The following is a 56,402-nucleotide window of genomic DNA, read 5'->3' on the forward strand; positions in this document are numbered from 1 at the left end:
CAGCGACCTGCCGATGAGCGGCCGCTGGCCGGCCTGGGCCAACTGGCGCAATACGGCTTACGCGCTGACCTTCGAGCCGGCCGTGTTCGTCTATCACAAGCCGAGCTTCGCAAGAGAGCGGCCACCGGCGACGCGCGCCGAATTCGTCGAATACCTGAAGCGGCAAGGCAGCGACGTCTTCGGCCGCATCGGCACCTACGACATCGAGCGATCGGGCGTCGGCTTCCTGTTCATGGCCCGCGACCAGGAACAATTCGGCGACATCTGGAGCGTCATCCAGGCGATGGGCGCGGCCGGCGTCAAGCTCTATTCGACCAGCCAGGCTATCCTCGAGCGGGTCGCGGACGGACGCTTCGTGCTCGGCTACAACATCCTCGGTTCCTACGCCGCCGATTGGGCCTCGCGGCACCCGGATGTCGGCATCGTGCTGCCGAAGGATTATACCGTGGTGATGTCGCGAATCGGTCTCGTGCCGCAGGCAGCCGCCTCTCCCGATCTTGGCCGCCGCTATCTCGAATTCTTCATGTCGAAGGAAGGCCAGACGATCATGGCCCGCGAGTTGCAGATCCCGGCCGTCAGCCCGGAGGTCGCCGGCGAGAACACCGCCAATACGATGCAGGAAATGCTTGGCGGGCAGTTGAAGCCGGTACCGGTCAGCCCCGGACTGATGGTCTATCTCGATCAGGTGAAGCGTGCCCGGCTGATCGCCCGCTGGAACGAGGTGCTCAGACTCCAGTGAATATCCTTGGTGGCCGAAACAAACCGTTTACGCGCTGCCGGGTTGATGTCAGGTTAATGTCAGCTTTCTATGTTGGTTTAGGGCCGCTGGCGACCCGTGGAGGCGGAGTGCCAGCAGCGCATCGGGAGGAAATCACCAATCCGGTCGGAGGTTGCCGCTTTTAAGCTCAGCCGCCCGTTTCTCCCGTTCGCGACAACAATCACCGCGCGGACGAACCGCGCCTACGGAGGACCGACCTTGAAACATTTCTTCCTCGCATCCATTCTCGCCGGCGCGCTGGCGCTTCCGGCCTATGCCGCCGACTACACGATTATCGCGCCGGCAAACCCCGGCGGCGGCTGGGACCAGACCGCCCGCTCGCTGCAGACCGTCATGCAGCAGGAAGGCATTTCCGGCAACGTGCAGGTGCAGAACGTGCCCGGCGCCGGCGGCACGATCGGGCTCGCCCAGTTCGCCAGCCAGCAGAAGGGCAACCCGAATGCGCTGCTCGTCGGCGGTTACGTCATGGTCGGCGCCATCCTCACCAACAACTCGCCGGTCACCCTCAAGGACGTCACGCCGATCGCTCGCCTGACGGGCGAATATGAGGCGATCGTCGTTCCGGCCGCTTCCGAGATCAAGACGATGGCCGATCTCGTCGAGGCGCTGAAGAAGGATCCGGGCGCCGTTTCCTGGGGCGGCGGATCGGCCGGCGGCACCGACCACATCGCCGTGGGCCTCATTGCCAAGGCTGCCGGCGTCGACCCGACCAAGATCAACTACATCGCCTATTCCGGCGGTGGCGAGGCGCTCGCCGCCATTCTCGGCAGCCAGGTGACCGCCGGCATTTCCGGCTACGGCGAATTCGAGTCGCAGGTCAAGGCCGGCACGCTCCGCCTTCTCGCCGTCACGAGTGCCGAGCGCATCGAAGGCATCGATGCCCCGACGCTGAAGGAATCGGGCCTCGACGTCGTCGTCGAGAACTGGCGCATGGTCGCCGCCGCTCCGGGCCTCACCGACGAGCAGAAGGCTGCCGTCTCCGCCGACATCGAGAAGCTCGCCAAGTCCGCCGGCTGGCAGGAAGTGCTGAAGACCAAGGGCTGGCAGGACACGTACCTCGCCGGCGCCGCCTTCGATGAGCAGCTCTCCAAGGACGTTTCGGCAACCGAAGCCGTCCTCAAGGACATCGGACTGGTCAAATGAGCAGGGGAGATAGCCCTTCCGTCGAAACGCGCCGCCCTGACAGGGCGGCGCTGATCATCGCCGTCGTACTCGCTGCGATTGCCGGCCTGATCTTCTGGGACGTGTCCCGTCTCGCTGGGCTCGCCGGCTACTCGCAGGTCGGTCCAACCACCGTGCCTTACGCGATCGCCTGCTGTCTTATCGTGCTTGCCATCTGGACGGCCATCGAGGGCTTCAGGGGCGATTTCGCCGAGCGTGAGCCGCAGCAGCTCGGGCCGGTCGCCTGGATCGTCGGCGGCCTTGCGGCGCAGATGCTGCTGCTCAATACGCTCGGTTTTTCGATCGCGACCGGCGTGCTCTTCGCCATGACGGCGCGCGGCTTCGGGAAGCGGCAGCTTTGGCTGACAATGCCCTTCGGCATCGTCGCCAGTTTCGTGGTCTGGACGATCTTCGCCAAAGTCCTGCAATTGTCGCTGCCGGCAGGACCGCTCGAACGTCTGCTCTTCTAGAAAGGCCGGCACCTATGGGTACTCTCGATTTCCTTTTGCAGGGGCTGCTGGTTGCTGCGCAACCGATGAACCTGCTCTACGCGTTGATCGGCGTGACACTCGGCACGGCTGTCGGCGTCCTGCCGGGCATCGGTCCTGCTTTGACTGTGGCGCTTCTGCTGCCTGTCACCTACCAGCTTGATCCGGGCGGCTCGCTGATCATGTTCGCCGGCATCTACTACGGCGGCATGTATGGCGGCTCGACGACATCGATCCTGCTCAACACGCCCGGCGAAAGCTCCTCGATCGTCACCGCGCTCGAAGGCAACAAGATGGCGCGCGCCGGCCGTGGCGGACCCGCCCTGGCGACCGCGGCGATCGGCTCCTTCGTCGCCGGCCTCATTGCTACGCTCGGCCTTGCCTTCGTTGCCCCCTATATCGTCAAGCTGGCCCTCGTCTTCGGCCCGCGCGAATATTTTGCGCTGATGGTGCTCGCCTTCGTCACCGTTTCTTCCGCCTTCGGCGACTCGACGCTGCGCGGCCTCACCTCGCTCTTCGTCGGCCTGACGCTCGCCTGCATCGGCATCGACCAGTTGACCGGCCAGGCGCGGCTCTCCTTCGGGGTTCCGGATCTGCTCGACGGCATCGAGGTGACGACGCTCGCCGTTGCCATGTTCGCGATCGGCGAAACCCTCTACATCGCCGCCCAGGGCGACAAGGGCCCCGACAAGGTCGAGGCCGTGCGCGGCTCGGTGTGGATGAGCGCCACGGATTGGGCGCGTTCCTGGAAGGCGTGGCTGCGCGGCACGTTCATCGGCTTCCCGATCGGCGCGATGCCGGCCGGCGGCGCCGAGATCGGCACGTTCCTGTCCTATGCCACCGAGAAGCGGCTGAGCAAGCATCCGGAGGAATTCGGCAATGGCGCGATCGAAGGCGTCGCCGGTCCGGAAGCCGCCAACAACGCGTCGGCGGCCGGCACGCTCGTGCCGCTCCTGACCCTCGGCCTGCCGACCTCGGCGACGGCGGCGATCATGCTCGCCGGCTTCCAGCAATACGGCCTGCAGCCCGGCCCGCTGCTCTTCGCGACCAATCCGCAGCTCGTCTGGGGCCTGATCGCCAGCCTGCTGATCGCCAACTTCATGCTGCTCGTCCTGAACCTGCCGCTGGTCGGCCTCTGGGTGAAGCTGCTGACGATCCCGAAGCCCTGGCTCTATGCCGGCATCCTGCTGTTCGCAACGCTCGGCACGATCGGCGCCAATCCCTCGGTGTTCGAACTGGGCATGCTGCTCGCCTTCGGCCTGCTCGGCTACGTCATGCGCGTCTTCGGCTACCCGATCGCACCGGTCGTCGTCGGCCTGATCCTCGGGCCGCTCGCCGAACAGCAGTTGCGCCGGGCGCTGTCGATCAGCCAGGGTGACGTGACCGTGCTCTTCACCTCGCCGATTGCCGCCGTGCTGCTGGCGATCGCGGCGCTGGCCTTCATCGTGCCGCTGATCCTGAGGGCCCGCGGCCGCGGCGAAGTGCTCGCCCAGCTTGCGGCCAGCGAAGACTGATCTCTTCCGCCTCCCAAGGCGCTTAGAGGAGCGGAACGAGGAGGGGCAGCCACGTCCCGCTCAACAGCAGGCCCGGTTGGCGACCGCCACCGGGCCTGCTTTCATTGCATGGCTGGAGTGAGGTTTTGTGCATTGCAAAATAGCCTCGCCGGGCCCATCTTTTGCTCATCGAATTGAAACGAAAAGTGAGCAAAGACAATGACTAGCAAGAACCGCATGGGCTTCATCGGCCGCGCCTTCGCCGTCCTGGGCGCAGCGACCGCCGCAGCCGCGGCCGTCGAAGGTCACCGTCGCCCGAATGCCCGCGACCTCCACACGCTCGGCATCAATCCGGCCAACTTCCCGGACACCCGCCCAGGCTGATCCGGAACATACGGTCGCAGACTGGTCTGGTCGTGCGGCTATGAGACGACGGAATAGGCGGCGGCTGAATTTGCCGCCGTTGGGATGAAATCCCGCAGCTTTCACGAGTGGTCCCGCTGCCACGCTTCTCTTCCACCGGAGACGTTGGGCGCCACCGGTGACGACTGATCCCCACTCTTGACCCATGGCGAGGCCGTGTCATCCTCATCGGATGACCAGCGCTGTGCTCCTGGATCTTGCCGGGGTCATCTATGATGGCGAGAAAGCCGTCCCCGGGGCGGCAGAGGCGGTCGCCCGCCTGCGCGCCGCCGGCCTTCCCATCCGCTTCGTCAGCAACACGACTCGCTCGAGCAAGCCGACCATCCTTGCCCGGCTCGCGCGACTGGGGCTTCCCGTGACGAGCAATGAACTCTTCACGCCGGCCGAGGCCGCCTGCGATTGGCTCCGCGCGCACAGTCGCGGCGCCCATCTGCTGGTCCATCCCGATCTCGTCTCCGAGTTCCAGGATCTGCCCACTGACAGCGGCATGGCGGTCGTCGTCGGCGACGCTGGCGATGCCTTCGATTATCGATCCCTGAACGCCGCCTTTCGAAAACTCACCGATGGCGCCGAATTGCTGGCGCTTGCGCCGAACCGCGCCTTCAAGGACGCCGACGGCGGGTTGAGCCTCGACGCTGGACCCTTTATCGCCGCGCTGGAATTTGCCAGCCAGCGGCAAGCGATCGTCCTCGGCAAGCCGGCACCCGGCTTTTTCCGCGCCGCCCTCGCCACCATACCTTGTCCGGCAGCCGAGGCCGTGATGGTCGGGGACGATGCGGAAACGGATGTCGCCGGTGCGCTGAGCGCCGGGCTTGGTCACGCGCTGCTGGTGCGGACGGGAAAGTATCGCGAGGGTGACGAGGCGCGGTTCGCGCCGGCGCCGTCTGCCACTGTTGACGACATTTCGGCCGCAGTCGACTGGATCCTGGCAAGGCGCCGCGGGAGCGAATGATCCGGCGAACAAAAAAGGCGCCGACCGAGGTCGGCGCCGTCAAGTGGCTTGGGAGTCTTAAGCGACCTTCGAAACCGCGGCCGGAACGGAAGCAATCGTCTTCAGAACGCGCGAAGCGATCTGGTAGGGGTCGCCCTGGGAGTTCGGGCGGCGGTCTTCCAGATAACCCTTATAGCCGTTGTTGACGAAGCTGTGCGGCACGCGGATCGATGCGCCGCGGTCGGCAACACCGTAGCTGAACTTGTTCCACGGCGCCGTCTCGTGCTTGCCGGTCAGGCGCAGGTGGTTGTCCGGACCGTAGACCTCGATGTGTTCCATCAGGTTCTTGTCGAAGGCGGCCATCAGCGCTTCGAAATAGTCCTTGCCGCCGACTTCACGCATGTAGGCGGTCGAGAAGTTGCAGTGCATGCCGGAGCCGTTCCAGTCGGTGTCGCCGAGCGGCTTGCAGTGGTACTCGACGTCGATGCCGTATTTTTCGGTCAGGCGCTGCAGCAAGTAGCGCGCCATCCACACTTCGTCGGCAGCCCTCTTGGAGCCCTTGCCGAAGACCTGGAATTCCCACTGGCCCTTGGCGACTTCGGCGTTGATGCCTTCATGGTTGATGCCGGCGGCCAGGCAGATATCGAGATGCTCTTCGACAATCTTGCGGGCGACATCACCGACATTCGAATAGCCGACACCGGTGTAGTACGGGCCCTGCGGCGCCGGATAGCCCTGCTCCGGGAAGCCGAGCGGGCGGCCGTTCTTGTAGAAGAAGTATTCCTGCTCGAAGCCGAACCAGGCGCCTTCGTCGTCGAGGATCGTGGCGCGCGAGTTCGACGGATGCGGCGTCTTGCCGTCCGGCATCATGACCTCGCACATGACCAGCACGCCGTTGGTGCGGACCGGATCCGGGTAGACGGCAACCGGCTTCAGCACGCAATCGGAGCTGCGGCCTTCGGCCTGGTTCGTCGAGCTTCCGTCGAAGCCCCAGAGCGGAAGCTGCTCGAGCGTCGGAAAGGCGTCGAATTCCTTGATCTGCGTCTTGCCGCGGAGATTTGGTACGGGCGTGTAGCCATCGAGCCAGATGTACTCGAGCTTATACTTGGTCATTAGCGAATCTCTCTAACGTGGTGCTGCGAGGTTTGAGAATTCCTGGCGCGGCCTCGCACGGAAAACGTGCTCGACCACCAGGGATCGACTCCCTTCAAGCATCAAGCGTGCCAACTCGGCGAGCGGCTCGACTCTTTTTTCGGCCGGCAGCGGATCGAGACCGGATTCCGTTGGATCGAGCGCACGGATCGTGGCGGACGGCAAATCGCCCCTGAGGCATCGGTTTTTTGCCACCCCGTTGATTTTGCTGGATATACCGCACCTTCCCGCCGCTCGACCCTACGGCGTCCGCATCCGGCGGCAGCGCAGCGAACGCTGCAAAATGCGTCAGTTGCGCGCAGCTGCCTAAAAAATCGCACCGAGCGCCTTCCCTCGCGTCCAAGCACAGGGCCATGCTCGCGAATCCGGCACGCAATTGAACGTTTTTTCGGCATTTCGCGTAAATGATGTGCAATTTCTGCCACGGCGTACTATCTTTGACCGCAGGACTCACCGGAGACCAGAGCATGGCCACGAGTTTTCACGGGAAGACCGCGACGATCTATCAGTTCCCGACACGCATTTCCCGGAAGGCCGAGGAGCGCCGCTCCGAGGGGCTGCGGAAGGCGGAGTTTGCTTCGTCGGATGTGTGCGCGGCTGCCATCGACGGCTGCTGGTATCACGAGGAAGCAGTTCGCGAGGAAACAAGCACCAAGCACTGAGCGAAATCCCCGCGCATCGGCGATCGCCTTGCCGATGCGTTGATCACCCGCGAGCTATTCCCGTCTTAGGAAGTGCAGGTTGCCGGCGAGGTCGGAAACGACGAGTTGCCGGTCGTCCCAGACGAGCACCGAGACCGGGCGTGTCAGGCCACTGACGATGGTGGTTCTGCGCTTTGCCGCGGCTTCGATCCTGAGCAGTCGGCCACTGCCTTTTGCAAAACCTTGCTTCTGATCATAGGTCCCGTGTTCGAGCACGAGCATTGCTTCGTCGCCCGCAAAAACGATCGCCACCGGCGCGTTGAGGCCGTCGGTTTCGAGCCGCGGTTCGGACGCGCCGGCCGTGGGGATCGACACGACCTTGCCTGCTCCGGCAAGAAAGGGAAAGCCGCCGAAGAGCGCGACATAGAGGCGCCCCTTGTGAAGCGCGATGCCGGTCGGCACCGCATCGACCTCGTAGCCGCTGTTCGCCTCGAATTCCGTCGGCGACAGGCTCTGCAACGCCCCTTCCTTCTGCGGCAATCGCCGGAAACTGATCAGCGTCTTCTTTCGTCCATCGCGCTCAACGCGCTCGACGCTGTTGCGCGCCGCATCGACGACATAAAAGCCCTGGTCGGCGGCGACGAAATCGAAAGGGTTCCAGAAGTCATTGCTGATGACCCGTGTCTTTCCCGCACCGTCGATCGCGACCAGGCTGTGATCCAGCGGCGTTTCCTTGGCATCGGTCGGCGTCCATCCTTGCGCGACGACAAACTCACCACCGACACGTGCGACGCGATACGGCCCCGTCGGGTCGCCGATCACGTCGGGCCCGTGCGGAAAGACGGGACCGAAGGCGGTGAGACGCCCGTCCTCGTCGCGGCGGTACAGGCGCCCACCCGCGAGATCGGTCACGAGCAGGCTGCGGCCGTCGCGGACGAGGCCGGCAAAGGCGGCGCCGGGAACATGGACCGTTTCGAGCCGGTAGTCCGCTGCAGCCAGCGGTTCCGCACCAGCGCTGCGCGCCAGCAGAACGATACAGGCGGCGATCAGGGCGAGGAACGGACGCATCGGAAGCCACCATTCGCTGCAAAACGGAAATCGGGATCATAGGCGAGCCGGTAGGTGGTCGTCAGGTGGCCCGCGTCGCTGTTCCAGGACCCGCCGCGCAGCACGCGATGGTGTCCCGCGGCGGCGGATGCTCCGATGTAAGGCGCGTAGATGTCACTCGTCCATTCCCAGACATTGCCGACCAGGTTGAGGACGCCTTCGGGGCTGGCACCGGCAGCGAAGGAATCGGCCGGTGCGGTCATCGGGTAGCCGTCGCGGTCGTCGCCGGAGCAGCAGGCATCGGCACCGACATTGGCCCGCGCCTCGTCGCTGGAACCGTTGCCCCAGGGAACAGCATTGCCCTCAGCGCCTCGCGCCGCCCGCTCATACTGCTGCTCCGACGGCAGAGCGAGGCCGTAGTGCCGGCAGAAGGCAGTTGCATCGCCCCAGCTGACGCCGACGACCGGACGATCCGCGAGCCCCAGCAACGGATGCTCGGCATAAAAGGCCGGCCGGTGGCCGGTCGCCGCGACGAAGGCTCGGTATTGCCGGTTGGTGATCTCGGTGCGGTTGATCGCGAAGGCGCTGCCTTCGACCACGCGCCGGGGGCGTTCGTTTTCGGGTCCATTGTCGCTGCCGAAGACGAAGGCGCCAGCGGGAATGTCGACAAGGGGATTGCCGGCGATCGGCTCGTGACCAGCGGCGATCGCGCCGGATGCCATGACGAAAGCGATTGCCGCTATCCCTGTTTGATGGCGGCGAAGGCGACGTATCCGGCCACACCCCCCTCTGCCCTGCCGGGCATCTCCCCCACAAGGAGGGAGATGCCCGGCAGGGCAGAGGGGGGTGTCGGCACCCGCCTCGCGATGCACCCCCTCGGACCACGTCCCAACTACTGGGCTAGAAATCCACACGTCGCTCCGTCTCCGCATCGAACAGGAACATGCGATCTGCCTCGATCCTGACGCCGAGGCGCTGGTCGATCTGGCCGGCGAAGTTCTTGTCGGCACGCAAGGTCATGAGCCGGCCGCCGAGTTGCAGGCTGACAAGCGTGTTCTCGCCGGTAAGCTCCACCGAATAGATCGGCGCGACAAGATTGGCGTCGGTATCCTCGGGGCGCGCCACGTGGATGTCCTCCGGACGGACGCCGAGCACGGCGCGTGCAATGCTGACGTTATCGGCACCCCCGACACGCAGGCCTGCGCTCACGAACACGCCGTCCTTCACCTCGCCCGGGATGAGGTTCATGGCCGGCGAGCCGATGAAGCCCGCGACGAACAGGGTGCGGGGATCGTTATAGATTTCCCGCGGCGTTCCAAGCTGCTCGATCACCCCTTTGTTCATCACGGCGACGCGATGGGCGAGCGTCATCGCCTCGATCTGGTCATGGGTCACGTAGATCGTCGTCACCTGCAGCTCGTGCTGCAGATGCTTCAGCTCGGCGCGCATCTGGGTTCTGAGCTTCGCATCCAGGTTGGAGAGCGGCTCGTCCATGAGGAAGACGCGCGGCGTGCGGACGATGGCGCGGGCGAGTGCGACGCGCTGGCGCTGGCCGCCCGACAGTTCCTTGGGCAGGCGCTTGAGCATCGTGTCGAGCTCGACCCGCCGCGCCACCTCGGTGATGCGGCGCTTGTATTCCTCCGGCGGCACTTTGCGGATCTTCAAGGGATAGCCGATGTTGTCCTCGACGGAGAGATGCGGATAGAGCGCATAGGACTGGAAGACCATCGCCACGTCGCGATATTTCGGGAGCACGTCGTTGATCCGGTCGGCGTCGATATAGATGTCGCCGGACGTCGCCTCCTCGAGGCCGGCGACCATCCGCATCGTCGTGGTCTTGCCGCAGCCCGAGGGGCCGAGGAGGACGAGGAATTCCTTGTCGCGGATCTCGAGATTGAAATCGTGGACCGCGACGAACTCGCCGAACTTCTTTGTCACATTGTCGAACCGGACGGACGCCATGGGCCTCTCCCCCTCCCCCTTACCCCTTGACGGCGCCGAGGGAGAGCCCCCGGACGAGGTGCTTCTGGACGATGAAAGCGAAGATGACGATCGGTACGCAGGCCATGAAACCGGCGGCGCTGATCTCTCCCCAATAGGTGTTGTACTGGGTCACCCGCCCGGCGATGCCGATCGGCAGCGTCTGCGATTGCTCGGTGAGCGTGATGACGAGCGACAGCAGGAACTCGTTCCACGAAATGATCAGGCAGAAGATGGCGGTCGCCGCGAGCCCCGGGCGGGCGAGCGGCAGCGCCACATGCAGGAATGCGCCCCAGCGCGTGTCGCCGTCGACGACCGCCGCCTCTTCCAGCTCGACCGGAAGATCCTGGAAATAGCTCTTCATCATCCAGGTCGCAAACGGCAGGTTGAAGGCGGTATAGGCGATGATCAGCGCCGACTTGGTGTTGAGCATGTCGAAATAGTTGAAGAACAGATAGAGCGGGATGATGCTGACGATCGGTGGCATCATCCGTGTCGACAGGATCCAGAACGAAATCTGCTTGCGCCACTGCCAGGGATAGCTGAACCGCGCCAGCGCATATCCCGCCATGGTCCCGAAGGTCACCGAAATGACAGTCGTTCCGATGGCGACGAGGAAGCTGTTCAGGGCGTATTGAAGGAACGGGCGTTGGATGAAGGCTTCGTCGTAGTGCTTCAGCGTCGGGTTTCGCGGCACCCATTCCGGCGGCACGGCGAAAATGTCGATGTCGAACTTGAACGAGTTCGCTGCGATCCAGTAGACGGGAAAGAGCGTCAGGATCAGCGCGACGAGGATCGCCAGATAGGCCGACAGGCGGAGAAGCATCTCCCGGGTGCGACTGCGTGTTCGTATCGTCGCCATCCTCTCACTCCGCCAGCCGCATGCGTTTCATGAACCAGGTGCTGAGCACGATGGTCACGAACAGCACGAACAGTGATATTGCCGCCGCGTAGCCGGGATCGGCGAAGCGGTAGGCGACCTGGTAGATATAGAGGCTCAGGACCTTGGTGCGGTCGGCCGGGCCGCCGCCCGTCAGGATGAAGACGAGGTCGAAAAGCCGCAGCGCATCCATGACGCGCAGGAGAAGCGCAATGGCGATCACCGGCTTCAGAAAGGGCAGCGTCAGGTCCCAGAATTGCCGCCAGGACGAGGCTCCGTCGAGCGCGGCCGCCTCGTAGGGTTCGACCGGCAGGCTTGCCAGCCCAGCAAGCATCAGCAGGAAGACGAACGGCGTCCACTGCCAGACATCGGCGACGATGATCGAGAACATGGCGAGGTTCACGTCGCCCGCCCAGGCCTGAACGGGAAGACCGAGCAGGAACATGATCTCGTTCAGAACGCCGAACTGCGGCTCGTAGATGAGCTTCCAGGTGATCGCGACCGCGATCGGCGGCAGCATCATCGGAATCATCAGCACCGTCTTCAAAAAACTGAGCCGCCGGATGAACCTGTCGAGAAGAAGCGCCAGCCCCAGGCCGAGAAGGAATTCGAGCGCCACCGCCACGAGCGTGAACACCACCGTATTGCGGAGCGCCACGTGGAATTGCGGATCGGAAAGCAGCCGCGCGAAATTGCCGACGCCGACGAATTCCCAAGGCAGGTCCGGATTGGGGCTGATCCGATGGACCGCCGCGTAAAACATATAGATGCTGGGAAAGATCGTCAGGGCCAACAGGATGAGCACGGTCGGCGCGAGCATCAGGTAGCGCAGGTGGCGCTCCGCCCAATGCTCCAGGCCCCCTCCTCGCCGAAGCGACTTGGCTGATGTGTCCTTGTCGGACTTCAACATCGGTCCCTCCCGTGGACCTGTCCGTACGCACTCCGGCCGCGCCGGATCGAGTTCCGGCGCGGCCGCAAGAGCGAGGCGCGCGGCCCCGCTCGACGAAGACGGCCGCTTATTTGAGGCCAGTGATCTGCTCTACCGCGGCCTGTGAATTCTTCAGCGCCTCCTCCGGCGAGATCGTCCCGGCGACCGCCTTTGAAAGCTCGATGCCGAAGGCATTCTCGATTTCCGGCCACTTCGGATGGCGCGGGCGCGGCGTCGAGGCCTGGATCGCCTCCATCAGCACCGGATAGTGGCGGAACTGCTCCTGCTTGGTGAGTTCCTGATCGGTGAAGACCGAGGTGCGCACCGGCGGGTTGCCGCGTTCGGCGGAGATCTTGATCTGCTCGGCCGTGGTCGCCCACATCATGAAGTCGAAGGCCTCCTGCTTGTTCTTGGATGCCGCCATGATGCCCATCGTCCAGTGACCGATCTCCGAACTGCCCGGCTTCGTGCCGGCCGGGATCGGGCTATAGGAGATCTTGCCGACCATCTTCGACTGGCTCGGGTCCTCGAAGGTCGCTACCCAGTTCGGCCAGTTGATCGACGAGGCGGCGGTGCCGGCCGCAAGGGCGGTCCCGACCTCGTTGGCGTTGTAACTCTCGACGCCCTTCGGCGACACGTCGCGCAACGCCATGAAAGCCTTCATCGCGGCAGCGCCCTCGGGCGTATCGATCGTCACCTTCGTGCGGTCCGCGTTGAACATGTCGGCGCCATAGGACCAGAAGATCGGCATGAAGTCGGCAACGACCGGATTGCCCTGGCCGCCCCGGAAGACATAGCCGAAGTAGCGGCCGCCACCCTGTTCGGTCAGTGCCTTGGCCGCCTTCAGCACATCGTCCCACGTCTTCGGGGCCTCGACGCCGGCTTCCTTGAACTTGGCGGCGTCATAGAAGAACATCTGGGCGTTGCCCACATAGGGCAGGCACACGTACGGTCCCGAGTTATAGGGATTGCGGCAGATCGCCAGCGACTTCGACAGGAAATCGTTGTCCGGCCCTTCCACCCCGGCGCCCTTGAAATAGGACGTCAGATCCTCGAGATGGCCGTTCTCCGCAAAGAACGGGATCCACGGGTCGTCCATCAGAATGATGTCGAACACGCCGGACTTGGTTGCCCCGGCATTGGCACCCTGCTCGAACACATTGGCATAGGGCGCCTGCACCGTCTCCACCTTGGTGTTTTTCATCTTCGCGTAGTCGGCGGCCGCGGCTCTGAGGCCGTCGCCTTCACTGCCGGAAGGCACGAGGATCGTGATGTCAGCCCAGGCCGACGCGCTGATCGCGAGTGCAGAGGCCGCGGCAGCGAGGGCCAGACAGAATTTGCGCACCATTGAACACCTCCCAATCCGAGCACTTGGCGAGACCACCCCATGGCGGTCCTGCCCTGTCCGGCTTGGCGGAGAGGCTGATGCAACGTCCATGACAGTCCGGCCCACAACGGGTCGGACGGTCATCGGGCTTCTCCACAAGCCGACGTTGCTCCCGACGCAAATCTACCACATTGCGCTTGATTTAGAGAGGGTCGTATTAGCTACCGCTTTTGTTGCAGTGTCCCAGGCCCGCGCTCGGCGGAAACGCGGACTATCCCGTGACATAGCGAATGGTTCTGGACAGCCGGGCGAGAACGGCCGGCCTCGAAGAGGCGACGAGCTTCCACGACAGCACGGCCTGCGCCATGCGCTGCGGCAGGAGACCGACCGAAAGGAACCAGGCCGCCAGCATGGCGCGGCGGCGAAGCGAGACGTTCATCTCCATGCTGGCAGCGGCGCCTGCCGCGGCAAGCGAGAGCCGCGAATCCTCGGCGACCGGATGGCGGCGGCTATCGACGCAAATCGAGGCCAGGCGTTCCTCGAGGTGAACCGGATCGCGCAGGTTGGCATCCGCCCGCACTGCCAGCCCGACATCCACTGCCTGATCCGCCAAGGCCTGCAACCGATGGAGGTCGTGCTCCACCCGCCATCGCGCCCTCTGGCCGAGCTTCTCGGCGAAGACCGAATGGTTGCCTCCATGCATGCGGTAGGCGCCGAGGCAGGTGTCGATCGACTTCACCCTTCCATAAAGCGGGGCCAGCGTGACGAGATAGCCGTCGGCACCCTGCCGAAATTCCTGCTCCGGCACCGGCATGATGTTTTGCAGTGCCGATAGCGCGAAGGCCAGTCCGCTGGTCACCGTCGTCTGGTAGCGGGCCCGGCGCATGAGTTGCGGGGTGACGTCGCCGGAATCGAAGGGCACTTCGGGCGGTGGGAACACGTCCTTGACGCGTTGCCGCTCGTCGACGATGTGCAGCCGGAACTGCATTTGCGCAACCTCGCCGTCCCACCGCGCGACGATTTCCGAAACGGCATTGGGATAGAGATAGTCATCGGCGTCCAGGAAGAGAACGATCGCGCCGCGGCTGGCCGCAAATCCTGTATTGAAGGCTGCGCCGTGACCGCCATTTTCCGGCCGGATGCATGCCTTGATCCGCGACCCGTAGGAAGCGATGACATCGGCGGACTCGTCGGTGGACGCGTCATCGACGACGATCACTTCCACGTCGCCATGGCCTTGGCTGAGGGCGCTGTCGATGGCGTTCCTCAGGAAACGCGCATAGTTGTAGTTCGCAATGATGATGGAGACAGGAAGACGGTCCTGGGTGGAATGCATCGCATTGAACCTCGCAGATCTGCTTTGGTCGCGGCGAACCTTCTCATCGGGTCCTTGGAGAAAATGCCCGCTCCGGAGTGCAACCATTTCGGTGCGGCAGAGGCATTGGCCTGACATAGGCCAGCGGGCAGCGAAGATCGTTTTCGATCGAGTGCGAGCCTCGTTAGTTTTGTGGCATTTGAATGACCTTCAAAGCCGGGCAGCGTGTCCTGACGGCTGCTCTGGAGCGGATTGGGCCCCGTATTTTCCTTTGAAGAACCTTAAGCAAAATAGTCCGGATGGTGTGCGCGAAGCGCTTCGACATCCGGAATGACGGCGCCGAGATGGTGCATCATCGCGGCCGAGGCGCGAGCCTTGTCGTGCGCCGCGATTGCATCGCGGATCGCCGCGTGTTCCTCCGTGACGGTTGTCATGCGACCGGGCACCGGCAATGTCAGCCGGCGGGCGCGATCGATCTGCAGCTTGACCGATTTGAGAAGCGTCCAGATGCCGGGATAGCCGGCAATCGCTGAAATGGCTTCGTGGAACGCCTCGTCCTGTTCGTAGAAATGCGCGGCGTCGTTCAGGCTGGCATGGGCACGCTGGCGGGCGATGATTCTATCGAGACGCGCGATATCCCCGGCCGTGGCGACTTGTGCCGCCCGCTCGACTGTCGTTCGCTCCAGCGATTTGCGAATGACCACCGCCTCTGGAATGGCCGACAGCGGTATTCGCGAGACGAAGGTGCCCGATTGCGGGAAAATCTCGACGAGGCCCGCTTCGGCGAGCCGCAGAAGCGCCTCACGCACCGGCGTCCGGCTGACGCCGAATTGCTCGGCAATGCGCTTTTCCTGCAGCGACAGACCCGGCTTCAACTCAAGCGAGACGATTTGAGCGTGGAGTTGCTGATAAATGGCGGCGGCCGTCGTTACCCGAAGAAGCCTGATGGGGCCGGGACCGTCTGATGCTTGATGCCGCAATTTCTGAACTCGCCGCGTTTGACACTTTCTGTCGTACTAGTATATCAATTTGCCGGCACTGCCAAACGGATGCGGGAGGAAGAGCGCCATGCGGCTTTCAAGACAGACGCTCGACCGCCTGCCCGAAGGCGTAGGTAAGCCGGACTATGACCCGGCGCGCCTGAGCATAGGCATTGTCCATCTCGGTATCGGCGCCTTCCACCGCGCCCACCAGGCGGTCTTTACCGATGCTGTGCTCGCGAGCGATCCGTCGTGGGGAATCTGCGGCGTCTCGCTCCGGAGCCCCGATACGCGCGACGCCCTTCAGCCTCAGGACGGCCTCTACACGCTCAAGATCCAGGACGGCGAAGGCGAACGGCTGCAGATGATCGGCAGCGTCGTCGAACTGCTCTGCGCGCCGGAAAATCCGGAAGCGGTTCTCGCCCGGATGGCCCATCCAGCCACACGCATCGTGTCGCTGACGATCACCGAGAAAGGCTATTGCCACAATCCCGCTACCGGCATGCTGGACGAGAACCATCCCGACATCGTCCATGATCTTGAAAACCCCCAGCGGCCGCGCTCGGCGATCGGCTTCATCGTCGAGGCGCTTGCCAGAAGGGTAACGGCCGGTATCGCTCCCTTCACCCTGCTATCCTGTGACAATCTCCCGTCGAATGGCCACGTTTTGAAACGGGTGGTGACACGTTTCGCGGAACTGCGCTCCACCGACCTGGCCGGCCTGGCGCAAAGTATCACGTCGCCCTCCACCATGGTCGACCGGATCGTGCCGGCCACCACGGACAGCGACCGGCAGGCGATCGCAGCTTCGCTCGGGCTCGAGGACGCCTGGCCGATCATGACCGAACCTTTCCGGCAATGGGTGATCGAGGACGATTTCCCGCTCGGTCGCCCCGCCTGGCAGGAGGCGGGGGTCGTCTTCGCCGACGATGTCGCCGCATTCGAGATGATGAAGTTGCGGCTCCTGAACGGCAGCCATTCGACGCTCGCCTATCTCGGCTATCTGGCCGGCGCCGAGACAGTGGCCGAAGCCATGGCCCTTCCGGGAATGGAGGCGCTCATCGCGGGACTGATGCGCGAAGAAGCGTCGCCGACCCTGCCGCCCCTGTCGGGACTCGATCTCGCCGCCTACCGCGCCGATCTGCTGCGGCGCTTCCGCAACCCGCGGCTCCGTCACCGGACCTGGCAGATCGCCATGGACGGCTCGCAGAAGCTGCCGCAACGCCTGCTCGGCACGATCCGCGACCGCCTCAAGGCCGGAAAACCATACGATCGGCTGGCACTCGGCGTCGCCGCCTGGATGCGATACGCGCGCGGGCTGGACGAACAGGGCCGGGCGATCGACGTCCGCGATCCCCATGCCGCCCGCATCGCCGGACTCGTCCGGGATCTCGTCGAACCGGAACGGATCGTCGACGCCTATTTGACGATGCAGGACATATTCGATGCCGATCTGGCGGCAAACGCCGCTTTTCGCGAGGCACTCGTCAAGGCTCTGGCGCAGCTCTTCGAAGCAGGCTCGGCGGCGACGCTTCGCGCCTACGCGTGAGGTGGCGGCAGGTCTGCCGGGGCTCGACGCGACGCAGCTTCACCATGGCCGCTCCGCGGCCTTCAGCGATATCAGGCGAAAGCGACGATGCCGCATGATATATTGCGGTGAATACGCGTCCGGTTTTACCGAAAGGTTCCCGATGCCTCTGTTCATCGTGCGCCATCAGCATTCGCCCGAGGCCTGCCCCGCGCGCGACCCGGCCATGGCCGTCATGCTGCTGAACCACTTGAGCCGGCCGAGTGCGGCTCGCCACGGCGTCGTCATCAAGGGAGAGGCCGTCGTTCGCGGGTCCCACTCACTGTTCTTCATCGCCGAGGCGGCGGACGAGGTGTCCCTGGAGGCGTTCCTCACGCCGTTCCGCCAGGCCGGCGCGGTCGAGGTGATGGCGGCGTCGACCTGCGCCGAGGTGGTTGCGAGCGGCGGCTGCGATCAGCCCCCGGCGGAGATTTCGGCCGCGCTGCTCGATCCGGCCGACGCCTGCCAGGACGCCATCGAGGCGGGACTCCTCATTCATCGGGCCAATCCGTTGAACGGCGAGACGTCGGTGCCTGACCTCGCGGGCGGGGCGGTGATGCCCAACGGTCGGTTTTATCTGCGCAACCACTTCGATATTCCGAACCTCGACGGCGATCGCTACCGGCTCTCGGTCGGCGGGCTGGTCGAAAGGCCCCTGAGCCTCAGCATGCGCGACCTTCACAATCTTCGCGCCGAGAGCCTCCTGGTGACCCTCGAATGCGCCGGCAACGGCCGCAGGCTGTTCGAGCCGGAGGTGCCCGGAGAGCCCTGGGGCGTCGGCGCCGTCAGCACTGCCGAATGGACCGGCGTTCCGCTGATCGAAGTGATCGAACGGGCCGGCCTGCGTCCCGGGGCGACCCACCTCATGTTCCGTGGTGCGGACGGCGGGCTCGTCGACGGGCACGATGCGCCGATCCGTTTCGAGCGCGGCCTCTCGTTCGACCAGGTCCGCGAAGCGGGAGCGCTGCTCGCCTACGAAATGAACGGCGAGCCGCTGTCGCCGCCGCACGGCTACCCGCTGCGGCTGATCGTGCCCGGCTGGTATGCGGTGGCGTCCGTCAAGTGGCTGACCGAGATCATCGCTACCGACACGCCCTGCGAGGCCCACTACCAGGCGGAGAAGTACTGGTACCAGTGGGTCCGCAACGGGCACGACGCGCGTGAGCCGGTGACGATCATGAATGTGCGGGCGCTGATTGCTTCGCCGGATCAGGGGGAGAGCCTGCCACGCGGCGAGACGGCGATCCGGGGCGTCGCGTGGTCAGGCACCGGAAGCATATCGAGGGTCGATGTGAGCCTCAACGACGGGCGGTGGCGCGCGGCGCGGCTGGTGGGCGAGCGGCGGCGTTCCGCGTGGCAATGGTGGGAGCTGATCACGCGCCTCGATGAAACGGGGCCGCTCGTCGTGCGGGCGCGGGCCACCGACACGGCGGGGCGAACGCAACCCGATCACGCCGAGTGGAACCGCCTGGGCTACGGCAACAACTCGATCCACTGCGTGACGGCACAGGTGGTCTGAAGCGTTGCCGTGCTACGACCGGCGCTGTCTTGCCTCGTCTGCCGTCAGCGCCGTCTCGCGGGTGCCGGAGACGATGATCTCCAGCACCTCGTGCTCGTCGGTGTTCCTGATGTAGCGGTCACCGACATATTCGCCGCGCTTCAACACCATGACCCGGTCGCCGACGGCGAAGATGTCGACGAGCCGGTGCGAGATGATGATCTGCGCGACGCCTTGCCGCTTCAGTTCGAGCATGGTCTCGAGCAGCCGCTCGGTCGCCATCACCGAAAGGTTGGCGGTCGGCTCGTCGAGGATGACGACGCGCGGCTCGAAGGAGATCGCCCGGGCGATCGCCACGGACTGCTGGCGCCCGCCCGAAAGGCTCTCGACCTTCTGGTAGACCGAGTTCACGTCGACCTTGAGCCGCTTCAGCACCCGATCGGCTTGCGCATACATCGCCCGCCGGTCGACGAACGGGCCTTTGAGCGGCCAGCGGCCGAGGAAGATGTTCTGGCCGACATCCATGTTTCCGCAGAGCGCGAAGTCCTGGTAGATCATCTCGATGCCGGCGTCGCGGCTCTCATGCGGGCTCTTGAACTGCACCGGCTCGCCCGCGACGAGGATTCCCCCCGCGTCGCGCTGATAGGCGCCCGTCAGGATTTTCATCAGCGTCGACTTGCCGGCCGAGTTGTCGCCGACAAGGCCGAGGATTTCGCCGGGATAGAGGACGAGATCGACCTTGCGAAGCGCCTGCACGGCGCCGAAGGCCTTTTCGATGCCGCGCATCTCGACGATCGGTTGGGTCGCCTGCATGTCAACCATGACTTGCCGCTCCGGTTGGCGCTCGCTTCGCAAAACGTGCACGCAGGGTTCCAAGGATGTTGGCCTGGCGCACCCATATGTCGATCAGCACGGCGACGATCAGGATGACGCCGATGAAGACGTTGATCCAGTGCTGCGGCATGGTGAACCCCTGGACGTTCAGTTGCAGCAGCGCCCGGATCAGCGTGATGACGGCGGCTCCGGCAAGCGAGCCGATCATCGTCCCATGGCCGCCGAAGATCGACCCACCGCCGATGATCACCGAGGCGATGGCATCGAGTTCGCGGAACTGGCCGGCAACCGGGTTGAAGCTGCGGAAATAGGCGACGTTGATGAGCCCGGCCATGGTCGCGCAGAGCGCCGCCAGCATCAGCGAGAGAAAACGGATGCGGTTGGTATTGATGCCGGCATAGGCGGCCGCGCGCTGGTTGCCGCCGGTGGCGCAGACCTTGAGGCCGAACGGCGTATAGGCGAGCACGATGCCGGCGGTGACGGCGACGAAGAACATCCAGACCGTCTGGACGCTGACCACCTCGGTGACGCTGCGGATAATGCCCGGCGGCAGCGTGACGCCGAAATAGAGGAGCACGTCGCTGACCTTGCGGCCGATGAGATTGTAGGCCTCGGTCCAGCCGGTGAGTTGCTGCCCGGCAACGAACCAGGCGGCAAGACCGCGGGCGATATAGAACATGCCGAGCGTGGCGATGAAGGAGGGCAGCTTGAAGCCCACGGTCACGGTGGCGTTGACGAGCCCCGCTGCCATGCCGGCGACGAGCCCCATGGCGATCGCCGTCATCGGATCGGCCCCCAGCACCTTGAGGAAATAGGCGGCCGTGCTGCCGGCGAGCGCCAGGACCGCGCCGACCGAGAGGTCGATATCTCCGGCGGCGATCACATAGGTCAGCCCGATGGTGATCAGTGCCAGCTCCGTGTAGTTGAGCAGGATGGCGAAGGTGTTGGAGAGGTTCCACCAATAGTCCGGCCGAAGCGCCAAGCCGGTGAGCCATAGGGCGGCGGCCAGGATGATGGCAAGTGCATCGCGCCGCGCCAGGAATTTGCCGAAGCCTGTCGCCGACAAAGCCATGTCCGCCGCCATCGCTCCCTTGGTCTGGACGCCCTCGAGAGCAACGCCACCCGTTTCCATGGCCGCAGGCGGCGGCCGCCGGCACAGCCAGGCCCAGAAGCGCGCCAGTACCTGTCGGCGAATGAGATAGGGTTCGATGAGCACGGCGATGACGAGGAGAAGACCGAGGAAGACCAGTACCGCGCCGGCCGGCAGCGTATAGCGGGCACCGACCGCAATGCTCTCGCCGTCGATGACGACGGTGCGGGTGATCGGCCAGCCTTCGCGCAGCACCTTGTCGATAAGCACGACCAGCGCGGCGCCGAGACAGGACCCGACGACCCGGCCGCGGCCGCCGAGGATCGAGGCGCCGCCGATGATCACCGAAGCGATCACGGTCAATTCCCAGCTGACGCCGTAGAGAGGAGTGACGCCCTTGTCCTGGGCAGCCGCCAGCAGGGCCGCAACGGTCGCCGAGAGCGAAGAGATCAGATAGGCGCGGATCCGCACCCAGTTCGCCGGGATGCCGGCATAGACGGCAGCCTGCTCGTTGCCGCCGGTGGCGAAGGTCTCGTAGCCCCAGCGCGTCTTGGCAAGCACGAACGCCCCGATCGCCGCGACGATCGCGAAGATGGCGATCTGGTTGTTGAAGCCGAGGACGTTCGTCTCGCCCAGGTGAAAGAATAGGGCAGCGTCCTTCGCCTTGCCCGAATAGTAGATCGCCTGGCCATGCGTCAGCGCCAGCACGAAGCCGCGGCCGATGAACAGCATCGTCAGCGTGGCAATGAAGGCCGGAACTTTGAGGAGCGTGACGAGCACGCCGTTGAAGAGACCGATGGCAGCGCCGAGGAGCAGGCAAACGAGGGTGGTGGCGCCGATGCCGAAATCGAGAAAGCTCGGCGCGAAGAGCCTCGCGAAAACGACCGCGATCAGACCGTAGGTCGAGCCGACGGAGAGATCGAGATCCTTGTTGACGATGACGAAGGTCATCCCGACCGCAATGATCCCGACGCGGGAAGTATCGCGTAAGAGCGCGTGGAGGCCCTCGGTCGAGCCGAAGAAGGTCGGGTTGACGATGGCTCCGGCGAGATAGAGCAGCGCGATGAAGACGAGCAGCCCGCCCTCCCAGCTGCCGGCAATCTGGGAGGGCGCGCGGCCGAGCGATACGGTCGTGGGTGGTGTCATGTGGGCGCCTTCAGCTTGTGCCCCGCAGGCGGATTCGAGCGCCGTGTCTGAGGCCCGCCATCATCCGCTCTCACTTCGCACAGGTCAGTTTTCGAACCGCTTGCCGACCTTGGCGACGTTCTCCTTGGTCACCAACTGGGCGCGCGTGTCGAGATTGGCAGCCGAGATGCCGCGGTCGATCTGCAGGTAGAGCTGCATCACCGGCCAGAAGCCCTGCAGGAAGGGCTGCTGGCCGAGCGAGCCGGTCAGGTTGCCGGCGGCGATGCCTTCCTGCTGTGCCGGGCCGAGGTCGAAGCCGAAGGCGCAGAACTTGCCCGTCCAGCCCATCTGCTCCACCGCCTTGACGAGCGGCGGCGTAAAGACGTTGTTGGCCGTGAAGGCACCGACCGCGTCGCCGCGCGATTCGAAGAGCGTCACCAGCGCATTGACCGGATCGTTCGGGTTGGTGTCGATGCCGACATTCTCCGGACCGGCATCGACCTTGAAGGCTTCGAGCTTGCCGGCGTCCTTCAGCGTCTTGACGATCGCATTGAAGGCCGACGTGACGCGATTGTTCACCTCGATGTTGCCCATGGCGGTCGATGACGGCAGCAGGATCGAGCCGCTGGTCTTGCCGCTGTCGAGCACGCATTTGGCGAGCGCCTCGCCGCCGATCGCCGCCGCCGAGGCATCCTGGCCGGTATGGCTGATGCCGCTGCGGTTGAGGATCGTTTCATCGAACGAGTTCGTCGTGGCAACCGGAATGCCCGCCGCTTCGGCCGCCTTGACGATGTCGTTATAGGCGCCGACCTGCGGCGTCGTCATGATGATGCCGTCGATCTTCGGATCGCGGATGATCTGGTTGAGGATCTCGATTTCGCGCGCCGGGTCGTCCACCGGCGATTCCGAGCCGAGCAGCAGGATTTCGGCACCGATCATGTTGCCGGCCACCTTCGCCCCGACATAGACCGGGTCGAAGAAGCCGTTGCCGGCCGTATGCGTGACGATCGCGAAGGTCAGATGACCATCGGCCGAATGGAAATCCTTGGTCTTCGCATCTTCCTTGGCGGCCTCGTCGAAATTGTAGCCGCCGACGGCTTTCTCTACGCTGCCCGATTGTGCGGATGCGGATGTTACGCCAACTGATAACGCCGCGGCGGAGACCGCGGAGAGCAAAATTCGCCTCATGGCTTTCCTCCCTCGGATCACGCCTCTATTGGTTCCGACAACCGGAGCCTGCGTGATCGCTTCTCAATGGCTAGAGCGGGATACGGGTGGAAAACCGCGTACACTTTGCCCCTTCCCCCTCCAAGTGTCGGCGGGCGAAAGCGGTTCGAGCGCAGTTGTCGAGAGGCGCGCCGAAGGCTTCCTCCCACCCGCGCATTTTCTGCGCAGTTGGAGCACAAGTAAATGGCGAACTTTTCGGCCGACGGAAGCGGCTGAGCGAACGGCGAACCGGCCGCCCTCGTCGGCTTCTTGTCCCGAACACGCAAATCCCGCAGGCGATATCCGTTTCGCGCAGCCTTTTTTGAACCGCGTCGTTTCGGTCAGTTGATAGACAGACTTTTAGGAACAACATCCCGTTCCCGCGAGCACTATCGGCTCGCGATCATTCGAAAGGGAATATGAATGGAAAGGCGTGATTTCCTCCGGGGCCTGGCCTTGCTTGCCGCCTGCCCGTTCTGTGTCAAGACGGCTTACGCCGCCGAAGGCGTGCATTGGAGCTACGAAGGCGAAGAGGGTCCGGAACACTGGGGCTCCCTGGGCAAGGAGAACGGTGCCTGTTCAGCCGGCTCGCAGCAATCGCCGATCGACATCACGGGCGCGATCAAGGCCGAGATCCCGGACCTCGCGACCGACTGGAAGAGCGGCGGCACAATCCTCAACAACGGCCACACGATCCAGGTGAAGGCGGCCGGCGGGACGCTCAAGCGCGGCGACAAGACCTACGACCTCGTGCAGTACCATTTCCATGCACCGAGCGAACATCTGGTCGACGGCAAGAACTTCCCGATGGAGGTGCACTTCGTCCACAAGCACGCCGAAACCGGCGCGCTCGGCGTGCTCGGCATTTTCATCGTTCCGGGCAAGGCCAACCCGACCTTCGCGAGCCTCGCGGCGAAGTTCCCGCAGAAGACCGGCGAAGAAATTGCACTCGACGCCGTCGACCCGAAGGGCCTGCTGCCTTCCTCGCTCAGATATTGGGCCTATGAGGGATCGCTCACCACCCCGCCCTGCAGCGAAATCGTCGACTGGATGGTGGCGATGGAGCCGATCGAAGTCGATCCGGCCGACATCAAGAAGTTCACCGCCCTCTATTCGATGAATGCGCGACCGGCTGTCGCCGGCAACCGCCGCTACGTCCTGAGCTCCAGCTGACCAGCGCTTTCAGCGGCCGTCGCTTCTCCTGACGGTCGCTGAGCCACCCCGGCAGGCGTTGCCTTGCCGGGGTGGTTTTCGTGATTGCACCGCAACGCTTGCGGAAATCGCCCTTCGCTGCAAATGTCCCGCTGCAGCGACCCTTTGCGCGCCTGAAGGCGCACGGCGCTGTTGCAACGACACCAGCGACGAGGGCAATGATGTTCGATCTCAACGGCAAAACGGCGTTGGTGACAGGCGGCGGACGCGGGCTCGGCCTGGAAATGGCCAAGGCGCTCGCCAAGGCCGGCGCCGCAACGGTGATCAACGGCCGCAGCCGGCAAAGCCTCGAAGAGGCGCGCGACCGGCTTGTCGGCGACGGCCTTGCAATCGGCATCGCACCTGGCGATATCACGCAGGATGTCGGCGCCATCCTCGCCCAGGCGACCGAAAGGACCGGTGCGCTCGATATTCTCATCCATGCGGTTGGCGAACGCGACCGGCGTGGCACCGCGGCGATGGAGCCGGCGGATTTCGCGCAGCTCCTGAATACGGACCTGACCGCGGCCTATGCCGTCGCCAGGACCGCCCTTCCGCTGCTCAAGCGGTCCACGGCCGGCCGGCTGATCTTCGTCACGTCGATCGCCGCCTTCGCCGCTCGCGCCGGCGATCCGGCCTATACGGCGGCAAAGGGCGGGCTCTCGGCGCTGACGCGCTCGCTGGCGGTCGAGCTCGGCGCCGACAATTTGACCGTCAACGCCATTGCGCCCGGCTGGTTCGCGACCGAGACCAACGCGCATCTTGCGGCCGACCCGGCACTGCAGGCTTTCGTCGAGGTGCGCATCCCGCTGAAACGCTGGGGCCGGCCCGAAGAGATCGCCCCTGCCGCCGTCTTCCTCGCCTCTCCGGCGGCAAGCTTCGTCAACGGCATCACGCTGACGGTCGATGGCGGCATGACCGTGCAGATGTGAGGTGGGCAGAGCGGGACGAGCTCGATCGTGGCGGGCTCCTAGTACCCAGCAAAGCACCCCCCTCTGCCCTGCCGGGCATCTCCCCCACAAGGGGGAGATCGGCTGGAAGCGCGGCCCTGCCAAACAGTGAGCTGGCAAATGCCGAAGCTACGTGGCTTGGCAATAGTCTTTGAATGGGAGGTCGCCGCTTGCTGATCTCCCCCCTTGTGGGCAGGGCAGAGGGGGGCCAACACCCGCCTACTTTGCTCTGGATGCAGGCGCTTCTACCTCGCCTGCGCCGCCTCCGTCCCCCGCAGCATGCGGATCAGCCCCGAGAAATCCTCAGCCCCATGGCCGAGCTTCTCGAACAGGCTGTAAAGCTGCGCGGCCTGCGCGCCCATCGGGGTCGTCGCACCGCTTGCGGCTGCCGCCTGCTGCGACAGCATCAGGTCTTTCAGCATCAGGCTCGCCATGAAACCGGGCTTGTAGTCGTTGTTGGCCGGCGAGGCCGGCACGGGCCCCGGCACCGGGCAATAGGAGGTGAGCGACCAGCATTGGCCGGACGAGGTGGACGCCACGTCGAAGAGCGCCTGGTGCGACAGACCCAGCCGCTCGGCGAGCACGAAGGCTTCGCAGACCGCCGCCATCGAGACGCCGAGGATCATGTTGTTGCAGATCTTGGCGGCCTGGCCGGCACCGGCATCGCCGCAATGGACGATCTTCTTGCCCATCGCCTCGAGGAGGTGCTTGCCGCGGGAAAAGGCACCGTCGCTGCCGCCGACCATGAAGGTCAGCGTACCGGCAGCAGCACCTGCCGTGCCGCCGGAAACCGGCGCGTCGAGCGACGGGCAGCCGGCTTTGTCGGCAAAGGCGTGGACCTTGCGGGCGCTTTCGACGTCGATCGTCGAGCTGTCGATGATCAGAGTGCCCGGATCGACGAAGCCGAGCAACTCGTCCCAGACATAGATGACGTGCGAACCCGCCGGCAGCATGGTGATGACGCATTCGGATTCGCGCACCGCCTGTGAGATCGACCCGGCGACCGAGACGCCCGACTTGGCGGCCGCATTGCGCGAGGCCTCCGACAGGTCAAAACCGGTGACCGCGTGCCCCGCCTTCACCAGATTGGCGGCCATCGGTCCGCCCATATTGCCAAGCCCGATAAAGGCGATCTTTGTCATCTTGCCTCTCCTCCTCCACTGACATCTGCGTCACGTCCGCGTCGCGATCGTCCTCAGCCCACGGCAAACAGCGGCGCACCGTCGTACCGCGCGAAACGCGCCAGCATCTGCGGCGTGACCTCGTGAAGTGCGACCGACCATTTCGGATTGCGGTCCTTGTCGATCACCGCGGCGCGCACGCCCTCGTAGAAATCCGGATTGGAGAGCATGGCGACGCAGCCGGCATATTCGCGCTCCAGGCATTCGTTCAACGTCGTGCTGCGACGGCCGGCTCTAAGCAGCGACAGGGTCAGCTTCAGGCTGATCGCCGACCGGGTCTTCAACAGCGCCAGCGTCTCGCGGGCGAAGTCGGAGCCGTCCTTGTCCAGCGCCGCAAGGATTTCCTCGACCGTGTCGAACGCGAAGCAGCGGTCGATAAGCGCGACGTGGTCGAGCAGCGCCGAGGCCGGCGCTTCAGCGGCGACGGCCCGGATCGCGGCCGAAACATCCTCGCCGGTGGCTGAAGCGGGAAGCCCGACAAGCGAGGCGATCAGCCCGTCGATATTGTCCGACGGGACGAAGCTGTCGGCAAGGCGCGCGTAGATCGCCGCCGCAGCACCGACGTCGCGGCCGGTGAGGCCGAGATAGGTGCCGAACTCGCCCGGCGCGCGCGGCAACAGCCAGGTCGCCCCGACATCGGTAAAATAGCCGATCCCCGTCTCCGGCATGGCGAACCGCGTTTTCTCGGTGACGATGCGGTGGCTGCCATGCGAGGAAATGCCGACGCCGCCGCCCATGACGATGCCGTCCATGATGGCGACATAGGGCTTGGCATAAGCAGAAATGCGGCTGTTGACGATGAACTCCTCGCGCCAGAACCGCGCCCCTTCCTGCGGGCGTTCGCGGCCGCTCTCGTAGATCATGCGGATGTCGCCGCCGGCGCACAGCCCCCGCTCCCCCTCGCCGGTAACGAGAACGGCGGCGATCGCCGGATCGCGCTCGAACGCGCTGAGCGCCGCATCGATTTCTCGGATCATCGCCTGGTTGAGACTGTTCAGCGCGCGCGGCCGGTTGAGCCGCAGCCTGCCGATCGCACCTTGGCGTTCGACGATGACCTCCGGTAGAGCGGTCTGCATCTCCATCGATTGTCCTTCCTATTTCCGTCCCTATTTGCGGCCCATGACGGCGCGCGACACGATCAGCCGCATGATCTCGTTGGTTCCCTCGAGTATCTGGTGCACCCTCAGGTCCCTGACAATCTTCTCGACGCCGTAATCGGCGAGGTAACCGTAGCCGCCATGCAGCTGCAGCGCGTCGTTGGCGACGGCAAAGCAACGGTCGGTGACGAAACGCTTGGCCATCGCGCAGAGCTTCGTCGCGTCCGGGTCCGACGCATCGAGCGCCGAGGCTGCCCGCCAGAGGAAGGTGCGGGCAATCTCCAGATCGGTCGCCATGTCGGCAAGGCGGAATTGCAGCGCCTGAAATTCGCCGATCGCCTTTCCGAAGGCGCGGCGCTCCGCAACATAGGCGAGCGCCTTGTCGAAGGCGGCCTGGGCGCCGCCGAGCGAGGCGGCGGCGATGTTGAGGCGCCCGCCATCGAGGCCGGCCATGGCGATCCTGAAGCCCTCTCCCTCGGCCCCCAAACGGTTTGCGGCGGGAACTCGGACATTGTCGAGCATCACCGCCCGCGTCGGCTGGGCATGCCAGCCCATCTTCTTCTCGTTGGCGCCAAAGGTGAGGCCCGGCGCATCCTTGTCGACGACGAAGGCGGAAATGCCCTTCGGCCCCTCCTCGCCGGTGCGTGCCATGACGATGTAAAGACCGGATTCGCCGGCGCCGGAAATGAACTGCTTCTGGCCGGTCAGGAGATAGGCGTCACCGTCGCGCACCGCCTTGGTCTTCAGCGCCGCCGCGTCCGAGCCGGAACCGGGCTCGGTCAGGCAGTAGCTCGCCAAAATCTCCATCGTCAAAAGCGATGGCAGCAGCCGCTGGCGCTGCTCCTCCGTACCGTAACGGTCGATCATGCCGGCGCACATATTGTGGATCGACACGAAGGAGGCGATCGCCGGGCAGCCGGTCGCCAGCGCCTCGATGATCATCGCCGCGTCGAGACGGGTGAGCCCGGTACCGCCGACGTCGTCGCGAACATAGATGCCGGCCATGCCGAGGGCGGCGGCGGCCCGCAGCGTCTCCACCGGAAAATGCTTCTGCTGGTCCCAGTCGATGGCATGGGGCGCGAGCTCGTCGCGCGCAAAATCGAGCGCCATCGTGCGGATGGCTTCCTGTTCCTCCGACAGGCGAAAATCCATATGCATGTCCTCCCTGACCCGCATAGTGACGATGTGGCGCTGTAGTTACATCAAATCTCGCACAGGCACAGACGCAAATTCTCACAGTATCTGTTCAAAAACGAACAGACCGGCTGTTCGAGGCGGTTCAGCTCTCGCTCAAACGATACGGCAGAGAGCCGCGCATGTCATGGTCGACGATCAGCTTGCGCTTCAGCGGCGGCACGGCGCGGCTGGCACATTTGGTGCGCTCGCAGATGCGGCAGGAGATGCCGATCGGGTCGAAGGCGGCGCGGTTGCCGAGGTCCATGTCGTCCGCATAGACGAAGGCGTCGGCGTAGGAGATCTCGCAGCCGAGCGCCAGGGCATAGCGCGGATGGGCGGCGCGGTAGCCGCCGCCGCCCTTGGTGATCTGGGTGGCGAGACAGAGATAGCGGACGCCGTCCGGCGTTTCGGCAAGCTGCCGGATGATCCGGCCCGGCGCCTCGAAGGCCTGGTGGACGTTCCAGAGAGGACAGGCAGCGCCGAACCGGGCGAATTGCAGCTTGGCGGCGCTGTGCCGCTTGGTGATGTTGCCGGCCCGGTCGATGCGGGCGAAGAAGATCGGCACGCCCTTCTGCCCCGGCCGCTGCAGCGTCGACAGGCGATGGCAGACCTGCTCCAGCGAAGCGCCGAAGCGGGCGGCGACGAGTTCGATGTCGTGGCGTAATTCGCGCGCCGTCTTGAGAACGGCCTGGTAAGGGAGGATCAGCGCCCCGGCAAAATAATTCTGCAGGCCGATCCGACAAATTTCGTAGGCCTCCTCGGTGCGGAAGCCGGCGCTGCCGGCGACGCGATCGATCTCCTCTCGCGCATGAAGCTGGGCAATCTGCAGCGCCAGCTGGAAGTCGCGGGTCGCGGCCGGGGCGTAAGGGTTCAGGGTCAAGATCCGGGAGCGCGGATCGTAGCGGCGGATCGACTCGTCGCCGGCCGCACCCCGCACGACGCGCACGCCGTGCCGCTGTTCGAGATAACGCGTCAGCACAGCGTGGTTGTCGCCCTCGCCAAGGCCGAGTTCGCCCGCGAGTCGCTCGGCCAGCGTGTCGATGTCGTGAATGTAGTTATCGACGAAATGGAAGAAGTCGCGCACCTCCTCGTAGGGAGTCGTCTCGACGAAGGAGGCGCCGCGGCCGATCGTGTCGTCGATGCTGGCGAGCTGTTCGCTGTTGCGGCGATAGGCCTGGTGGCACTTGATCAGCGCATGCGCCAGGCCCGGCGCATTCTGGGTTATGAGCTTGAGTTCCTGGAGGTTCGGCGCATAGGTCTCGAAGAGCGGGTCGGTGAGCGCCTCCGAGAGGGCCGAAAGCAGCCGGTCACCCTCCCCCGAGGAGAGCTCGGCGATGTCGATCTGGAACTTCTCCGCCAGCGCCAGCAGCACCGCCGCGGAGACCGGGCGCTGGTTGTTCTCGATCTGGTTGAGGTAGCTCGTCGAGATGCCGATCCGTTCGGCGAACTGGCCCTGTGTCGCCCGGTTTGCTTCCCTGAGTTCCCTGACCTTGCGGCCGATATAGAGCTTGCCGATTGCCATATTCGCAACTTTGCAATTCGCGTTTTACAATTTTATATCTTCCACATTTGCACATGATCCGCCTTTTTACCATCCCCCGTTCGGCGCTATTGCGGTCCCAGCGAAGCCTCTGCACAATCAGCGAAAAATGGGAGGAGAGCGATGCGCGCCATACTTGAACAGGTCGAGGCCCGCCGGGCCGAGGCAAGGGCCGGCGGCGGCGAGCGCCGCATCGCCGCCCAGCACGGCAAGGGCAAGCTGACTGCGCGCGAGCGCATCGAGGTGCTGCTCGACGAGGGCTCCTTCGAAGAATACGACATGTATGTCACGCACCGCTGCGTCGATTTCGGCATGGCCGGGCAAAAGATCGCCGGCGATGGCGTCGTCACCGGCTGGGGGACGATCAACGGCCGGCAGGTCTATGTCTTCTCCCAGGACTTCACCGTGCTCGGCGGCTCGCTCTCCGAGACCCACGCGCAGAAGATCTGCAAGGTCATGGATATGGCGGCCCGCAACGGCGCGCCGGTGATCGGCCTGAACGATTCTGGCGGCGCCCGCATCCAGGAAGGCGTCGCCTCGCTTGCCGGCTACGCCGAGGTGTTCCGCCGCAACGCCGAGGTCTCCGGCGTCATCCCGCAGATCTCGGTGATCATGGGGCCCTGCGCCGGGGGCGCGGTCTATTCGCCGGCGATGACCGATTTCATCTTCATGGTGCGCGACAGTTCCTACATGTTCGTCACCGGGCCGGACGTGGTGAAGACGGTGACGAACGAGATCGTCACGGCCGAGGAACTTGGCGGCGCGCGCACCCATACGTCGAAGTCCTCGGTCGCCGACGGCGCCTATGAGAACGACATCGAGGCGCTCGAGCAGGTGCGCCTGCTCTTCGATTTCCTGCCGCTCAATAATCGCGAGAAGCCGCCGGTCCGGCCCTTCCACGACGATCCGGCCCGCCTCGAAATGCGCCTCGACAGTCTCATTCCGGAAAGCGCCAGCAAGCCCTACGATATGAAGGAGCTGATCCTCGCGGTGGCCGACGAAGGCGACTTCTTCGAGCTGCAGGCGGACTTCGCCCGCAACATCATCACCGGCTTCATCCGCCTCGAGGGCCAGACGGTCGGCGTCGTCGCCAACCAGCCGATGGTGCTGGCCGGCTGCCTCGACATCGATTCCTCGCGCAAGGCGGCCCGCTTCGTTCGTTTCTGCGACGCCTTCTCGATCCCGATCCTGACGCTCGTCGACGTGCCCGGCTTCCTGCCCGGCACCGCCCAGGAATATGGCGGCGTCATCAAGCACGGCGCCAAGCTCTTGTTCGCCTATAGCCAGGCGACCGTGCCGATGGTGACGCTGATCACCCGCAAGGCCTATGGCGGCGCCTATGACGTCATGGCCTCGAAGCATATCGGCGCCGACGTCAACTATGCCTGGCCGACGGCCGAGATCGCCGTGATGGGTGCCAAGGGCGCGACCGAGATCCTCTATCGCTCCGAGCTCGGCGATGCCGAGAAAATCGCCGCCCGCACCAAGGAATACGAGGAGCGCTTCGCCAATCCCTTCGTCGCCGCCGAGCGCGGCTTCATCGACGAGGTGATCATGCCGCACGCCTCGCGCCGCCGCATCGCCCGCGCCTTCGCCTCCTTGCGCAACAAGCAGCTGGAGACGCGCTGGCGCAAGCACGACACGATCCCGCTGTGATGGAGAACGATGGCGCCGCAACCGCAAACTCGCACCATGCCTGAAGCCGCCAGCCGCAATCCCCGGCGGATTTTGCGGCATCTGGCGATGAGTGCGCTTGCCGGACTGCTTGCCGGGACGGTCGCCGCGGGCGTGCTGATGATGCTCGACATCGGCTCGATCGGCACGATGGTCGCACGCTCGACCGCCCCGTTGCTTGCCGCGGCAACGGTGCTTGCCCCTTTCGCCCTTACCGGCATGGCCGCAGGCGCCGCAATCGGCCTGCTGCCCTATTTGCGAAAATTCAGGCGATGACGCGACAGAGAGAATTGAAAGAGAGACGCATGTTCAAGAAGATCCTCATCGCCAATCGTGGCGAAATCGCCTGCCGCGTCATCCGCACCGCCAGGAAGCTCGGCATTGCCACCGTCGCCGTCTATTCCGACGCCGACCGCGATGCCATGCATGTGCGGCTGGCCGACGAGGCCGTGCATATTGGCCCGTCGCCGTCCAGCCAGTCCTATATCGTCATCGACAAGATTTTGGAGGCGATCCGCAAGACCGGTGCCGATGCCGTCCATCCGGGCTACGGCTTCCTGTCCGAAAACGCCGCCTTCGCCGAAGCCTTGGAGAAGGAGGGCGTCGCCTTCATCGGGCCGCCGGTCAAGGCGATCGAGGCGATGGGCGACAAGATCACCTCGAAGAAGCTCGCAGCGAAAGCCGGTGTTTCCACCGTACCCGGCCACATGGGCCTGATCGAGGATGCCGGCGAGGCGGTGCGGATCGCCTCCTCGATCGGCTTTCCGGTGATGATCAAGGCGTCCGCCGGCGGCGGCGGCAAGGGCATGCGGATTGCCTGGAACGAACGCGAGGCCCGCGAAGGCTTCCAGTCCTCGAAGAACGAGGCAAAGAGCTCCTTCGGCGACGACCGCATCTTCATCGAAAAGTTCGTGACCGAACCGCGCCACATCGAGATCCAGGTGCTCGGCGACAGGCACGGCAACACGCTCTATCTCGGCGAGCGCGAATGCTCGATCCAGCGCCGGAACCAGAAAGTCATTGAGGAGGCGCCCTCGCCCTTCCTCGATGAGACGACGCGGCGCGCCATGAGCGAGCAGGCGGTGGCGCTCGCCAAGGCGGTCGGCTACCACTCGGCCGGCACGGTCGAATTCATCGTCGACGCCGAGCGCAATTTCTATTTCCTCGAGATGAACACCCGACTGCAGGTCGAGCACCCGGTGACGGAACTGATCACCGGCCTCGATCTCGTCGAGCAGATGATCCGCGTCGCCGCCGGCGAGAAACTGTCCTTTACTCAGGACGAGGTGAAGCTGGAAGGCTGGGCGATCGAGAGCCGGCTCTATGCCGAGGATCCCTACCGCAACTTCCTGCCGTCGATCGGCCGGCTGGCGCGCTACCGGCCGCCGCAAGAAGGCAGGCGGGACGACGGCACGATCATCCGCAACGATACCGGCGTCTTCGAGGGCGGCGAGATCTCGATGTACTACGACCCAATGATCGCCAAGCTCTGCGCTTGGGGAGCAGACCGCGCGCAGGCGGTCGAGGCGATGGCGGAGGCGCTCGACGCCTTCGAGGTCGAGGGCATCGGCCATAACCTGCCGTTCCTCTCCGCCGTCATGCAGCAGCAGCGGTTCCGCGAAGGGCGGCTGACGACGGCCTATATCGCCGAAGAATTCGCCGACGGGTTCCAGGGCGTCGCGCCGGACGAGGCATCGGCGATGAAGCTCGTGGCCGTCGCCGTCACCGTCAACCAGGCGCTGCAGGAACGCGCCAGCCAGATTTCCGGAACGATCGGCAACCACCGCCGCGTCGTCGGTCATGAGTGGATTGCAAGTCTTGCCGGGCGCGAGTTCCATGTGACTTCGGGCGCCTCGGCCGATGGCGCCTATGTCCGCTTCGCCGACGAAAGAGCCATTTCGGTCGCCGGCGACTGGGTGCCCGGCCGCACGCTCGCCACCTTCAACATCGACAATCAGCCGATGGCCGTAAAGGTCGACCTCATCGGAACCGCGATCCGGCTGCGCTGGCGCGGCATCGATGTCGTCGCCCGCGTCAGAAGCCCGCGTGTCGCCGAACTCGCCCGGCTGATGCCGAAGAAGCTGCCGCCGGACACCTCGAAGATGCTGCTCTGCCCGATGCCGGGCGTGGTGACATCGATCGCCGTCAAGGCCGGCGACACGGTCGAGGCCGGCCAGTCGCTCGCCGTCGTCGAGGCGATGAAGATGGAAAACATCCTCAGGGCCGAGAAGCGCGCGACGGTGAAGCGGGTGGCGATCGCCGCCGGCGCGAGCCTGGCGGTCGATGAGCTGATCATGGAGTTCGAGTGATGAGGGCGAATTGGGCGGAAATCGCGATGGGCTCGTCGATACTCCTCGACCGCACCGTTGCCGGAGAGCCGTGACTGCCCCTCACCCTAGCCCTCTCCCCGCGAGCGGGGAGAAGGTGGCGGCAGCCGGATGAGGGGCTGTCCGCCCAACAAACCGGCTGGACGACGAAAGGTCCCGTGAAGGGCGCGCCCGACGAAACGTAATTCGGAGCAATGCGATGACCGAGACAACGACCACCAACGACTGGGAAGCCCTCGCCGAGAAGGAGCTCAAAGCCTCCCCCGAGAGCCTCACCTGGCACACCCCGGAAGGCATCGAGGTCAAGCCGCTCTATACGCGCGACGACCTCTCGGACATCGGCTCGCTCGACTCGCTGCCGGGCTTCGAGCCGTTCCTGCGCGGTCCCCGCGCCACCATGTATGCCGGCCGGCCCTGGACGATCCGGCAATATGCCGGCTTCTCCACGGCGGAAGCGTCGAATGCCTTCTACCGCAGGAACCTTGCCGCCGGCCAGCAGGGCGTCTCGGTCGCCTTCGACCTCGCCACCCACCGCGGCTATGACAGCGACCATCCGCGCGTCGAGGGCGACGTCGGCAAGGCGGGCGTGGCGATCGACTCGGTCGAGGACATGAAGGTCCTGTTCGACGGTATCCCGCTCGAGAAGATCTCCGTGTCGATGACCATGAACGGCGCGGTGATCCCGATCCTCGCCTCCTTCATCGTCGCCGGCGAGGAACAGGGCGTGCCGCGCGAAAAACTCTCCGGGACCATCCAGAACGACATCCTCAAGGAGTTCATGGTCCGCAACACCTATATCTACCCGCCGGAACCCTCGATGCGGATCGTCGCCGACATCATCGAATATACGGCGAAGGAGATGCCGAAGTTCAATTCGATCTCGATCTCCGGCTATCACATGCAGGAGGCCGGCGCGACGCTGGTGCAGGAGCTTGCCTTCACGCTCGCCGACGGGCGCGAATATGTGCGCGCCGCACTCGCCAAGGGGCTGAACGTCGACGACTTCGCCGGCCGGCTCTCGTTCTTCTTCGCAATCGGCATGAACTTCTTCATGGAGGCAGCGAAGCTCCGCGCCGCACGGCTCTTGTGGACGCGGATCATGAAGGAGTTCGAGCCGAAGAAGGCATCGTCGCTGATGCTCCGGACCCACTGCCAGACCTCCGGCGTGTCGCTTGCCGAGCAGGATCCGTACAACAACATCATCCGTACCGCCTTCGAGGCGATGTCGGCGGTGCTCGGCGGCACCCAATCGCTGCACACCAATTCCTTCGACGAGGCGATCGCCCTGCCGACCGAGTTTTCCGCCCGCATCGCCCGCAACACGCAGCTGATCCTCCAGCACGAGACCGGGGTGACCAAGGTCGTCGATCCGCTGGCCGGCTCCTACTACGTCGAGAGCCTGACGAACGAGCTTGCCGAGAAGGCCTGGGCGCTGATCGAGGAGGTCGAGGCGCTCGGCGGCATGACCAAGGCGGTCAATGCCGGCCTGCCGAAACGGCTGATCGAAGAAGCGGCGACGCGGCGCCAGGCGGCGGTCGACCGGGGCGACGAGGTCATCGTCGGTGTCAACAAGTACCGGCTCGAGAGCGAAGAGCCGATCGACATCCTGCAGATTGACAACTCCGCAGTCCGCGCCGCGCAGGTCAAGCGGATCGAGGAGACCAGGCGCCGCCGTGACTCGCGGAAGGTCAAGGAGACGCTGGACGCGTTGGCCGACGTGGCGAAGAGCGGCAAGGGAAATCTGCTCGCCGCCGCAGTCGAGGCCGCCCGGGCGCGCGCCACCGTCGGCGAGATCTCCGACGCGATGCGGCAGGCCTTCGGCGATTACACCGCGGTCCCGGAAGTCGTCACCGACATCTACGGCAAGGCCTACGAGGGCGACCCGGAACTCGGGGTGCTCGCCGGACGCCTCGATGACGCGACGAAGCGGCTCGGCCACAAGCCGAAGATCATGGTCGCCAAGCTCGGCCAGGACGGCCACGACCGCGGCGCCAAGGTGATCGCCTCGGCCTTCGGCGACATCGGCTTCGACGTCGTCGCCGGCCCGCTGTTCCAGACGCCGGACGAGGCGGCCGAGCTGGCGCTTGCCGAAGAGGTGACCGTAGTCGGCGTCTCCTCGCTCGCCGCCGGCCACAAGACGCTGATGCCGCAACTCGCCGAAGCGCTGAAGAAGCGCGGCGGCGAGGACATCATCGTCGTTTGCGGCGGCGTCATCCCGCGGCAGGACTACCAGTACCTCATGGAAAACGGCGTCTCCGCCGTCTTCGGCCCGGGTACTCATGTGCTCGACGCCGCCCGCGCCGTCCTCGATCTGATCGAAGGCAAGCGACGCAACGTCTGAGAACTGCAGAAGCGGATTTTCCATGCGAACGGCGGCTCGTCAAAGAGCCGCCGTTCGCATGCGCGGTCCCACCGGCTCGACCGCGCTTTACCTCGGCTCTTTTTGAACTACTATCATCGCTGTAGCGGATAAGCGTATTCGCAACGCCACCGCCAGAGGGAACCGCATGCAGATCGGCAAACCTCACGAGGCGATCACCCGCATTTGCCAGGCAAGTGCGGAGAGCGTCGAAGTGCGCGGCCGCGATCTCTGCCGCGATCTCATGGGACGGCTGAGCTTTACGGAGTATTTCTACCTGCTGCTGACCGGCCGGGAGCCGACGGACAACCAGCGCTACTTTCTCGACCTGCTGCTCATTGCCATTGCCGAGCATGGCATGATGCCGACGGTCCAGGCGGCCCGCATGACGCTTGCGGCCGAACCGGATTCGCTGCAGGGCGCTCTCGCTGCAGGACTTCTCGGCTGCGGTCCCGTCCTGGTCGGAACGTCGGAACGGTGCGGCAAGCTCCTGGCCGAGGCGCAGGCCCGTGTCGCGGCCGGCGAGAATGCGAAGGCGGTCGCCCTGGACATGCTGCGGGAGATCCGCAAGGCCGGCGGCAAGCTGCCGGGCTTCGGACATCCGGTGCATCGCCCGACCGATCCGCGCGCCGAACGCATTCTCGAACTCGCCGACATGCGCGGCGTCGGCGGAGCGCATGTGCGCATGGCGCGAGACTTCCGCGCCGCGGCCGCCGAGGTCTGGGGAAAGCCTCTTGTCATGAATGTCTCGATGCCGATCGCTGCCGTGCTTCTGGATCTCGAGTTTCCCGTTGCGATGATCAAGGCCGTGCCGCTGCTGGCCCGTGCCGGTGGCCTGCTCGCCCACCTGGCGGAAGAGCAGCAGAACCCGATCGGCTTCACCCTGGCGGCGCATGCGGAAGCTGCAGTCACCTACCGGAACGACGAGGGTGGTGGCTGATGATGTTCGAGCCCCATGTCGAGACGCTGCCCTGGCGCGATCAGATCCGGTCGGATGACGCGCTCTACCGGAAACAGATCGCATACCTCCTGGCGCATTCGCGCTTCTATCAAGGCAAGCTCCGGGATGCCGGTTTCGAGACGGTCGAAAGGATCGGTGGATTGGAGGCGATCGCCGAGCTTCCGCTGACCGAGAAGAGCGAGGTCCGGGCGAGTTGCAGTGAGGCGGAGCCGATGGGTACCCATGTTGCCGTGCCGATGGACCGGATCGTCCGCATCTACTCCACCAGCGGCACGACCGGAACGCCCAGCTATATTCCGCTGACGGCGCAAGATCTCGACAATTGGGTGACGACGTCGGCGCGCAGCTATTCGGCCTCGGGGATCGGACACGGCGAGGCGATCGTTTCGACTTACAACGCCGGGCCCTTCGCTGCCGGTGCAGCACTCGGCGCCTTCGACCGGCTCGGCATGTGCCATATCCCGGTCGGCACGGGAAACACCGAACGGCTGATGACTGCCATCCGGCTATTAAAACCTTCGGCAGCGGTAATGACACCCTCCTACGCGGCCTATCTCGGCGAATGGGCCGCCGATCGCGGCCTCGATCTCAAAGGCTCCAGCGTCCGCCGGCTGCTCGTCGCCGGCGAACCCGGCGGCGGCGAAGCGAAATTGCGGGCGCGCCTCGAAGAGGCATGGGGCGCGAAGGTCACGGAGGCCATGGGCATCGGCGATATCGGCGTGTCTCTCTGGGGCGAATGCGAGGAGCAATGCGGCATGCATCTCGGCGCACGCGGCTTCGTCCATGCCGAGCTGATCGATCCTGAAACCGAAACGCCGAGCCCCCTCGAGGATGGCGCGAAAGGCGAGCTGGTGCTCACCCATCTTCGCCATCAGGCCGCACCGATGCTGCGGTTTCGCACCCGCGACCATGTCGAGATATGGACCTCTGTTTGTCGATGCGGACGGACGGCGCCGCGTGCGCGCTGCATCGGCCGGACGGACGACCTGTTGATCGTCCGCGGCGTGAATGTCTTTCCGTCCGCGATCCGCGACGTGGTGAACGAATTTGCGCCGGCGGTCAGCGGTGTCGTCCTGATAAAACCCTTGAGCGCCGGCGCCCGTCAGGAGCCGCCCTTGCCGGTCTCGGTGGAACGCGCCAGGGACAGCGAAGGCACGCCGGAGCTCGCCGAAAAGATCCAGAAGCGCATCCGCGACGTGCTCGTCGTTTCCACGCGGATAGAACTCGTGCCCTGGGGCACGCTGCAGCGCAGCGAATACAAGTCGAAACTGGTGCAGCACCAAGCGGGATGAAGGCTGAGCGGTTTTCCGCTCGCATTCCGCGGCAAGGAAATTGGGAGGACGGCAATGCGGAAGCTTCAAGCGCAGGGGGTCCATCACATCACGCTGGTCGGCGCGGACCGGCAGACTTCGATCGACTTCTGGGAGGGCATTCTCGGCATGCCCTTCATCTTCGAACAACCGAACCTCGACCGGGCGTCGGAAAGCCATCTCTATTTCGACCCGGGCGACGGCCGGCTGATCACCGTTTTCACCGACGAGAACCGCAGGCCCGACCCGAAGCGGACATCGACGGATGTCGGCTGCGTGCATCACATCGCCTTCGCCGTCTCGCGCGCCACGTTCCTGCAGACGGTCGAGCGTTTGAACGAGCGGGAAATCAAGCACAGCGGCGTCAAAGATCGCGGCTTCATGGACTCGATCTATTTTGAAGACCCGCTTGGGCTCCTGGTCGAGCTCGCCTCCTATCGCTTCGAGCCGCCGGCCGGCCACAGCCATGCCGACGTGTTGATGGAGGCGCACAACATCCGGCTGGCGCGCGGCGACTATGCCATTGCCGAAGTGCATCTCGCCGATGCGATCGAGGCGCTGGTCGAAAGCACCCGGCCAACGCTTTCGGCGGACCGCACGCCAAAGGACCCCTACGGATCGTCATGATCGCAGAAACGCTCGGAACAATTCAGGCAAGCAGAGGGAGGAAGAGAGATGGCAACGATAAAACTCAACGTGATCAAGCCCAGCGTCAACAACATGACGGTGCGCGTCTTCTTAAGGGCGGCGAAGCTCGATTTTGCCGAGCATGACGTCTACGGGCAGACGCGCTCCGCCGAGTATCTGGCACGCGCCCCGTCGCACCTGACGCCGATGATCGAAACGGCGGAGCTGCCGAAGGGCGCCCTCTGGGAAAGCTGCGCGATCATGCAATATCTCTGCAACAAGCACGGGCTCGATCAGTTCTATCCGAAGGACCCCGAGGCGCGCGCGATGATCGACAGCGCCATGTTCTACCTGATCGGCACCTTCTATCCCTATCTGGCGCGCGCCACCTACCCGGCTCTCAATTTCCCGCAATATCCGGGCGAGGTCGGCTTCAGCGACGCGGACGCCGAGACCAAGGAACGAGCCCGCGGGGCCGCCGCAGACGCGCTCGCCGAACCGCTCGAGGTCTTCCGCGCCTTCTACATGGGCGACAAGCCGTTCATCGGCGGCGACAGGCCATCGATCGCCGACATAAGGCTTGCCTCGACGCTCGAGTTCCTGGCGGCGATCGATTATTCCCTGCCGGACTGGGCCAGGACCTATGTATCGGCGATGGAAAAGTCGCTCGGCGACGCCTACAGCGAACCGGCCGCCGATGTCCGCGGCTATATCGACTATGTAAAGTCGCTGTAGGAGAGGACGTTCTTCACCAGAAGAGCAGGATGACGCCCGTTGCGCCGAGCGCAACGATCCAAAGGCGATCGAAATTGATCCATGCGGCGCGCAAGGCCGCAAGACCGAGCCAGCTGAAGACGAGCAAGGCAATTGCCGCGATCACGGCGAGCATGGCGCCGGTATGGACGGCGACGGCGGCAAGCGAAACGGAAAGCGAGCCGGCGGTGCCGGCCATGCCGGCGTGATCGGCGATGCAAAGGCTCATGACCGACGGCACGAGCATCAGCCCGGCGCCGTGGCTTGTCGCCATAAGGAAGGACCAGCCGGCAAGCCCGGCCATGCCGGTCCGCATGCCGACCCTCACGCGGTGACGGTGTCCGTAGATGGCAAGGTAACCGGCGAAAGCCAGGATGAGCGCGGCGGCGGCAAGTTGCAGGCTGCGCAGGTCCATGACCGCTCCGAATGCGATCACCACGACAAGCACCGTTGCGATGGAAACCGCATGGCCGAGGGCGATCGGAACCAGGGACAGCCAGACGGTCCCGGCACTTTGCCGATGCAGCCCGAGCGCGACGGCGAAAAGCCAGCCCATCGCCGGGTTGGCACCGTGAAAAGCGCCGAGGCCGGCGAGTGAGAGCCAGGGCCAGAGGTTCGTCATTTGCGGTGCTGCGGGCGCACGGTCCGGCTCTCCCTAAGGTTCGAACTCAATCGCCTTGTCAGCATTCGAGGGGGTGGCTGCCCTCACCCTAACCCTCTCCCCGCTTGCGGGGAGAGGGGACTTCTAGCGCGCGGCATATCCCTTTCTCCCCGCAGGCGGAGGAGACCTGAAGCGATCGCCGCGAGTCTCTTCTCCCCGCCCGCGGGGAGAAGGTGGCCGGCAGGCCGGATGAGGGCCAATTACCGGCGTACCGCCGCACTCCCCTCACGGATAGCAATAGGAATCGGACGAGCAGTCGCCGCCTTCGAGCCGAACCTGGTGCGGGCGGTGGCCCTTCGGCCAGTCGACGAAAAAGGTCTCGTCGAAGGCAATCCCGCCATCGTCGCCGACGTCGAGCTTCACCATCCAGCCGTCCAAGCCCTCCGGATAGAATTGCGGGTCGATGGCGCCGTAGAGCGAGTTGGTGAAATAGACCCGCTTGCCGTCGCGACTGATCTCCACCATCTGCGGTCCGCCGTTGAGGGGGCCGTTCGACGCCTTCGGATGCGCCGCCCGCGCCACGATCCCGCCGATCCGCACCCGTCCCGTCTCTTTCGGCGCAAGCGGATCGGAAACGTCGTACTGGATCATATCGCCGGTACCCCAGCAGGACACGTAGAGGAAGCGATCGTCCATCGAGAGGTCGATGTCGGTCACCAGCGGCGCCACCGCCTTGAAGCCCTTGAGCACGGGCGGCAGAAGGTCGGGATCGGCCGGCTCTGCCGGTATCTCGATCACCTTCTTCACCGCCCACTGATTGCCGTCGCGATACCAGGTCCAGATCGACGCCGAGAGGTCCTTGAGGCTGATGACGCAACCGACAAAACCATAGGCCCTGGTCGGATCATGGGCGGGCCGCAGTTCGAAGACGAGCTGGTGCTCCTCGCCGAAATCGATCTCCTGAAGGTGCTTGCGCGTATGCAAATCCCAGAAATGCAGCCGGCGGCCGTAATTCGAGCCGAGCAGCACCTCCGGAACGAGGCCGTTCTCGAAGGTGTCGGGCGTCCCCCATTCGCTGGTGATCATCGTGTCGTGGCCGAGATGCCACCAGAAATCATAGGCAAGCTTCTGCGGCCCGCGGTCCATTTCCCATTGGCCGAGCACGTCGAAGCTGTCGTGGTCGAGCAGGAAGATGCCGCCGGGCGCCTTGCCGTCGCGGTCGGCCAGCGCGTTGACGTATATGCCTTCCGGTCCGCAATGGATCGTGTGCAGCCGCGAATAATTGGCTCGTTCGGCGACTTCCTCGGGCTCGATGACGCGGACGATCTGCGGTTTCCTCGGATCGGGCTTCGTATCGATAATATGCAGCCGCGATGACCTGAGGCCCGGCACGACGAGGTAGCGGCGCTCGACATGCGGATGCGGCGCGTTCGGGCAGAGACAGGAGGAGCAGGCATTCCAGCCGAAATGGTGAAGCTCGTCGCCGACATTCGGCATATCCACCTGTCCGACGATCTTTGAATAGCTCGAAGAGGCCGGGTCGACGTCGACGACGGCGATCGCGTCCGGCCGCAGCCGGTCGGGGTCGAAGGCCGCCACATAGGCGAGCGTCTCTTTCGGAGCCTTTGCGGCCATGCGTGGAGATGGATAGAAGGAGGGATCGGGTCGCCACGTCGTCATTTCGTTTCTCCCCGGAGAAGACAATGCGTGGATCCTGATGCAAGCTTAGTAGATGCGGCAGAAAGGCGTCGGAAATGCGGCGCGCTTGCCCTATTTAGGGGCCGGCGACGAGCGGAAGCAAAGTGGGACAGATGGCCGAATTCGAGTTCGACGCGGAGCTCTGGCTCTATCCCGGAAAGGGCGGCTGGCATTTCATCACGCTGCCGGCAGACATTGCCGGGCAGATCAGGTTCCTCACCGAACCGAAAACGCGCGGCTGGCGCAGCGAGACGGTGATCGCACGGACGGGCTGGACCGAGTGGACGACGTCGATCTTCCCGGACAAGGCCTCGGGTTCGTTTCTGTTGCCGGTGAAGGCGGAGGTTCGGCGACAGGAGAAGCTAGTGGCCGGCCAGGTTGTCAGGATCATTTTGATGCTGAATCGCGCCTAAGCTAAAGTCGATTTTTTGTCGAAGCGACCTGCTCTTGCCCCTCACCCTAGCCCTCTCCCCGCCTGCGGGGAGAGGGGACGTAAGGCGCAGCGTTTGCCGCGAGTCCCCTTCGCCCCGCCTGCGGGGAGAAGGTGGCCGGCAGGCCGGATGAGGGGGTTCACGGAGGCGAGTCAGGGTCGGATCCCGGCTCTACGTCTCGATCCGCAGTTTCATCCGGTCGGCGGCAAAGCGCGTGCGGGAGAATTCCACCGGCCGGCCTTCGAGATCTGCATTGACCGCGTGCGCCTCCAGGACGATCGCCCCCGGGGAAAGTGCGAGCAGGGCAAGCTCCTCCGCATCCGCGTGCCGCGCGACGATCTCCGTCGAGGCGCGGACGTAGTCGCCGAGCCCGTGTGCGGCAAAGGCTTTGGTGATGGAACCTAGACGCGCATATTCTTCGGCCATCCTCGGGAAGCGGTCGGCTGGAAAATAGCTGACGGCTGCCGACAGGGGCCGGCCGTCGCCGCTGCTGACGGTGCGGAGTTCGATGACCCCCGCGCCGGGCGCAATGCCAAGCGCCGCGGCAATCTCGCCGCTCGCCGGCACTTGGGCATGGGCGAAAAGCCTCGTGCCGATTTCCTTCACCTGCCGGCCAAGCCCTTGAGAGAAGCGGGTGCGGCGGGAGATCGGATAGGTGACCCGCTCCTTGCGTTCGATCAGCGTCCCGCGGCCCTGCACGGCGCGGACGAGCCCCTCGTCTGCAAGCGCCGAAAGCGCGCTGCGCACCGTGTGGCGGTTGACGCCGAACTCCTCAGCCAGCGCCGTCTCGGGCGGCACCATGCCGGTCGCGTCGTAATCGCCATTGCTGATTGCCAGCCTTATGCGGTCAGCGATCTGCCGCCAGAGCGCTACGCCGGTCTGTCGCTCGACCGTCTTTCTCACTGCCACTTTTGCCACGATGTCACAAGCCTGTCATTTCCGAGCGCTAGGGAATGGTATAAGATGTATAGTTGTCTAGATCAATAGACATTTTAGGTGAAGCGAATGGATGCGAGCAAGAAACATGAAACCCTGTATGGGGCGGATCGCAAGGAAGGCATGCGGCTGCTGGCGCGCGCCACGCTTGCGGAACTCTCCGCCGCCTGGGAGGCGATTGCCGACAAGCCGGTCGTGGCGTCTGTGCGCGGTCCGGAGACTGGGCTCGTCATGGTACGCGGCCGCATCGGCGGCGGCGGTGATCCCTTCAATCTCGGCGAGGCGACGGTGTCGCGCGCCGCGGTTCGGCTTTCGAGCGGTGAGGTCGGCCACGGACAGCTGCTCGGCACCGACAAGGAACGGGCGCGCTATGCCGCGATCTTCGACGCACTCTTCCAGACCGACGCCCATCGCCCGTCGGTCGAGGCGCTGCACCGGCTGATCGCCGCCCGCCTCGAAGCCGAAGACCGGCGAAAGGCCGAGGAGACGGCCGCGACCCGCGTGAACTTTTTCACCATGGTGCGGGGAGAAGATTGATGAGCCCGCATTCGCAAATCTACGCCGGCGCCTTCGCCGATCCGGTCTTCGCGGCGCAGTCCGTATTCCGCACGCTGATGGACTGCTTCGCGCGGCCGGGTACCATCGGCCGCCTTTCGGCGTCCGCCACACCGCCCTCGCCTCTTGGTAATGCCAGCGGCGCCGTGGCGCTGACGCTCTGCGACCACGACACCCCCGCCTGGCTCTCGCCGGCGCTCGCCAAATCGGCCGTGCCGCAATGGATCGCCTTCCACACCGGCGCATGCGTGACCGAAGCCAAGGACGAGGCGCGTTTCGCCTTCGTCGAGAAGGGTGCCGCAGTCCCGGGTTTCGACCAGTTCGCGCTTGGCACGCAGGAGTATCCCGACCGGTCGACGACGCTCGTCGTCGAGGTCGAGGCGCTGGCGGGCGGTGTGCCGCTCGTCGCTAGCGGCCCGGGCATCAAGGAGGCAGTCGTCGTCGCGCCGATCGGGCTGCCGGACATCTTCCTCGATTTCTGGACCGCCAACCGGGCGATCTTCCCTCGCGGCATCGACCTGGTGCTGACGGCGGAGGGCGCGGTGCTCTGCCTGCCGCGCACGACCAAACTCGAGCGGGAGTAGGAGCATGTACGTAGCCGTCAAAGGCGGGGAAGCCGCCATTGCCAACGCCCACCGCCTGCTTGCAGACCGTCGCCGCGGCGACCGCTCGCTGCCGTCGATCACCATCGAGCAGGTCGTCGAGCAGCTCGGTCTTGCCGTCGATCGCGTCATGGCCGAGGCCTCGCTTTACGACCGCGCGCTCGCCGCGCTTGCCGTGCGCCAGGCGCGCGGCGACATGATCGAGGCGATCTTCATCCTGCGCGCCTATCGCACCACACTTCCTCGCTTCGGCTATTCCGAACCGGTCGACACGGCGAACATGACGGTCGAACGGCGCGTCTCGGCAACCTACAAGGACCTGCCCGGCGGCCAGCTCCTCGGCCCCACCTTCGATTACACTCACCGCCTGCTCGATCCGTCGCTGATCGCAGATGAGACGGTCTCGGAGCCGGCAGTGAAAGAGCCCGGCGAACAGGTCATGCGGGTCTCTGACATCCTCGACGCCGAGGGCCTGATCGAGGGCGACGGAAAGATGCCTGACGGTCACCTGGCCGGCGACCTGACGCGCGAGCCGATGGAGTTTCCAATGCCGCGCGACTTGCGCCTGCAGGCGCTTGCCCGCGGCGACGAAGGCTTTCTGTTGGCGCTCGCCTATTCCACCCAGCGCGGCTATGGCCGCACCCATCCCTTCGTCGGTGAGATCAGGATCGGCGAGGTGGAGGTGGAGCTCGATCTGCCGGAGTTCGGCTTCGCCGTCTCGCTCGGCACCATCCGCGTCACCGAATGCCAGATGGTCAACCAGTTCAAGGGCTCGGCCACTGAGCCACCGCAGTTCACCCGCGGCTACGGGCTCGTCTTCGGCCAAAGCGAGCGCAAGGCCATGTCGATGTCTCTCGTCGACCGGGCGCTCCGAACCGACGAGTTCAGCGAGGATATCGTTGCCCCGACGCAGGACCAGGAATTCGTCATCTCGCACGCCGACAACGTCCAGGCGACCGGCTTCGTCGAGCATTTGAAGCTGCCGCACTACGTCGACTTCCAGGCCGAGCTCGACCTGGTGCGTCGCATGCGCCGCGACTACGAGGCCGCCCGCACCGGCGGCAAGGACGGCATGAAGGAGGCCGCCGAATGAACGACCTTGCAACCTACAATTTCGCCTATCTCGACGAGCAGACGAAGCGGATGATCCGCCGGGCGATCCTGAAGGCGATCGCCATTCCGGGCTACCAGGTGCCCTTCGCCTCGCGCGAAATGCCGATGCCCTATGGCTGGGGCACCGGCGGCGTGCAGGTGACCGCCTCGATCCTCGGACCCACGGACGTGCTGAAGGTCATCGACCAGGGCGCCGACGATACCACCAATGCCGTGTCGATCCGCGCCTTCTTCCAGAAGGTCGCCGATGTCGCCGTCACCACCAGGACGAACGACGCGACGATCATCCAGACGCGGCACCGGATTCCCGAGGAACCACTGAAAGAGGGCCAGACGCTCGTCTACCAGGTGCCGATCCCGGAACCCTTGCGCTTCCTCGAGCCGCGCGAGACCGAGACGCGCAAGATGCATGCCCTCGAGGAATACGGCCTCATGCATGTGAAGCTCTACGAGGACATCGCCCGCAACGGCCATATCGCCACGACCTATGCCTATCCGGTCAAGGTCGAGGGCCGCTATGTCATGGACCCCTCGCCGACGCCGAAATTCGACAATCCGAAGATGCACATGTCGGAGGCGCTGCAGCTCTTCGGCGCCGGCCGCGAAAAGCGCATCTATGCGGTTCCGCCCTATACCCAAGTCGTCAGCCTCGATTTCGAGGACCACCCCTTCGAAATCCAGAAATTCGACAAGCCCTGTGCGCTCTGCTGTGCCGAGAACGTCTATCTCGACGAGGTGGTGCTCGACGACAAGGGTGGGCGGATGTTCGTCTGCTCCGATACCGACCATTGCGAAGACCGGCGCGCGCAAGGCCATGCAGGTCCGATGCTTGCCCGCCCGACGCATGAAAGCCAGGAGGCCGCCGAATGACCGCCGTGCCGCTTCTCAAAGTCAAGGACGTCTCGAAGTTCTACGGAAGCCGCATCGGCTGCCGCAACGTCTCTTTCGAGCTTTATCCCGGCGAAGTGCTCGCCGTCGTCGGCGAGTCCGGTTCCGGCAAGACGACGCTGCTCTCCTGCCTCTCGACCCGGTTGATGGCAAGTTCCGGCATCATCGAATACCACATGCGCGACGGGCAATATCGCGATCTGGCACATATGGGCGAGGCCGAGCGGCGCTTCCTGATGCGCACCGATTGGGGCTTCGTCCACCAGAACCCGGCCGACGGGCTGCGCATGACGGTGTCGGCCGGCGCCAATGTCGGCGAGCGACTGATGGCGGTCGGCGACCGGCATTACGGTAATATCCGCGCGATCGCCAGCGACTGGCTGCGGCGTGTCGAAATCGAAGAGGACCGGATCGACGACCAGCCGCGCGCCTTTTCCGGCGGCATGCGCCAGCGCCTGCAGATCGCCCGCAATCTCGTCACCGCGCCGCGCCTGGTCTTCATGGACGAGCCGACCGGCGGCCTCGACGTCTCGGTTCAGGCCCGCCTCCTCGATCTCGTCCGCGGCCTCGTCCACGATCTCGGCCTTGCTGCTGTTATCGTCACCCACGACCTCGCCGTCGCCCGGCTCCTCTCGCACCGGATGATGGTGATGAAGGACGGCGCCGTCATCGAACAGGGGCTCACCGACCGGGTGCTCGACGATCCGCGCGAGCCTTATACCCAGCTCCTCGTTTCCTCGATTCTGCAGGTCTGACGCATGATCCCGAAAAATGGAACCCGGTTTTCGGACGAGATCACGCGGCAAAGGAAAGTAAAAGTCATGGCTACGCCCCTTGTTGTTTCAGAAGTCGCCAAGAGCTTCACCATGCACCTGCGCGACGGCGTGCGCCTGCCGGTCGTCGCCAATGTCTCCTTCTCGGTGAAATCAGGCGAATGCGTCGTGCTCGGCGGCCCCTCCGGCGTCGGCAAGAGCTCGATCCTCAAGATGCTCTATGGCAATTACGGCGTCGACGAAGGCCAGATCCTCATGGAGCATGACGGCCGCCTCGTGAACCTGGCCGATGCCGAGCCGCGCACCGTGCTCGACGTGCGCCGCACCACACTCGGCTATGTCAGCCAGTTCCTGCGCGTCGTGCCACGCGTCTCGGCCCTCGACATCGTCGCCGAGCCGTTGCAGGCGCGCGGTGTGGCGGCCGGAGATGCGCGCGAGCGCGCCGCTGAGTTGCTGGCGAAACTCAACCTGCCAAGGGAACTCTGGGCTTTGCCGCCCGCCACCTTCTCCGGCGGCGAGCAACAGCGCGTTAACATCGCCCGCGGTTTCATCACCGACCACCGGATCCTGCTGCTCGACGAGCCGACCGCATCGCTCGACGCGATAAACCGCGCCGTGGTGGTCGAGATGATCGCCGAGAAGAAGGCACAGGGCACGGCGCTCGTCGGCATCTTCCACGACGCGGAAGTCCGCGACGCGGTCGCCGACCGCATCATCGATGTTTCCGAGTTTTCGCCGAGAAAGCGCGCCGCATGAGCCGGAAGCTTGGGATCGAACCCTTCATCCATCCGACCGCCAGCGTCGTGAATTCGAAGCTCGGCCGTTACACGGAAATCCAGGAACGCTCGCGCCTGGATGAGGTCGAGTTCGGCGACTATTCCTACATCATGCAGGACGGCTCGATCTGGTGTGCGACGATCGGCAAATTCGTCAACATCGCCGCCGCGGTTCGCATCAACGCCACCAACCACCCGACCTGGCGGGCGACGCTGCATCATTTCACCTACCGCGCCCCGATGTACTGGGACGACGCCGAACCCGATCACGATCTCTTCGCCTGGCGCCGCCAGAACCGCGTGACGATCGGCCATGACGTCTGGATCGGTCACGGCGCAACCATCCTGCCGGGCGTCAAGGTCGGCAACGGCGCCGTGATCGGCGCCGGCGCGGTCGTCTCGAAGGACGTCGCACCCTACACGATCGTCGGCGGCGTACCCGCCAAGCTGATCCGCGAGCGCTTCAAGGTGGAGATCGGTGAAGCCATGGACCGGCTCGCCTGGTGGGACTGGGACCATGCCAAGCTGCGCCGGGCGCTGGAGGATTTCCGCGAGCTGACGGCGGAGGAGTTTTTGGTGCGCTACGGGTAGGCTTCCAATCCAAGAGGTATAGGCGAAGGCCCTCATCCGCCTGCCGGCACCTTCTCCCCGCAAGCGGGGCGAGGGGATCGCGGCGCCGCCTCGCCGACCTTATCCCCCAGGGTTAAACCCGAGGAGAGGGGCAAAATCCGGCGCTGGCATTTATCAGTCGCTGTCGGCCGCCCTCAAGAACTCACCCGCCACCCGCGCCACCAGCGCTAGCGAAACCGCGCCCGCATCCGGATGGCCGATGCTCTTCTCGGCAAGTGGCCGCGCCCGGCCGAGTTTCGGCGTCAGGCTCGAGGTCGCATCGGCCGCGTCCTGCGCGGCTTTCGCCGCCACCGTCCAAGCATCGATGAGCGGCTTGCCCGCGGCGGCCTCTCTTTCCAGCGTCTCGACGAACGGCACCAGCGCGTCAACCAGCGTCTTGTCGCCCACGCGTGCGCGGCCGAGCCGGGTGACTCCGTCGAGCGCCAGCCTTGCGCCCTTGACGACTGCCGCATCGCTCACCTTCTCGTCATCGCTGAAGGCATTGCTCCAGGATCGGAGCGCCAGGCCCCAGATCGCACCGGAGGTGCCGCCGGCGCGGTCGGCCCAGGCGTCGCCCGCAGCCGCCAGCACGCTCGCGGCGCCGGCACCAGCGGCGACCGCCGCCTTCGCTGCGTCGAGTGCGGCTGCCGAACCGCGGCGCATGCCCTGGCCGTGGTCGCCGTCGCCAGCATAAGCGTCGATGCGGCCGAGTTCTTCTTCCGCCTCCCTCAGGGCGTCGGCGATATTGCCGATCAGCCGCGCGATACATTTGCCGCTCTGCTGCGAGGCTTCCGAGGCGGCAGCGAAGCTTTGCGGCCCTTCGGCATCAACGATCTCAGCCGTCGCGGGCTCGGCGGCGATGATTACGCCCTTGCGCAGCACCGGTGCATCCGAGGGCGCGCGCCAGAGTGCTTCCAGCTCGTCGCCGAGCCAGAGAAGCGTCAGCGAGCAGCCCTGCATGTCGAGGCTGGTGACGAACTCGCCGCATTCGGGATCGACGATTTCCAGCCCTGCGTCCGCCAGTTCCCTGGCAATTGCCGTCCAGAGAACGAACAGCTCTTCGTACTTGGTCGAGCCGAGGCCGTTCAGGACCGCGGCGACCTTCCTCGTACCGGCCGGCCGCTCGGCGATGAGCTTGCCGGTCAGCAGCTTGGCGAGATCGCTGGCGGAGGAGATCTTTTCCTCGCTGATGCCGGGCTCGCCGTGAATGCCGAGACCCAGCGCCATCTGCCCCTTCTGAACGGTGAAGAGCGGCCCGGCCGCACCCGGCAGGGTGCAGCCGCCAAAGGCGACGCCGAACGATACCGTCCGATCATTGGCAAGACGGGCGAGCCGTTCCACCTCGTCGAGCGGTTTGCCCGCCTCGGCGGCCGCGCCGGCGATCTTGAAGACGACGAGGTCGCCGGCGATGCCGCGGCGCTTGGCGGGCGTTTCGACCGAAGCGCTCGCCACGTCGTCGGTCACCGGCAGGACGCGCACGTCGATGCCTTCGGCGCGCAGCCGCTCGGCCGCAACCCCGAAGTTCAAGACGTCGCCCGCATAGTTGCCGAAGCCGAGCAGCACGCCACCGCCCTGGTCCGCGTGGCGGCAGACGCGCGCGACCGCGGCTGTCGACGGAGAGGCGAAGACGTCGCCGGCGACCGCCGCATCCGCGAGTCCCGGGCCGACATAGCCGGCGAAGGCCGGATAGTGGCCCGAGCCGCCACCGATCACCACGGCTACCTTGCCCTTCGGCACCTTGGTGGAGCGCACGACGCCGCCCTTCACCAGGCGAACGTTGCGGGCATAGATCGCCGCGAAACCGGCAAGCGCGGCGGTGGCAAAATCTTCCGGAGCGTCAAAGATCGTCGTCATCGCTTCAATGTCCCTGTTCGCGAGGCAGGATGCGCCTCAGATAATCGCGATTGGCGGCACTGACAGAAAGCCCGTCGCCACCGTAGTGCTCGCAGAGGAAGGGGCTGTCGAAGCCGTGCGCCAGGGCCATGCGAATCGCCGAGCGGTAATTGATGACGCCGAATTCGAGCGGGGCCGGGTGGGTGACGATCAACCCCGAAGCCGCATCCTCCGTGCGGTTGTAATTCTTGACGTGCCAATATTTAGCAAAGGGCGCAACCTTTGCCATCATCTCCTGCCAATGTTCGACCGGGCGATGCAGGCGGATGAGGTTGCCGAGATCGGCGTTGATGCCGACATTGGCAAGCCCGACCTCCTCGACGAAGCGCACCGAACTGTCGGCCGTTCCGAGATAAGTGTCTTCGTACATTTCCAGCGACACTTCGATGCCGAGCTCTTCCGCGTGTCGGCCAAGCTCGCGGACCCGCGAAACCGCCGTCTTCCAGGTCGCCGCGTCGTCCGGGTTCTTCAGCCCATCGACGGTCCAGAACCACAGCACCTTCTTCTGCGCCTCCGTCAGCGGACCGAAGAAGCCGAACGACACGGAACCTGCGCCGACTGAGGCGGCGGTCTCGATGACCCGGTGTCCATAGGCGAGATATTCCTCGCCATGCTCGGGATCTATCAAGCTGCGCCGAGCGGTGGAGATCGCCGGAATGGTGAGACCGAGGGATCGGGTCAGGCCGACGAATTCCTCCCGCCGATCGGGGGAAAGATCGGCGAGCCTGATCCAGCTATCGGTCGGGTCGAGTTCGGTAAAGCCGGCGTCGACCACGTCGGCAAGCGTTGCGGCCCACTCCTCTACCGTCTGGTCTTGCACGGATCGGCCGTCCGGCAGCAGGTTCGGATATTGGATCATAGCGGCCGCGATCGGCCAATTGTCACGGTTCCATGTGCGCGGCGCCATGGCGGACTCCTCGATATCTGGAGAAATTAAGTCGTGCATTTCTGCGGCGGCCGGATCAGGCTGCCGCGTTGCCGTCGCCATGCGGAGCAGCGTCGTGCCGCCGCTTGCGCAAGGTGCCGATCAGCCAGAAGGCAAGCGGCGAGAGAAGCAGCGCCAGGCCCAGTGCCATCAATCCGGCAACCAGCGCGTTCGACCAGAAGATGTCGAGGCTGCCGCCGGACATCAGCATCGACTGGCGGAAGGCATCCTCCGCCTTGTCGCCGAGCACCATGGCAAGGACCAGCGGCGCCAGCGGATAGTCGAGTTTCTTGAAGACGTAGCCGAGCAATCCGAAGCCGATCACCAGGAAGATGTCCGAAATCGAATTCGCCACCTGGTAGGCGCCCGAGAAGATCACCGCGACGATGATCGGCCCGATGATCGAGAAGGGCACGCGCAGGATCGAGGCGTAGAGCGGCACGGTCGCGATCACCAGGAAGACGGCGACGACATTGCCGAGATACATCGAGGCGATCAGGCCCCAGACGAAATCCGGCCGGTCGGTGAAGAGCATCGGACCGGGCGTCAGCCCCCAGATCATCAGCCCGCCCATCATCACCGCGGCGGTTGCCGAACCCGGCACCCCGAGCGCCAGCATCGGCAGCAGGGCGGACGTGCCGGCCGAATGATCGGCGGTTTCCGGCGCCACAACGCCGCGCGGATCGCCCTTGCCGAATAGCGACTTGTCGCGTGCCGAGCGGCGGGCAACGCCATAGCTCATGAAGGAAGCGGCGGTCGGGCCGGCCGGCGTGATGCCCATCCAGATGCCGATGATCGTCGAGCGGGCGATCGTCAGCCAATAGCGCGGGATCTCGACCAGCGTGCGGCCGATCTCGGCGAGCTTGACGCGCGCCTTGATGCCTTCGAAGCGCAGGCCCTCCTCCGTTGTCAGCAACAGTTCGCCGATGCCGAAGAGGCCCATGACAGCGATCAGGAAGCTCACGCCCTTGATCAGTTCGGGAATATCGAAAGTGAGGCGCAGATTGCCGGAGATCGTGTCCATGCCGATCGAGGCCAGCGCGAAGCCGAGCATCATTGAAACGAGCGTCTTGAAGGGCGATTGCGCACCCATCGAAATGAAGCTCGCAAAAGCCAGGAAATAGACGGCGAAATATTCGGGCGAGGAGAATTTCAGCGCGAAATTCGCTACCCAGCCCGAAAGCAGCGTGATCATCACCACGCCGGCGAGCGCCCCGAGCCCGGCCGAGACGAAGGCGAGCGTCAGCGCCCGGCTCGCCTGGCCGGCCTTGGCCATCGGATAGCCGTCGAAGGTGGTGGCGACGGAGGACGGTTCGCCCGGGATGTTGAAGAGGATCGACGTGGTCGAGCCGCCGAACAGCGCCCCCCAATACATGCAGGACAAGAGGATGATCGCGGAGATCGGATCCATCGAGAAGGTGAGCGGCAGGAGCAGCGACACGCCGTTCGGCGCGCCGAGGCCGGGCAATACCCCGACAAGGATGCCGAGCGTCACGCCCACCATCATCAGCAGGATGTGGTTCCAGCTCAGGATATGGCCGAAGCCGTCGATCAGGAGACCGATATTTTCCATGTCATTCCTCCCGCAGGCAATGCATTCGGCCGGGTCAGTAGATCCCGAACCAGGCTTCGACCGGTCCCTTCAGCAGCGGAACCTGGAAGCCGATCTCGAAGATGAGGAAGAAGGCGGCCGAAACGCCGAGCCCGGACGGCAACGCGATCCACCATTTGTAGCGGCCCTGGAAGAGCATCGTCGCGGCGATGTAGAGCGCCGTCCCGACATAGAGCCCCAGCCACGCCGCGATAGCCCCGAAGGCAACGAGCGGCAGCAGGAAGGAGGCGACCACCTTGGCGCGGCCGGCGTCGATGAAGACTTCTCCCGTGTCGCGATGCTTAAGGAACGCCTGGGCAATATTGACGAGGCTACCGAAGACGATGAGGAGGCCGATATAGAAGGGGAAGTAGCCCCCATCCGGCCCCATCTCGGTCCAGCCGGCGCCGATATCGAGCGAGCCCCAGCAGACCGCGACGCCGAAGGCGCCGGTGAGCGCCGCGACGCCAAGCTCGACCGCAAAGCGCGAGATCCCGTTCGCACTGTTCTCACTCATGATCGTCTCCTTTCGGAACGGTGGCCGGCGCTCCGAGCGGGACAGCGAGCGTGTCCGCCCGTCCCGCCCGGCATCGAGCGCCCGCGATGATTGCCTTAGTTGGCGAGCCAGCCTTCGCGCTTCAGCACTTCGCTCACCGCGGCACCATCCACTTCGACGGCGGATTTGAGGTCGTCACCACTCAGATAGACGGGGGACTGCGACGTGTCGGCGAGATACTTGGCCCATTCCGGCGTTTCCGAAACCTTGCGCATAACATCCGCGTAGAACTGGACGACATCCGCTTCGACGCCGCCCGGCAGCCAGACGGTGCGCGGCATCGAGTAGTTGTCGATCGGAATGCCGGCTTCCTTGCAGGTCGGGATATCGCGCCAGCCCTTGTCGCCGGCGACCTTGGCCACGCTCGAAAGCTTGACGCTCTTGAAGACGCAGAGTGGCTTGACCATGCCCGCCTGCCACTGGCCGAGATTCTCGCTCGGATTGTTGACATTGGCGTCGATATGCTCGCCGGCAAGCTGCACGGCCGCCTCGCCGCCGCTTTTGAACGGGATGTAGCTGATCTGGGCGCCGGTCGCGTCGTTGATCATCGAGGTGAGGATCTGGTCGACGTCCTTCGACTGGCTGCCGCCAATCTTCAAGCCACCTTCCTTCGCCTTGGCGACGAAGTCCGCGGCGGTCGAATAGTCGGCCTTGCCGTTGACCCAGAGGACGAATTCGTCGGATGCGAGGGCTGCGACCGGCGTCAGATCCTCGGCCTTGTAGGGCACCTTGGCGCGAACCGGCAGCAGGTAGGCATTGTTGGTGCCGAAGGCGAGCTTGTGGGCGTCGCCCTTGTAGCCGGCCGTGTAGACGAAGCCTTCCGCGCCGCCGGCGCTGCCCTTGTTGGTGACGACGACCGGCGTCTTCATCAGTTCGTATTTGGCGATGATCGCCTGGATGGTGCGCGCGAAGATGTCCGTGCCGCCGCCGGGGCCCGCGGTCACGACGAACTCCACCGGACGGTTCGGCTCGAAGGCCGCGGCCGGCGCGGCGACGCCGAAGGCGGCGGCCATGATGCATGCGATAGAGACGGATTTCTTCATATGTGGTCCTCCCGTTGAGTTGGATCCGGCGCAAGACCTCCCCTGACGCCGGTATGGCTTGAAAGCGTGCGAATTCAGGCGGCCGCCGAGAGGCCGCGGTTCTTCTTCGCCATGCGGGCCGCAAGCAGGATCGCCTCGCGGCTGGCGCCGACATCGGCAATGCCCTTGCCGGCAATGTCATAGGCCGTGCCGTGCGCCGGCGTGCAGAGCGGGAAAGGCAGGCCCCCCATCATCGTCACGCCCTTGTCGAAGCCCATCAACTTCATGGCGATCTGGCCCTGGTCGTGATACATCGTCAGCACCGCGTGGAAGCCTTCCTTCAGCGCCCGGACGAACACCGTGTCGGCCGGGAACGGCCCTTCGACGTTGAAGCCGAGCGCCTTGGCCTTCTCGACGGCGGGCTCGATGATGTCGATCTCTTCCATGCCGAAGCTGCCGCCGTCGCCGGCATGCGGGTTGAGGCCGGCGACCGCGATCTTCGCCTCGTCATGGCCGGCATTCCTAAGGCAGGCCCGGGTCAGTTCGAGTTCTGCGACGATCCCTTCCACCGAAAGGTTCCGCGCCACGTCCGACAGCGGAATGTGCGAGGTGACCCGCGCGTTCCATACTTTTTCGAGAACATTGAACTCGCGCACCTTGCCGGTGAAGGACAGCACATCGGCGATGAAGCGGATCTCGTCGTCATAGCCCGGATAGGCAAAGCGCATCGCCTTCTTGTTGAAGGGCGTGAAGCAGACCGCATCAGCCTTGCCGGCATGTGCCAGCTCCAGCGCAGCACGGAAATTCCGCGTGGCGAAGGCGCCGCCGGCAAGCGTCGCCTCGCCGCGCACAACGTCGGCCGGATCGAGATGCTCCAAATCGACGAAGACGTGGCGCGAGGTGCCGGCCGTGCCGAGGGCATCGAGCGAGACGGCCTCGAGGTCGAGTTCGACGCCGGCAACCTTCGCACCCTCGTCGAGAATGCGGCGGTCGCCGACGGCAATGATGTGCGCCGCCTCGCGGACATCCACAAGCGCCAGCAGCCGCGCCGTCAGTTCCGGACTGATCCCGGCCGGGTCGCCCATGGCAAGGGCGATGACAGGACGCCCATTCTTCGCTTCGGCCGCACCATTGCTCGTCATTGTGAGATGTCCTCCATCCTCTGCGTTGATCGATGTCATACGTTATTCAAAATTTTGCATCAAGTCTTTTGTATTCTGTATGCAGCATTTTTTATTGACGATGGCGGAACCTGCCTCCATGCTTGAATGAGACACCGCTGATTCAATCGAGTGGTCGAGGGAACTTAAGACCGGGTCACCAGTCGGAGCGCAGAACGGGAAAAATGAACGAAATCACATCATTGGAGCGGCGGCCCGAAGGCGGCCCGGGGCCGATCCGGCGCACCGCACTGCACGACACGCTGGTCAGCCACCTGCGCGA

General features: G+C 64.8%; 53 protein-coding genes (2 of these 53 only partly in view). 28 read left to right on the top strand and 25 right to left on the bottom strand.

Going from position 1 to position 56,402, the window contains the following annotated elements; genetic code table 11:
* From NGR_RS09895 to NGR_RS09915, 6 genes are all read left to right on the top strand, one after another.
* Positions 1-739 carry the 3' portion of an ABC transporter substrate-binding protein gene (locus tag NGR_RS09895; RefSeq protein WP_164923985.1) on the top strand. The gene continues 329 nt to the left of window position 1, outside the view, so the window shows 739 of its 1,068 coding nt (coding positions 330-1,068); its start codon lies beyond the left edge, outside the window; the stop codon is at positions 737-739.
* A gap of 237 nt (positions 740-976) precedes the next feature.
* On the top strand, positions 977-1,921 hold the full coding sequence (locus tag NGR_RS09900; protein ID WP_015888129.1) for a Bug family tripartite tricarboxylate transporter substrate binding protein: 945 nt from the start codon (positions 977-979) through the stop codon (positions 1,919-1,921).
* Positions 1,918-2,409: a tripartite tricarboxylate transporter TctB family protein gene (locus NGR_RS09905; RefSeq protein WP_015888130.1), complete on the top strand. Its 492-nt coding sequence runs from the start codon at positions 1,918-1,920 to the stop codon at positions 2,407-2,409. Before NGR_RS09900 ends, NGR_RS09905 begins: the two co-directional genes overlap by 4 nt.
* Positions 2,410-2,423: 14 nt before the next feature.
* Entirely contained in the window at positions 2,424-3,941 is a 1,518-nt protein-coding gene (locus tag NGR_RS09910; protein WP_015888131.1) for a tripartite tricarboxylate transporter permease, read from the top strand.
* A 198-nt stretch (positions 3,942-4,139) separates the two neighbouring features.
* A complete protein-coding gene (locus tag NGR_RS32290; protein WP_015888132.1) occupies positions 4,140-4,304 on the top strand; it encodes a hypothetical protein in 165 nt (54 codons plus the stop codon).
* A 211-nt stretch (positions 4,305-4,515) separates the two neighbouring features.
* Entirely contained in the window at positions 4,516-5,295 is a 780-nt protein-coding gene (locus NGR_RS09915; RefSeq protein ID WP_164923986.1) for a TIGR01458 family HAD-type hydrolase, read from the top strand.
* 57 nt (positions 5,296-5,352) lie between these two features.
* Here the strand turns inward: NGR_RS09915 and NGR_RS09920 are convergent, their stop codons facing one another.
* Positions 5,353-6,387: a glutamine synthetase beta-grasp domain-containing protein gene (locus NGR_RS09920; protein ID WP_015888134.1), complete on the bottom strand. Its 1,035-nt coding sequence runs from the start codon at positions 6,385-6,387 to the stop codon at positions 5,353-5,355.
* Between the two features lie 506 nt (positions 6,388-6,893).
* On the opposite strand from NGR_RS09920, the gene NGR_RS09925 reads away from it, so the two are divergent.
* Positions 6,894-7,088, top strand: a complete 195-nt coding sequence (locus tag NGR_RS09925) for a DUF2735 domain-containing protein (protein WP_164923987.1) — start codon at positions 6,894-6,896, stop codon at positions 7,086-7,088.
* Positions 7,089-7,142: 54 nt separating this feature from the next.
* Here the strand turns inward: NGR_RS09925 and NGR_RS09930 are convergent, their stop codons facing one another.
* From NGR_RS09930 to NGR_RS09965, 8 genes are all read right to left on the bottom strand, one after another.
* Positions 7,143-8,135, bottom strand: a complete 993-nt coding sequence (locus NGR_RS09930; protein ID WP_015888136.1) for a ScyD/ScyE family protein — start codon at positions 8,133-8,135, stop codon at positions 7,143-7,145.
* On the bottom strand, positions 8,114-8,836 hold the full coding sequence (locus NGR_RS09935; protein WP_164923988.1) for a formylglycine-generating enzyme family protein: 723 nt from the start codon (positions 8,834-8,836) through the stop codon (positions 8,114-8,116). Before NGR_RS09935 ends, NGR_RS09930 begins: the two co-directional genes overlap by 22 nt.
* 178 nt (positions 8,837-9,014) lie before the next feature.
* Positions 9,015-10,076, bottom strand: a complete 1,062-nt coding sequence (locus NGR_RS09940; RefSeq protein ID WP_015888138.1) for an ABC transporter ATP-binding protein — start codon at positions 10,074-10,076, stop codon at positions 9,015-9,017.
* Between the two features lie 19 nt (positions 10,077-10,095).
* Complete coding sequence (locus NGR_RS09945; RefSeq protein ID WP_015888139.1) at positions 10,096-10,956, bottom strand: carbohydrate ABC transporter permease; 861 nt, start codon at positions 10,954-10,956, stop codon at positions 10,096-10,098.
* A 4-nt stretch (positions 10,957-10,960) separates the two neighbouring features.
* Complete coding sequence (locus tag NGR_RS09950; protein WP_015888140.1) at positions 10,961-11,884, bottom strand: carbohydrate ABC transporter permease; 924 nt, start codon at positions 11,882-11,884, stop codon at positions 10,961-10,963.
* Between the two features lie 106 nt (positions 11,885-11,990).
* Positions 11,991-13,250, bottom strand: coding sequence for an ABC transporter substrate-binding protein (locus NGR_RS09955; RefSeq protein ID WP_015888141.1), 1,260 nt, complete (start codon positions 13,248-13,250; stop codon positions 11,991-11,993).
* A 250-nt stretch (positions 13,251-13,500) separates the two neighbouring features.
* Positions 13,501-14,565: a glycosyltransferase family 2 protein gene (locus NGR_RS09960; RefSeq protein ID WP_015888142.1), complete on the bottom strand. Its 1,065-nt coding sequence runs from the start codon at positions 14,563-14,565 to the stop codon at positions 13,501-13,503.
* A gap of 260 nt (positions 14,566-14,825) precedes the next feature.
* A complete protein-coding gene (locus NGR_RS09965) occupies positions 14,826-15,524 on the bottom strand; it encodes a GntR family transcriptional regulator (RefSeq protein WP_015888143.1) in 699 nt (232 codons plus the stop codon).
* 88 nt (positions 15,525-15,612) lie between these two features.
* On the opposite strand from NGR_RS09965, the gene NGR_RS09970 reads away from it, so the two are divergent.
* Entirely contained in the window at positions 15,613-17,073 is a 1,461-nt protein-coding gene (locus tag NGR_RS09970; protein WP_015888144.1) for a mannitol dehydrogenase family protein, read from the top strand.
* 142 nt (positions 17,074-17,215) lie between these two features.
* The gene (locus NGR_RS09975; RefSeq protein ID WP_164923989.1) at positions 17,216-18,610 is read left to right on the top strand and encodes a sulfite oxidase; all 1,395 of its coding nucleotides are present in this window, start codon (positions 17,216-17,218) and stop codon (positions 18,608-18,610) included.
* Between the two features lie 12 nt (positions 18,611-18,622).
* Here NGR_RS09975 and NGR_RS09980 read toward each other — a convergent pair whose 3' ends face one another.
* From NGR_RS09980 to NGR_RS09990, 3 genes are all read right to left on the bottom strand, one after another.
* Entirely contained in the window at positions 18,623-19,411 is a 789-nt protein-coding gene (locus NGR_RS09980) for an ATP-binding cassette domain-containing protein (protein WP_015888146.1), read from the bottom strand.
* The gene (locus NGR_RS09985) at positions 19,404-21,659 is read right to left on the bottom strand and encodes an ABC transporter permease (protein WP_015888147.1); all 2,256 of its coding nucleotides are present in this window, start codon (positions 21,657-21,659) and stop codon (positions 19,404-19,406) included. The genes NGR_RS09980 and NGR_RS09985 overlap by 8 nt, the downstream gene beginning before the upstream one ends.
* Positions 21,660-21,743: 84 nt before the next feature.
* The gene (locus NGR_RS09990) at positions 21,744-22,826 is read right to left on the bottom strand and encodes a substrate-binding domain-containing protein (protein WP_015888148.1); all 1,083 of its coding nucleotides are present in this window, start codon (positions 22,824-22,826) and stop codon (positions 21,744-21,746) included.
* Between the two features lie 441 nt (positions 22,827-23,267).
* On the opposite strand from NGR_RS09990, the gene NGR_RS09995 reads away from it, so the two are divergent.
* Complete coding sequence (locus NGR_RS09995) at positions 23,268-24,017, top strand: carbonic anhydrase (protein WP_015888149.1); 750 nt, start codon at positions 23,268-23,270, stop codon at positions 24,015-24,017.
* Between the two features lie 200 nt (positions 24,018-24,217).
* Positions 24,218-24,967, top strand: a complete 750-nt coding sequence (locus NGR_RS10000; RefSeq protein ID WP_015888150.1) for an SDR family oxidoreductase — start codon at positions 24,218-24,220, stop codon at positions 24,965-24,967.
* Positions 24,968-25,230: 263 nt separating this feature from the next.
* Here NGR_RS10000 and mmsB read toward each other — a convergent pair whose 3' ends face one another.
* The 4 genes from mmsB to NGR_RS10020 form a co-directional block, all read right to left on the bottom strand.
* A complete protein-coding gene (gene mmsB, locus NGR_RS10005) occupies positions 25,231-26,127 on the bottom strand; it encodes a 3-hydroxyisobutyrate dehydrogenase (RefSeq protein WP_015888151.1) in 897 nt (298 codons plus the stop codon).
* 53 nt (positions 26,128-26,180) lie between these two features.
* Positions 26,181-27,248, bottom strand: a complete 1,068-nt coding sequence (locus NGR_RS10010) for an enoyl-CoA hydratase/isomerase family protein (RefSeq protein WP_015888152.1) — start codon at positions 27,246-27,248, stop codon at positions 26,181-26,183.
* A 24-nt stretch (positions 27,249-27,272) separates the two neighbouring features.
* The gene (locus NGR_RS10015) at positions 27,273-28,415 is read right to left on the bottom strand and encodes an isobutyryl-CoA dehydrogenase (RefSeq protein ID WP_164923990.1); all 1,143 of its coding nucleotides are present in this window, start codon (positions 28,413-28,415) and stop codon (positions 27,273-27,275) included.
* A gap of 127 nt (positions 28,416-28,542) precedes the next feature.
* Positions 28,543-29,961, bottom strand: coding sequence for a helix-turn-helix domain-containing protein (locus tag NGR_RS10020; protein WP_015888154.1), 1,419 nt, complete (start codon positions 29,959-29,961; stop codon positions 28,543-28,545).
* A 141-nt stretch (positions 29,962-30,102) separates the two neighbouring features.
* Here NGR_RS10020 and NGR_RS10025 point away from each other — a divergent pair, with 141 nt between their 5' ends.
* From NGR_RS10025 to NGR_RS10060, 8 genes are all read left to right on the top strand, one after another.
* Complete coding sequence (locus NGR_RS10025) at positions 30,103-31,635, top strand: acyl-CoA carboxylase subunit beta (protein ID WP_015888155.1); 1,533 nt, start codon at positions 30,103-30,105, stop codon at positions 31,633-31,635.
* Positions 31,636-31,671: 36 nt separating this feature from the next.
* Complete coding sequence (locus NGR_RS10030; RefSeq protein ID WP_240545082.1) at positions 31,672-31,929, top strand: hypothetical protein; 258 nt, start codon at positions 31,672-31,674, stop codon at positions 31,927-31,929.
* A 29-nt stretch (positions 31,930-31,958) separates the two neighbouring features.
* A complete protein-coding gene (locus tag NGR_RS10035) occupies positions 31,959-33,962 on the top strand; it encodes an acetyl-CoA carboxylase biotin carboxylase subunit (RefSeq protein WP_164923991.1) in 2,004 nt (667 codons plus the stop codon).
* Between the two features lie 217 nt (positions 33,963-34,179).
* Positions 34,180-36,321, top strand: a complete 2,142-nt coding sequence (gene scpA, locus NGR_RS10040; protein WP_015888158.1) for a methylmalonyl-CoA mutase — start codon at positions 34,180-34,182, stop codon at positions 36,319-36,321.
* A 166-nt stretch (positions 36,322-36,487) separates the two neighbouring features.
* A complete protein-coding gene (locus tag NGR_RS10045; protein WP_015888159.1) occupies positions 36,488-37,279 on the top strand; it encodes a citryl-CoA lyase in 792 nt (263 codons plus the stop codon).
* Positions 37,279-38,592, top strand: coding sequence for a phenylacetate--CoA ligase family protein (locus NGR_RS10050; RefSeq protein WP_015888160.1), 1,314 nt, complete (start codon positions 37,279-37,281; stop codon positions 38,590-38,592). Before NGR_RS10045 ends, NGR_RS10050 begins: the two co-directional genes overlap by 1 nt.
* 54 nt (positions 38,593-38,646) lie before the next feature.
* The gene (locus tag NGR_RS10055) at positions 38,647-39,237 is read left to right on the top strand and encodes a VOC family protein (protein WP_015888161.1); all 591 of its coding nucleotides are present in this window, start codon (positions 38,647-38,649) and stop codon (positions 39,235-39,237) included.
* 48 nt (positions 39,238-39,285) lie between these two features.
* The gene (locus tag NGR_RS10060; RefSeq protein WP_015888162.1) at positions 39,286-39,972 is read left to right on the top strand and encodes a glutathione S-transferase family protein; all 687 of its coding nucleotides are present in this window, start codon (positions 39,286-39,288) and stop codon (positions 39,970-39,972) included.
* A 13-nt stretch (positions 39,973-39,985) separates the two neighbouring features.
* Here the strand turns inward: NGR_RS10060 and NGR_RS10065 are convergent, their stop codons facing one another.
* Both NGR_RS10065 and NGR_RS10070 read right to left on the bottom strand, forming a co-directional pair.
* Positions 39,986-40,612: a hypothetical protein gene (locus NGR_RS10065; protein ID WP_015888163.1), complete on the bottom strand. Its 627-nt coding sequence runs from the start codon at positions 40,610-40,612 to the stop codon at positions 39,986-39,988.
* 264 nt (positions 40,613-40,876) lie between these two features.
* Positions 40,877-42,271, bottom strand: a complete 1,395-nt coding sequence (locus NGR_RS10070) for a selenium-binding family protein (RefSeq protein WP_015888164.1) — start codon at positions 42,269-42,271, stop codon at positions 40,877-40,879.
* A 131-nt stretch (positions 42,272-42,402) separates the two neighbouring features.
* On the opposite strand from NGR_RS10070, the gene NGR_RS10075 reads away from it, so the two are divergent.
* Positions 42,403-42,702 (top strand): DUF1905 domain-containing protein, encoded by a 300-nt coding sequence (locus NGR_RS10075; RefSeq protein ID WP_015888165.1) that lies wholly within the window; start codon positions 42,403-42,405, stop codon positions 42,700-42,702.
* A gap of 189 nt (positions 42,703-42,891) precedes the next feature.
* On the opposite strand, the gene phnF is transcribed toward NGR_RS10075, so the two are convergent.
* Positions 42,892-43,629, bottom strand: a complete 738-nt coding sequence (gene phnF, locus NGR_RS10080) for a phosphonate metabolism transcriptional regulator PhnF (RefSeq protein WP_432654024.1) — start codon at positions 43,627-43,629, stop codon at positions 42,892-42,894.
* 96 nt (positions 43,630-43,725) lie between these two features.
* On the opposite strand from phnF, the gene phnG reads away from it, so the two are divergent.
* The 7 genes from phnG to NGR_RS10115 all read left to right on the top strand — a co-directional run bounded on the left by phnG (position 43,726) and on the right by NGR_RS10115 (position 48,954).
* Positions 43,726-44,193 (top strand): phosphonate C-P lyase system protein PhnG, encoded by a 468-nt coding sequence (gene phnG / locus NGR_RS10085; RefSeq protein WP_015888167.1) that lies wholly within the window; start codon positions 43,726-43,728, stop codon positions 44,191-44,193.
* Positions 44,193-44,795 carry a phosphonate C-P lyase system protein PhnH gene (gene phnH / locus NGR_RS10090; RefSeq protein WP_015888168.1) on the top strand — a complete coding sequence of 201 codons (603 nt, stop codon included), beginning with the start codon at positions 44,193-44,195 and terminating at the stop codon, positions 44,793-44,795. The genes phnG and phnH overlap by 1 nt, the downstream gene beginning before the upstream one ends.
* A gap of 4 nt (positions 44,796-44,799) precedes the next feature.
* On the top strand, positions 44,800-45,906 hold the full coding sequence (locus tag NGR_RS10095; RefSeq protein WP_015888169.1) for a carbon-phosphorus lyase complex subunit PhnI: 1,107 nt from the start codon (positions 44,800-44,802) through the stop codon (positions 45,904-45,906).
* Positions 45,903-46,796, top strand: coding sequence for an alpha-D-ribose 1-methylphosphonate 5-phosphate C-P-lyase PhnJ (locus tag NGR_RS10100; RefSeq protein WP_015888170.1), 894 nt, complete (start codon positions 45,903-45,905; stop codon positions 46,794-46,796). Before NGR_RS10095 ends, NGR_RS10100 begins: the two co-directional genes overlap by 4 nt.
* Positions 46,793-47,569, top strand: a complete 777-nt coding sequence (phnK, locus tag NGR_RS10105; protein ID WP_015888171.1) for a phosphonate C-P lyase system protein PhnK — start codon at positions 46,793-46,795, stop codon at positions 47,567-47,569. The genes NGR_RS10100 and phnK overlap by 4 nt, the downstream gene beginning before the upstream one ends.
* Positions 47,570-47,635: 66 nt before the next feature.
* Positions 47,636-48,343, top strand: a complete 708-nt coding sequence (phnL, locus tag NGR_RS10110) for a phosphonate C-P lyase system protein PhnL (protein WP_015888172.1) — start codon at positions 47,636-47,638, stop codon at positions 48,341-48,343.
* Positions 48,340-48,954 (top strand): DapH/DapD/GlmU-related protein, encoded by a 615-nt coding sequence (locus NGR_RS10115; protein ID WP_015888173.1) that lies wholly within the window; start codon positions 48,340-48,342, stop codon positions 48,952-48,954. Before phnL ends, NGR_RS10115 begins: the two co-directional genes overlap by 4 nt.
* Positions 48,955-49,107: 153 nt before the next feature.
* On the opposite strand, the gene NGR_RS10120 is transcribed toward NGR_RS10115, so the two are convergent.
* The 6 genes from NGR_RS10120 to NGR_RS10145 all read right to left on the bottom strand — a co-directional run bounded on the left by NGR_RS10120 (position 49,108) and on the right by NGR_RS10145 (position 56,101).
* Positions 49,108-50,826, bottom strand: coding sequence for a dihydroxyacetone kinase family protein (locus tag NGR_RS10120; RefSeq protein ID WP_015888174.1), 1,719 nt, complete (start codon positions 50,824-50,826; stop codon positions 49,108-49,110).
* Positions 50,827-50,830: 4 nt separating this feature from the next.
* Positions 50,831-51,772: a sugar phosphate isomerase/epimerase family protein gene (locus tag NGR_RS10125; protein WP_015888175.1), complete on the bottom strand. Its 942-nt coding sequence runs from the start codon at positions 51,770-51,772 to the stop codon at positions 50,831-50,833.
* A gap of 55 nt (positions 51,773-51,827) precedes the next feature.
* Positions 51,828-53,363, bottom strand: a complete 1,536-nt coding sequence (locus tag NGR_RS10130; protein ID WP_015888176.1) for a tripartite tricarboxylate transporter permease — start codon at positions 53,361-53,363, stop codon at positions 51,828-51,830.
* A gap of 34 nt (positions 53,364-53,397) precedes the next feature.
* On the bottom strand, positions 53,398-53,898 hold the full coding sequence (locus tag NGR_RS10135) for a tripartite tricarboxylate transporter TctB family protein (RefSeq protein ID WP_015888177.1): 501 nt from the start codon (positions 53,896-53,898) through the stop codon (positions 53,398-53,400).
* Between the two features lie 95 nt (positions 53,899-53,993).
* On the bottom strand, positions 53,994-54,980 hold the full coding sequence (locus NGR_RS10140; RefSeq protein WP_015888178.1) for a tripartite tricarboxylate transporter substrate binding protein: 987 nt from the start codon (positions 54,978-54,980) through the stop codon (positions 53,994-53,996).
* A 74-nt stretch (positions 54,981-55,054) separates the two neighbouring features.
* A complete protein-coding gene (locus NGR_RS10145) occupies positions 55,055-56,101 on the bottom strand; it encodes a 4-hydroxythreonine-4-phosphate dehydrogenase PdxA (RefSeq protein WP_015888179.1) in 1,047 nt (348 codons plus the stop codon).
* 203 nt (positions 56,102-56,304) lie between these two features.
* On the opposite strand from NGR_RS10145, the gene NGR_RS10150 reads away from it, so the two are divergent.
* Positions 56,305-56,402, top strand: partial view of a GntR family transcriptional regulator gene (locus NGR_RS10150; protein ID WP_015888180.1) — the 5' end (the start) only. Its footprint extends 589 nt past the window's final position; only the first 98 of its 687 coding nucleotides appear in the window; the start codon lies at positions 56,305-56,307; its stop codon lies beyond the right edge, outside the window.

Source organism: Sinorhizobium fredii NGR234, from assembly GCF_000018545.1.
Taxonomy (GTDB): Bacteria; Pseudomonadota; Alphaproteobacteria; order Rhizobiales; family Rhizobiaceae; genus Sinorhizobium; species Sinorhizobium fredii_A.

What these genes read in the sequence shown, in the direction of transcription:
- NGR_RS09905 (WP_015888130.1), top strand. Translation starts at nt 1,918, where the DNA reads ATGAGCAGGGGAGATAGCCCTTCCGTCGAAACGCGCCGCCCTGACAGG.
- NGR_RS09910 (WP_015888131.1), top strand. Translation starts at nt 2,424, where the DNA reads ATGGGTACTCTCGATTTCCTTTTGCAGGGGCTGCTGGTTGCTGCGCAA.
- NGR_RS32290 (WP_015888132.1), top strand. Translation starts at nt 4,140, where the DNA reads ATGACTAGCAAGAACCGCATGGGCTTCATCGGCCGCGCCTTCGCCGTC.
- NGR_RS09915 (WP_164923986.1), top strand. Translation starts at nt 4,516, where the DNA reads ATGACCAGCGCTGTGCTCCTGGATCTTGCCGGGGTCATCTATGATGGC.
- NGR_RS09920 (WP_015888134.1), bottom strand. Translation starts at nt 6,387, where the DNA reads ATGACCAAGTATAAGCTCGAGTACATCTGGCTCGATGGCTACACGCCC.
- NGR_RS09925 (WP_164923987.1), top strand. Translation starts at nt 6,894, where the DNA reads ATGGCCACGAGTTTTCACGGGAAGACCGCGACGATCTATCAGTTCCCG.
- NGR_RS09930 (WP_015888136.1), bottom strand. Translation starts at nt 8,135, where the DNA reads ATGCGTCCGTTCCTCGCCCTGATCGCCGCCTGTATCGTTCTGCTGGCG.
- NGR_RS09935 (WP_164923988.1), bottom strand. Translation starts at nt 8,836, where the DNA reads ATGGCATCCGGCGCGATCGCCGCTGGTCACGAGCCGATCGCCGGCAAT.
- NGR_RS09940 (WP_015888138.1), bottom strand. Translation starts at nt 10,076, where the DNA reads ATGGCGTCCGTCCGGTTCGACAATGTGACAAAGAAGTTCGGCGAGTTC.
- NGR_RS09945 (WP_015888139.1), bottom strand. Translation starts at nt 10,956, where the DNA reads ATGGCGACGATACGAACACGCAGTCGCACCCGGGAGATGCTTCTCCGC.
- NGR_RS09950 (WP_015888140.1), bottom strand. Translation starts at nt 11,884, where the DNA reads ATGTTGAAGTCCGACAAGGACACATCAGCCAAGTCGCTTCGGCGAGGA.
- NGR_RS09955 (WP_015888141.1), bottom strand. Translation starts at nt 13,250, where the DNA reads ATGGTGCGCAAATTCTGTCTGGCCCTCGCTGCCGCGGCCTCTGCACTC.
- NGR_RS09960 (WP_015888142.1), bottom strand. Translation starts at nt 14,565, where the DNA reads ATGCATTCCACCCAGGACCGTCTTCCTGTCTCCATCATCATTGCGAAC.
- NGR_RS09970 (WP_015888144.1), top strand. Translation starts at nt 15,613, where the DNA reads ATGCGGCTTTCAAGACAGACGCTCGACCGCCTGCCCGAAGGCGTAGGT.
- NGR_RS09975 (WP_164923989.1), top strand. Translation starts at nt 17,216, where the DNA reads ATGCCTCTGTTCATCGTGCGCCATCAGCATTCGCCCGAGGCCTGCCCC.
- NGR_RS09980 (WP_015888146.1), bottom strand. Translation starts at nt 19,411, where the DNA reads ATGGTTGACATGCAGGCGACCCAACCGATCGTCGAGATGCGCGGCATC.
- NGR_RS09985 (WP_015888147.1), bottom strand. Translation starts at nt 21,659, where the DNA reads ATGACACCACCCACGACCGTATCGCTCGGCCGCGCGCCCTCCCAGATT.
- NGR_RS09990 (WP_015888148.1), bottom strand. Translation starts at nt 22,826, where the DNA reads ATGAGGCGAATTTTGCTCTCCGCGGTCTCCGCCGCGGCGTTATCAGTT.
- NGR_RS09995 (WP_015888149.1), top strand. Translation starts at nt 23,268, where the DNA reads ATGGAAAGGCGTGATTTCCTCCGGGGCCTGGCCTTGCTTGCCGCCTGC.
- NGR_RS10000 (WP_015888150.1), top strand. Translation starts at nt 24,218, where the DNA reads ATGTTCGATCTCAACGGCAAAACGGCGTTGGTGACAGGCGGCGGACGC.
- mmsB (WP_015888151.1), bottom strand. Translation starts at nt 26,127, where the DNA reads ATGACAAAGATCGCCTTTATCGGGCTTGGCAATATGGGCGGACCGATG.
- NGR_RS10010 (WP_015888152.1), bottom strand. Translation starts at nt 27,248, where the DNA reads ATGGAGATGCAGACCGCTCTACCGGAGGTCATCGTCGAACGCCAAGGT.
- NGR_RS10015 (WP_164923990.1), bottom strand. Translation starts at nt 28,415, where the DNA reads ATGGATTTTCGCCTGTCGGAGGAACAGGAAGCCATCCGCACGATGGCG.
- NGR_RS10020 (WP_015888154.1), bottom strand. Translation starts at nt 29,961, where the DNA reads ATGGCAATCGGCAAGCTCTATATCGGCCGCAAGGTCAGGGAACTCAGG.
- NGR_RS10025 (WP_015888155.1), top strand. Translation starts at nt 30,103, where the DNA reads ATGCGCGCCATACTTGAACAGGTCGAGGCCCGCCGGGCCGAGGCAAGG.
- NGR_RS10030 (WP_240545082.1), top strand. Translation starts at nt 31,672, where the DNA reads ATGCCTGAAGCCGCCAGCCGCAATCCCCGGCGGATTTTGCGGCATCTG.
- NGR_RS10035 (WP_164923991.1), top strand. Translation starts at nt 31,959, where the DNA reads ATGTTCAAGAAGATCCTCATCGCCAATCGTGGCGAAATCGCCTGCCGC.
- scpA (WP_015888158.1), top strand. Translation starts at nt 34,180, where the DNA reads ATGACCGAGACAACGACCACCAACGACTGGGAAGCCCTCGCCGAGAAG.
- NGR_RS10045 (WP_015888159.1), top strand. Translation starts at nt 36,488, where the DNA reads ATGCAGATCGGCAAACCTCACGAGGCGATCACCCGCATTTGCCAGGCA.
- NGR_RS10050 (WP_015888160.1), top strand. Translation starts at nt 37,279, where the DNA reads ATGATGTTCGAGCCCCATGTCGAGACGCTGCCCTGGCGCGATCAGATC.
- NGR_RS10055 (WP_015888161.1), top strand. Translation starts at nt 38,647, where the DNA reads ATGCGGAAGCTTCAAGCGCAGGGGGTCCATCACATCACGCTGGTCGGC.
- NGR_RS10060 (WP_015888162.1), top strand. Translation starts at nt 39,286, where the DNA reads ATGGCAACGATAAAACTCAACGTGATCAAGCCCAGCGTCAACAACATG.
- NGR_RS10065 (WP_015888163.1), bottom strand. Translation starts at nt 40,612, where the DNA reads ATGACGAACCTCTGGCCCTGGCTCTCACTCGCCGGCCTCGGCGCTTTT.
- NGR_RS10070 (WP_015888164.1), bottom strand. Translation starts at nt 42,271, where the DNA reads ATGACGACGTGGCGACCCGATCCCTCCTTCTATCCATCTCCACGCATG.
- NGR_RS10075 (WP_015888165.1), top strand. Translation starts at nt 42,403, where the DNA reads ATGGCCGAATTCGAGTTCGACGCGGAGCTCTGGCTCTATCCCGGAAAG.
- phnG (WP_015888167.1), top strand. Translation starts at nt 43,726, where the DNA reads ATGGATGCGAGCAAGAAACATGAAACCCTGTATGGGGCGGATCGCAAG.
- phnH (WP_015888168.1), top strand. Translation starts at nt 44,193, where the DNA reads ATGAGCCCGCATTCGCAAATCTACGCCGGCGCCTTCGCCGATCCGGTC.
- NGR_RS10095 (WP_015888169.1), top strand. Translation starts at nt 44,800, where the DNA reads ATGTACGTAGCCGTCAAAGGCGGGGAAGCCGCCATTGCCAACGCCCAC.
- NGR_RS10100 (WP_015888170.1), top strand. Translation starts at nt 45,903, where the DNA reads ATGAACGACCTTGCAACCTACAATTTCGCCTATCTCGACGAGCAGACG.
- phnK (WP_015888171.1), top strand. Translation starts at nt 46,793, where the DNA reads ATGACCGCCGTGCCGCTTCTCAAAGTCAAGGACGTCTCGAAGTTCTAC.
- phnL (WP_015888172.1), top strand. Translation starts at nt 47,636, where the DNA reads ATGGCTACGCCCCTTGTTGTTTCAGAAGTCGCCAAGAGCTTCACCATG.
- NGR_RS10115 (WP_015888173.1), top strand. Translation starts at nt 48,340, where the DNA reads ATGAGCCGGAAGCTTGGGATCGAACCCTTCATCCATCCGACCGCCAGC.
- NGR_RS10120 (WP_015888174.1), bottom strand. Translation starts at nt 50,826, where the DNA reads ATGACGACGATCTTTGACGCTCCGGAAGATTTTGCCACCGCCGCGCTT.
- NGR_RS10125 (WP_015888175.1), bottom strand. Translation starts at nt 51,772, where the DNA reads ATGGCGCCGCGCACATGGAACCGTGACAATTGGCCGATCGCGGCCGCT.
- NGR_RS10130 (WP_015888176.1), bottom strand. Translation starts at nt 53,363, where the DNA reads ATGGAAAATATCGGTCTCCTGATCGACGGCTTCGGCCATATCCTGAGC.
- NGR_RS10135 (WP_015888177.1), bottom strand. Translation starts at nt 53,898, where the DNA reads ATGAGTGAGAACAGTGCGAACGGGATCTCGCGCTTTGCGGTCGAGCTT.
- NGR_RS10140 (WP_015888178.1), bottom strand. Translation starts at nt 54,980, where the DNA reads ATGAAGAAATCCGTCTCTATCGCATGCATCATGGCCGCCGCCTTCGGC.
- NGR_RS10145 (WP_015888179.1), bottom strand. Translation starts at nt 56,101, where the DNA reads ATGACGAGCAATGGTGCGGCCGAAGCGAAGAATGGGCGTCCTGTCATC.